Annotated in this window: 47 protein-coding genes, 1 tRNA gene and 2 pseudogenes (1 of these 50 running past the window's edge); 26 read left to right on the forward strand and 24 right to left on the reverse strand. The window is 70.6% G+C overall.

Translation table 11 applies throughout. The features are described 5' to 3' along the window. From ACFSL4_RS25250 to ACFSL4_RS25270, 5 genes are all read left to right on the forward strand, one after another. Window positions 1-308: helicase-related protein (locus ACFSL4_RS25250; protein ID WP_381087254.1), on the forward strand; the 308-nt coding region annotated here is incomplete at its 5' end. Then, window positions 305-2170 carry an ATP-binding protein gene (locus tag ACFSL4_RS25255; protein WP_381087257.1) on the forward strand — a complete coding sequence of 622 codons (1866 nt, stop codon included), beginning with the start codon at window positions 305-307 and terminating at the stop codon, window positions 2168-2170. The genes ACFSL4_RS25250 and ACFSL4_RS25255, both read left to right, overlap by 4 nt. Continuing rightward, window positions 2170-3081, forward strand: a complete 912-nt coding sequence (locus ACFSL4_RS25260; protein WP_381087259.1) for a phospholipase D family protein — start codon at window positions 2170-2172, stop codon at window positions 3079-3081. The genes ACFSL4_RS25255 and ACFSL4_RS25260 overlap by 1 nt, the downstream gene beginning before the upstream one ends. A 167-nt stretch (window positions 3082-3248) precedes the next feature. After that, complete coding sequence (locus tag ACFSL4_RS25265; protein WP_381087262.1) at window positions 3249-3905, forward strand: hypothetical protein; 657 nt, start codon at window positions 3249-3251, stop codon at window positions 3903-3905. 250 nt (window positions 3906-4155) lie between these two features. Next, a complete protein-coding gene (locus ACFSL4_RS25270; protein WP_381087265.1) occupies window positions 4156-4956 on the forward strand; it encodes an adenine nucleotide alpha hydrolase family protein in 801 nt (266 codons plus the stop codon). 105 nt (window positions 4957-5061) lie between these two features. Here the strand turns inward: ACFSL4_RS25270 and ACFSL4_RS25275 are convergent, their stop codons facing one another. The 3 genes from ACFSL4_RS25275 to ACFSL4_RS25285 all read right to left on the reverse strand — a co-directional run bounded on the left by ACFSL4_RS25275 (window position 5062) and on the right by ACFSL4_RS25285 (window position 7905). Then, window positions 5062-5700 (reverse strand): hypothetical protein, encoded by a 639-nt coding sequence (locus tag ACFSL4_RS25275; RefSeq protein ID WP_381087268.1) that lies wholly within the window; start codon window positions 5698-5700, stop codon window positions 5062-5064. A gap of 352 nt (window positions 5701-6052) precedes the next feature. Further along, window positions 6053-7492, reverse strand: coding sequence for a DNA phosphorothioation-associated putative methyltransferase (locus ACFSL4_RS25280; protein WP_381087270.1), 1440 nt, complete (start codon window positions 7490-7492; stop codon window positions 6053-6055). Window positions 7493-7590: 98 nt separating this feature from the next. Next, window positions 7591-7905, reverse strand: coding sequence for a pyrophosphohydrolase domain-containing protein (locus tag ACFSL4_RS25285; protein ID WP_381087273.1), 315 nt, complete (start codon window positions 7903-7905; stop codon window positions 7591-7593). Between the two features lie 540 nt (window positions 7906-8445). On the opposite strand from ACFSL4_RS25285, the gene ACFSL4_RS25290 reads away from it, so the two are divergent. Further along, window positions 8446-8517: transfer RNA gene (locus ACFSL4_RS25290), tRNA-Thr, on the forward strand. A 366-nt stretch (window positions 8518-8883) separates the two neighbouring features. Next, window positions 8884-9510, forward strand: a complete 627-nt coding sequence (locus tag ACFSL4_RS25295; RefSeq protein ID WP_381087276.1) for a nucleotidyltransferase family protein — start codon at window positions 8884-8886, stop codon at window positions 9508-9510. On the opposite strand, the gene ACFSL4_RS25300 is transcribed toward ACFSL4_RS25295, so the two are convergent. The 3 genes from ACFSL4_RS25300 to ACFSL4_RS25310 all read right to left on the reverse strand — a co-directional run bounded on the left by ACFSL4_RS25300 (window position 9485) and on the right by ACFSL4_RS25310 (window position 12697). Next, window positions 9485-10234 carry a hypothetical protein gene (locus tag ACFSL4_RS25300; protein ID WP_381087279.1) on the reverse strand — a complete coding sequence of 250 codons (750 nt, stop codon included), beginning with the start codon at window positions 10232-10234 and terminating at the stop codon, window positions 9485-9487. The genes ACFSL4_RS25295 and ACFSL4_RS25300 overlap by 26 nt on opposite strands. 448 nt (window positions 10235-10682) lie before the next feature. Continuing rightward, window positions 10683-11462: a D-Ala-D-Ala carboxypeptidase family metallohydrolase gene (locus ACFSL4_RS25305; RefSeq protein ID WP_381087281.1), complete on the reverse strand. Its 780-nt coding sequence runs from the start codon at window positions 11460-11462 to the stop codon at window positions 10683-10685. A 383-nt stretch (window positions 11463-11845) separates the two neighbouring features. Next, entirely contained in the window at window positions 11846-12697 is an 852-nt protein-coding gene (locus ACFSL4_RS25310) for a TrmH family RNA methyltransferase (protein WP_381087284.1), read from the reverse strand. 569 nt (window positions 12698-13266) lie between these two features. On the opposite strand from ACFSL4_RS25310, the gene ACFSL4_RS25315 reads away from it, so the two are divergent. Further along, on the forward strand, window positions 13267-14178 hold the full coding sequence (locus tag ACFSL4_RS25315) for a glycosyltransferase family 2 protein (RefSeq protein ID WP_381087287.1): 912 nt from the start codon (window positions 13267-13269) through the stop codon (window positions 14176-14178). 658 nt (window positions 14179-14836) lie between these two features. Here the strand turns inward: ACFSL4_RS25315 and ACFSL4_RS25320 are convergent. Continuing rightward, the gene (locus tag ACFSL4_RS25320) at window positions 14837-16492 is read right to left on the reverse strand and encodes a bifunctional 3'-5' exonuclease/DNA polymerase (RefSeq protein WP_381087289.1); all 1656 of its coding nucleotides are present in this window, start codon (window positions 16490-16492) and stop codon (window positions 14837-14839) included. A 67-nt stretch (window positions 16493-16559) separates the two neighbouring features. Beyond that, the gene (locus tag ACFSL4_RS25325; protein ID WP_381087292.1) at window positions 16560-17303 is read right to left on the reverse strand and encodes a Clp protease N-terminal domain-containing protein; all 744 of its coding nucleotides are present in this window, start codon (window positions 17301-17303) and stop codon (window positions 16560-16562) included. Between the two features lie 141 nt (window positions 17304-17444). Between ACFSL4_RS25325 and ACFSL4_RS25330 the strand changes: the two genes are divergently transcribed. Continuing rightward, a complete protein-coding gene (locus ACFSL4_RS25330; RefSeq protein ID WP_381087295.1) occupies window positions 17445-18563 on the forward strand; it encodes a DUF2786 domain-containing protein in 1119 nt (372 codons plus the stop codon). Between the two features lie 72 nt (window positions 18564-18635). On the opposite strand, the gene ACFSL4_RS25335 is transcribed toward ACFSL4_RS25330, so the two are convergent. Then, window positions 18636-19145, reverse strand: coding sequence for a DUF4232 domain-containing protein (locus ACFSL4_RS25335; RefSeq protein ID WP_381087298.1), 510 nt, complete (start codon window positions 19143-19145; stop codon window positions 18636-18638). A 417-nt stretch (window positions 19146-19562) separates the two neighbouring features. Continuing rightward, window positions 19563-20075 (reverse strand): hypothetical protein, encoded by a 513-nt coding sequence (locus ACFSL4_RS25340; RefSeq protein ID WP_381087301.1) that lies wholly within the window; start codon window positions 20073-20075, stop codon window positions 19563-19565. Between the two features lie 503 nt (window positions 20076-20578). Here ACFSL4_RS25340 and ACFSL4_RS25345 point away from each other — a divergent pair. Beyond that, the gene (locus ACFSL4_RS25345) at window positions 20579-20836 is read left to right on the forward strand and encodes a DUF397 domain-containing protein (protein WP_381087303.1); all 258 of its coding nucleotides are present in this window, start codon (window positions 20579-20581) and stop codon (window positions 20834-20836) included. Between the two features lie 123 nt (window positions 20837-20959). On the opposite strand, the gene ACFSL4_RS25350 is transcribed toward ACFSL4_RS25345, so the two are convergent. After that, window positions 20960-21469, reverse strand: a complete 510-nt coding sequence (locus ACFSL4_RS25350) for an ATP-binding protein (RefSeq protein WP_381087306.1) — start codon at window positions 21467-21469, stop codon at window positions 20960-20962. A 276-nt stretch (window positions 21470-21745) separates the two neighbouring features. Between ACFSL4_RS25350 and ACFSL4_RS25355 the strand changes: the two genes are divergently transcribed. From ACFSL4_RS25355 to ACFSL4_RS25365, 3 genes and pseudogenes are all read left to right on the forward strand, one after another. Further along, the gene (locus ACFSL4_RS25355; protein WP_381087308.1) at window positions 21746-22630 is read left to right on the forward strand and encodes a helix-turn-helix domain-containing protein; all 885 of its coding nucleotides are present in this window, start codon (window positions 21746-21748) and stop codon (window positions 22628-22630) included. A 132-nt stretch (window positions 22631-22762) separates the two neighbouring features. Next, window positions 22763-24223 carry an aldehyde dehydrogenase family protein gene (locus ACFSL4_RS25360; RefSeq protein WP_381087311.1) on the forward strand — a complete coding sequence of 487 codons (1461 nt, stop codon included), beginning with the start codon at window positions 22763-22765 and terminating at the stop codon, window positions 24221-24223. A 144-nt stretch (window positions 24224-24367) separates the two neighbouring features. Beyond that, a pseudogene (locus ACFSL4_RS25365) lies at window positions 24368-24917 on the forward strand (DinB family protein). Window positions 24918-25073: 156 nt separating this feature from the next. Here ACFSL4_RS25365 and ACFSL4_RS25370 read toward each other — a convergent pair. Further along, window positions 25074-26486 carry a glutamate decarboxylase gene (locus ACFSL4_RS25370; RefSeq protein ID WP_381087314.1) on the reverse strand — a complete coding sequence of 471 codons (1413 nt, stop codon included), beginning with the start codon at window positions 26484-26486 and terminating at the stop codon, window positions 25074-25076. Window positions 26487-26779: 293 nt separating this feature from the next. Between ACFSL4_RS25370 and ACFSL4_RS25375 the strand changes: the two genes are divergently transcribed. Further along, window positions 26780-27541 (forward strand): MerR family transcriptional regulator, encoded by a 762-nt coding sequence (locus ACFSL4_RS25375; protein WP_381087317.1) that lies wholly within the window; start codon window positions 26780-26782, stop codon window positions 27539-27541. A 191-nt stretch (window positions 27542-27732) separates the two neighbouring features. After that, entirely contained in the window at window positions 27733-28716 is a 984-nt protein-coding gene (locus ACFSL4_RS25380; RefSeq protein WP_381087319.1) for a DedA family protein, read from the forward strand. A gap of 333 nt (window positions 28717-29049) precedes the next feature. On the opposite strand, the gene ACFSL4_RS25385 is transcribed toward ACFSL4_RS25380, so the two are convergent. Together ACFSL4_RS25385 and ACFSL4_RS25390 are read right to left on the reverse strand one after the other, a co-directional pair. Next, window positions 29050-30738 carry a threonine/serine exporter family protein gene (locus tag ACFSL4_RS25385; protein WP_381087322.1) on the reverse strand — a complete coding sequence of 563 codons (1689 nt, stop codon included), beginning with the start codon at window positions 30736-30738 and terminating at the stop codon, window positions 29050-29052. Between the two features lie 134 nt (window positions 30739-30872). Then, window positions 30873-31364, reverse strand: a complete 492-nt coding sequence (locus ACFSL4_RS25390; protein ID WP_381087448.1) for an inorganic diphosphatase — start codon at window positions 31362-31364, stop codon at window positions 30873-30875. Between the two features lie 79 nt (window positions 31365-31443). Between ACFSL4_RS25390 and dacB the strand changes: the two genes are divergently transcribed. From dacB to folE, 6 genes are all read left to right on the forward strand, one after another. Next, window positions 31444-33033, forward strand: coding sequence for a D-alanyl-D-alanine carboxypeptidase/D-alanyl-D-alanine endopeptidase (dacB, locus tag ACFSL4_RS25395; RefSeq protein ID WP_381087325.1), 1590 nt, complete (start codon window positions 31444-31446; stop codon window positions 33031-33033). 96 nt (window positions 33034-33129) lie between these two features. Next, window positions 33130-34263 carry a zinc-dependent metalloprotease gene (locus ACFSL4_RS25400; protein ID WP_381087328.1) on the forward strand — a complete coding sequence of 378 codons (1134 nt, stop codon included), beginning with the start codon at window positions 33130-33132 and terminating at the stop codon, window positions 34261-34263. A gap of 191 nt (window positions 34264-34454) precedes the next feature. After that, on the forward strand, window positions 34455-35486 hold the full coding sequence (gene tilS, locus ACFSL4_RS25405; RefSeq protein ID WP_381087331.1) for a tRNA lysidine(34) synthetase TilS: 1032 nt from the start codon (window positions 34455-34457) through the stop codon (window positions 35484-35486). A 255-nt stretch (window positions 35487-35741) separates the two neighbouring features. Next, window positions 35742-36281: a hypoxanthine phosphoribosyltransferase gene (gene hpt, locus ACFSL4_RS25410; RefSeq protein WP_381087451.1), complete on the forward strand. Its 540-nt coding sequence runs from the start codon at window positions 35742-35744 to the stop codon at window positions 36279-36281. A 220-nt stretch (window positions 36282-36501) separates the two neighbouring features. Continuing rightward, on the forward strand, window positions 36502-38529 hold the full coding sequence (ftsH, locus tag ACFSL4_RS25415) for an ATP-dependent zinc metalloprotease FtsH (protein WP_381087453.1): 2028 nt from the start codon (window positions 36502-36504) through the stop codon (window positions 38527-38529). Window positions 38530-38670: 141 nt separating this feature from the next. After that, window positions 38671-39276 carry a GTP cyclohydrolase I FolE gene (folE, locus tag ACFSL4_RS25420; RefSeq protein ID WP_381087334.1) on the forward strand — a complete coding sequence of 202 codons (606 nt, stop codon included), beginning with the start codon at window positions 38671-38673 and terminating at the stop codon, window positions 39274-39276. A 41-nt stretch (window positions 39277-39317) separates the two neighbouring features. On the opposite strand, the gene ACFSL4_RS25425 is transcribed toward folE, so the two are convergent. The 6 genes from ACFSL4_RS25425 to ACFSL4_RS25450 form a co-directional block, all read right to left on the reverse strand. Beyond that, window positions 39318-39809 carry a DUF3180 domain-containing protein gene (locus ACFSL4_RS25425; protein ID WP_381087337.1) on the reverse strand — a complete coding sequence of 164 codons (492 nt, stop codon included), beginning with the start codon at window positions 39807-39809 and terminating at the stop codon, window positions 39318-39320. A gap of 79 nt (window positions 39810-39888) precedes the next feature. Beyond that, window positions 39889-40500, reverse strand: a complete 612-nt coding sequence (gene folK / locus ACFSL4_RS25430) for a 2-amino-4-hydroxy-6-hydroxymethyldihydropteridine diphosphokinase (protein ID WP_381087340.1) — start codon at window positions 40498-40500, stop codon at window positions 39889-39891. After that, entirely contained in the window at window positions 40497-40856 is a 360-nt protein-coding gene (gene folB / locus ACFSL4_RS25435) for a dihydroneopterin aldolase (RefSeq protein WP_381087343.1), read from the reverse strand. Before folB ends, folK begins: the two co-directional genes overlap by 4 nt. 226 nt (window positions 40857-41082) lie before the next feature. Further along, on the reverse strand, window positions 41083-41586 hold the full coding sequence (locus ACFSL4_RS25440; protein WP_381087346.1) for a nuclear transport factor 2 family protein: 504 nt from the start codon (window positions 41584-41586) through the stop codon (window positions 41083-41085). Further along, window positions 41583-42443: a dihydropteroate synthase gene (gene folP, locus ACFSL4_RS25445; RefSeq protein ID WP_381087349.1), complete on the reverse strand. Its 861-nt coding sequence runs from the start codon at window positions 42441-42443 to the stop codon at window positions 41583-41585. Before folP ends, ACFSL4_RS25440 begins: the two co-directional genes overlap by 4 nt. 245 nt (window positions 42444-42688) lie before the next feature. Continuing rightward, the gene (locus ACFSL4_RS25450; protein ID WP_381087352.1) at window positions 42689-44521 is read right to left on the reverse strand and encodes a phosphatidylglycerol lysyltransferase domain-containing protein; all 1833 of its coding nucleotides are present in this window, start codon (window positions 44519-44521) and stop codon (window positions 42689-42691) included. A gap of 205 nt (window positions 44522-44726) precedes the next feature. On the opposite strand from ACFSL4_RS25450, the gene ACFSL4_RS25455 reads away from it, so the two are divergent. Next, on the forward strand, window positions 44727-45854 hold the full coding sequence (locus ACFSL4_RS25455) for an alpha/beta hydrolase (RefSeq protein ID WP_381087355.1): 1128 nt from the start codon (window positions 44727-44729) through the stop codon (window positions 45852-45854). A 433-nt stretch (window positions 45855-46287) separates the two neighbouring features. Next, the gene (locus ACFSL4_RS25460) at window positions 46288-47838 is read left to right on the forward strand and encodes a hypothetical protein (RefSeq protein ID WP_381087358.1); all 1551 of its coding nucleotides are present in this window, start codon (window positions 46288-46290) and stop codon (window positions 47836-47838) included. 82 nt (window positions 47839-47920) lie between these two features. Here the strand turns inward: ACFSL4_RS25460 and ACFSL4_RS25465 are convergent, their stop codons facing one another. After that, entirely contained in the window at window positions 47921-49333 is a 1413-nt protein-coding gene (locus ACFSL4_RS25465) for a PH domain-containing protein (RefSeq protein WP_381087361.1), read from the reverse strand. After that, window positions 49330-49821 carry a PH domain-containing protein gene (locus ACFSL4_RS25470; protein ID WP_381087363.1) on the reverse strand — a complete coding sequence of 164 codons (492 nt, stop codon included), beginning with the start codon at window positions 49819-49821 and terminating at the stop codon, window positions 49330-49332. The genes ACFSL4_RS25465 and ACFSL4_RS25470 overlap by 4 nt, the downstream gene beginning before the upstream one ends. A gap of 31 nt (window positions 49822-49852) precedes the next feature. Between ACFSL4_RS25470 and ACFSL4_RS25475 the strand changes: the two genes are divergently transcribed. Next, window positions 49853-51004, forward strand: a complete 1152-nt coding sequence (locus ACFSL4_RS25475; RefSeq protein ID WP_381087365.1) for an NADH-quinone oxidoreductase subunit D — start codon at window positions 49853-49855, stop codon at window positions 51002-51004. On the opposite strand, the gene ACFSL4_RS25480 is transcribed toward ACFSL4_RS25475, so the two are convergent. Next, complete coding sequence (locus ACFSL4_RS25480) at window positions 50969-52006, reverse strand: SAM-dependent methyltransferase (RefSeq protein WP_381087368.1); 1038 nt, start codon at window positions 52004-52006, stop codon at window positions 50969-50971. The genes ACFSL4_RS25475 and ACFSL4_RS25480 overlap by 36 nt on opposite strands. Before the next feature lie 854 nt (window positions 52007-52860). Here ACFSL4_RS25480 and ACFSL4_RS25485 point away from each other — a divergent pair. Further along, window positions 52861-54066, forward strand: coding sequence for a sensor histidine kinase (locus ACFSL4_RS25485; RefSeq protein ID WP_381087371.1), 1206 nt, complete (start codon window positions 52861-52863; stop codon window positions 54064-54066). 538 nt (window positions 54067-54604) lie between these two features. Here the strand turns inward: ACFSL4_RS25485 and ACFSL4_RS25490 are convergent. Next, window positions 54605-56747, reverse strand: a pseudogene (locus ACFSL4_RS25490) (sensor histidine kinase); the annotation flags it as partial. A 295-nt stretch (window positions 56748-57042) separates the two neighbouring features. Here ACFSL4_RS25490 and ACFSL4_RS25495 point away from each other — a divergent pair. After that, window positions 57043-57671, forward strand: partial view of a response regulator transcription factor gene (locus ACFSL4_RS25495; protein ID WP_381087376.1) — the 5' portion only. It continues 73 nt past the right edge of the window; only the first 629 of its 702 coding nucleotides appear in the window; its start codon is at window positions 57043-57045; its stop codon lies beyond the right edge, outside the window.

The following is a 57671-nucleotide window of genomic DNA, read 5'->3' on the forward strand; positions in this document are numbered from 1 at the left end:
CGTCAACGCGCCACCGTGACCGCGCCATCAAAAAGTTCAAGGGGCCGAGCACCCGGCCCATGGTGCTGTCTAACTACGGTGTCCTCACCACTGGTTTCGATGCTCCCGCTGCGAGTGCTGCGGTCATCGCCCGGCCTACCCGTTCGCTGGTCCTCTACAGCCAGATGGTCGGCCGCGTCATCCGCGGCCCCAAAGCCGGCGGCACCCCCACCTGCGACGTCGTAACCGTCGTCGACCCTGCGCTCCCGGGCTTCGGAGACGTGGCAGAGGCATTCACTAACTGGGAAGACGTATGGAAGGCTCGATGACATCCAAGTATTCGATCGTCACGTCTGATCTGACGGTCAAAGCCCTGCAGGACAGCGGATACAAGTCGACGGCACACGCCATCGCGGAACTGATCGACAATGGCATCGAGGCCGGTGCCGAGCTCGTAGAACTCTTCGTCGTCGAGTCGATAGACCGTCCGTCCCAGCGTGCCCGCCACCGGGTGGAGAAGATCGCTGTGCTGGACAACGGCAGCGGCATGGACCCGGAGACGCTGCGGCAATCCCTGCGCTTTGGCGCCGGAACCCGACAGCACCGCAAGGGCATAGGACGGTTCGGCGTCGGCCTGCCCAACTCCAGCATCTCCCAGTGTGACCGTGTCGATGTCTGGTCCTGGACCAATGGCCCCGACAATGCGCTGCACACTTACCTCGATCTCGCCGAGCTCCGGCAGGGGTTGGAAGAGGTCCCCGAGCCCAAACTCGACGGGCTCCCCGACGAATGGCAGGCGCTCACCGAAGGGCTCGGCCCGTCCGGAACCCTCGTTCAGTGGACACAACTGGAACGTGTCCAGTGGCGCGGCGCCGAGGCCACTCTGGCCAACACCGAGAACCTCATCGGACGTATCTACCGGCGCAAGATCACTCAAGGGACCCGGATCAAGCTGGTCCCTGTGCGCGGCTGGGCAGAACTGCCCGGGGTGCGCGACACCCGGCCCAATGATCCGCTCTACCTGACCGCCCCAAGCTCGACGCCCGCACCGTTCGACACAAAGCCGATGTTCCGACCCGTCGGCGGTGGTAACACCGGCGAGATCGGCGTTCAGCGTTTTATGGTCGAGGGCATTGACGGCAAGGAGTACCCCGTCCTTGTGCGTTCCTCGATCGCCGTGGACCCCGCTCGACGCCCTGACATCGAGGGCGAGGAGTGGCCCGACGAGGTGTCTCCCAGCCTCAAGCCCGGCGACACGCCTTGGGGCAAGCATGCAGCCAAGAACCTCGGCATTTCCTTGATCCGTGCTGACCGTGAACTTGACCTCGACACCGGATGGACGAATTCGTACAACCCGGTCGAACGATGGTGGGGAGTGGAGATCGACTTCCCGCCCGCTCTCGACGAGGTCTTCGGCGTCACCAACAACAAGCAGTCCGCGACGATCTTCTCCTCGCTCGCCAACTTCAACTGGCGTGAAGAGGCGGCCGGGTTGTCGTGGGAGGAGTTTCGGGAAGCGCTCCGAGAGGAGGGTGACGCTCGGCTTCCCCTCATCGAGATCGTCTATCACATCCGTGAGAAGCTGCTCGGTAGGCTGCGTGCCGACCTGGAAGACCAGACGCGCGGTACGGGTACCAGCCGGAAGCGGCACGAGCAGGTGGAAAACAAGGCAGAGGAAGCGGTCAAGCGGCGCCGTGCGGAGACCAAGCCGAGCCTTACGGACACCCTGGCGGAGCAGGTCAGCCCCGAGGAAAGCCAGCAGCAGCAGCTCGAGAGCCTGGTCGAGACCCACAAGTACAGCCCCGCCGACGCGCAGCGGATCATCGAAGAGACCATCTCTCAGGGCAAGCACACTCGCCTCCTGACCAGCCGCAACCCTGACTCGCCCGCCTTCTTCAACGTCGAGTTCATTCCCGGCCTGCTCCAGGTTGCCCTCAACATGGACCACCCCGTGTACAGCGACCTGATCGCGGTCCTGGACAAGGACTTCGACGGCGCGAGCCGGGAAGAACTCATCGACCGGTTGGTGGCCGCCGCCAACGCCTTCAAGCTCCTGCTGCTCTCCTGGGCGAGGTTCGAGGACGAACAACCGGAGAAGCCTCGCGCACGGGCCAAGCAGATGCGGCAGGACTGGGGCCGGATCGCCAGCGAATTCCTCGGAGCCGACGATGAGGACGACGAGGACGAGTAGTGGCGAACGATCACATCTGGCAGCAGATCGCGCAACTGCTCGAAGGCGCGTCCGAGCGTGTCGTCCTGGTCGCCCCCTTCATTAAGCGGGAGGTGTTGCGGGCGTCGCTGTCTGCCATTCCGCGCCGTGTTGAAGAGATCCAGTGCGTTACGCGGTGGTCCGTGGCCGAGGTCGCAGCCGGCGTCTCGGATCCCGAGATCGCCGAGATCGCCGAGGCTGATGGACGCGCCCGCGTCCTGCTGTGCCACAACCTCCACGCCAAGCTGTATGTCGCCGACGACCGTTGCCTCGTCGGATCGGCCAACCTCACGGGAAGGGCCACCGGCCGCGTGCCGGACGCCAACATCGAGTTACTCCTGGAAGTCGATGCGGCCCACCCGGAGGTACAGCGAGTGCTTGATGCCATCGGGAACACCTCCGTGCCGGCATCCGTGGACCTCGCGCGGCAGATCCGTGAGCAAGCTGACCTGCTGCGGGCTGACGAAGACGCGCCCCAGGTCTTGGTCGCCGGACAGGGCCCCACCCGCGCTCGCTGGCTGCCGGAAACCCGCAATCCGGAACGGCTCTACCGGGTGTACAACGGGCGGTACCGCAACATCGGCACCGACGTTCTTGCTGGCGTGCTCCGCGACCTCGCCTATCTCGATGTCCCTCCCGGCCTCTCCGAGCAGGCGTTCGGCGAAGCCGTCCTCGCCGGCCTCCGATCCATGCCGGAGATTAGACGGCTGTTCGAGGTGGGCACCTTGAACATGGACGAAGCGAAAAGAGACCTGGCCGCCGGCGGCGCCTGCACAGAGGAGCAGGCCCAACGTGCCGTGGAGACCATCGCTCAGTGGCTGAACTACTTCGACGAGGTGCATCTGGTGCCAGTTGGCCCATGGGAGATCCGACAGGGCAGAGAGATCACCTGAGGCGTGCCTTCGCCTTGCGGAGCAACATCTCGTCACGACCGGTTGAGGCACGGCCCCCGCCGCATCGAGGTGTTGCTCCGGTGAGGGGAGAGTGGAGCGATATCGTTGGCCAGTCCCGCGCTCTGCCGAGGGTCCCTTCAGTTGCACGATGATCAAGAGGTAGTTGCATGGCGGCGGTACGGATCCCGTATCTGCTCGGCCACGCCGAGATTGCAGCTCTGTACGGCGTGCAGCGTCAGACCTCCCAGTCGTGGAAGACCGACGGGACGCTGGCTCCACCCGACTTGGTGGCGTCCGGGAACCCCTACTGGCTGTTGACGACGGTGCTTCAGCTCAGCGGCTCCGGTGGACGCGAAGTAACAACGCAGCGGTTGGCGGCGTACAAGGCTGGTGTCCCAGGCGGATACGATCTTGAAAGAGCAGACCACCTGCCGCCGATCGTGGGGATCAAGGAAGTAGCCCGTCTTCTTGGTGCGGACGAACAAGCGATCTCCCGCTGGCGTAACCGACGCCAGATCGCGGACGCTGATCTCGTCCTGTCGAGATCCCCACTATGGCTCCTCGAGACCGTCCTGGCCGATGCGGAAGTGCGCGGCCGTGCAGTACTGCCGCACGAGGTCGAACTGCTCCGTGCCGGCGACCACGCCCCGCAAAAGCCGCGCGGACGCAGGACTGCACCGTCACCCCCGAGACAGCAGAAGACGAGCCTTCCTGCAGCCCGGACCTTCACGAATGCCGAAAGCCAGGCCGCCGCCGAGTTCCTCGCCGCGGTGCTGGCTGCAGGCCATGCGGTGGTGATCCGGCCCAAGCGCGAGGCGCACTGACCCAGAAGGTGCCCGCAGGACAAGGCGCTGCAGTCGCAGCACGAGCGAGTGGCAACGGTGATCCCTGGCCAGAGTGGAGGCTTTCACGCCTCCGTTTGAAAGAAACAGTTGATGCGCGTGGGCCTTCGTCTATAGGGTCTCTCGTGTTCGATCTTGTCTCGCACGCTCGGAGTTCTCGTATGTCAGACGCCAGTGTCGGCGGAATGCAGCACTCAGGCATCCACCCGTTCCTCATCCGCGCGGTGACCGTATGAAGGTCATCTCTTACGGCGGGGGAGTGCAATCAACCGCCCTCCTAGTCCTCGCCGCCCACGGTGAGATCGACTATCCGACCTTCCTCTTCGCCAATGTCGGCGACGACAGTGAGCACCCGGCGACCTTGGCCTACATCCGTGAGGTGGCCGTCCCGTACGCCATCCGCGCCGGGGTTGACCTCCAGCAGCTGAAGCGTGTGCGCCGCGATGGAACCTCCGAGACCCTCATGCAGAGGCTGAACAGGTCGGACATCCGATCCATCCCGATCCCGGTCCGGATGGCCAACGGGGCTCCGGGGCGCCGCTCCTGTACGGCTGACTTCAAGATCAGGGTTGTAGGTCGGTGGCTTCGTGAACACGGTGCCACGGCCGCCGAGCCCGCCACCGTGGGCATCGGCATATCCCTCGACGAGATCCACCGGGCCAACCGCCGACGGTGCGAACCCCACGAGCGGATCGAGTACCCCCTCCTCGATCTGCGGCTTCGCAGAACCGACTGTGAGCGCATCATCGAGGAGGCGGGACTGCCCGTCCCGCCCAAGAGTTCCTGCTTTTTCTGCCCCTTTCGTACCGTCGGAGCATGGCGGCAGCAACGGCGTGACGAACCGGAGCTGTTCATCAAATCGGTGCAACTGGAGGAAACGATCAACGAGCGTCGCTCGGCGCTCGGACGGGATCCCGTCTACCTCACCCGATACGGCCGTCCACTCGCTGAGGCCATCAAGGACTCCGGCACGGGGCACGGTCCCAATGACACCGGCGACGGAAGCTGCGACTCCGGCTGGTGCATGACCTGACCCGCCTGAGGGAGAGCCCAGCGTTGTGGAGGGGCGGGGACCGGCAGGCCCCGCCCCTCCACATGCCCACGCTCTGCCTGGGGAGCGGCGCTCACCGTGTGTCAGTTACAGATCCGGCGGATCCCCGTGATCCAGCTGCAGCACCGCGAGGTAGTCACCGTAGGCAATTTCCTGATCCACCCACCGGTTGCCTCCCGCAGAGTCGGGGACCCACATTCCCTCGTACAGGAACTTGTCCTCGTTCGGCGCCACGATGTACTGCTCCTCCACGGCCCAGGCGAGCAGCGCCTGAACACCCAGGAGAAGAATGGAAGTTGCTTCCCTACTTGTGCAGATCTCGTCGTGGCCAGCGGGGAATGACTGCATATCGTCGTCGTGTGCCGGCTGGGGAATACGAGTGAATCCGTGAGCTGCCAGCTCGTGTGCGCCGACGGCCTGGGTGACGGCAACGGCGAGTGAGGCAGCAGACTCGGTGCTCCCCATGGGGTGGCCGAGGAAGTGCAGGGCCGCCTCGCGGGCATGCAACGGGAGCTCCTGACCAGCCTGCGTGAGGCGCAGCTCCGCAGCTTCAATAGCTGGGCCGGGCGTGGGAAGATCCGGACGGAGAACTCGTACGAGCGCTTCCAGTGCCGCCCGGGTGTAGCCGAGGCGTACCTGGTGCAACTGCCACTCGCCCATCATGTTCGACCAGACGTAGTCGAAGTCATCGCCCGCCGAGCACATGCCGCCGTCTTCGTACGCCATGTCGAACGTGACTGTACGGAGTCCGCTCGCAAGGCGAAGCCAGGCGTAGACGTTGTCCCATGCCTCACGTTCCACCGGCTCGGACGCAGCAGGGATCCGTTCCACCCAGTCTGCGAGCTCGGAGGCGTGTTCTTGGGGATCAAGGAGCGCCATGTCGGGCTGAGCGCGGTAGGGGGGTAGGCAAGGGCCCGGGATCTGTGTGGATGCCATGCACGGGAGTGTCCCAGGCCGGTCTGACAACCCGGCCTGGGACGAGGGCCGTTCGCAACTTGAGGACTGCAGGACCTTCTGGACCTGCGGGAATCCGGGGCGCGCGAGGGCGTACCCGCGGGGGCTCAGCGAGACCAGGTCCTCAGCTGTCAGGACGTCGCACCAGCCGGTGTCCCCGCAGGGCCCGGCCGCAGCGGACAAGTGCTCGCTCCCACCCCTCCTCGTTGCCGATGAGGTGTGGTTCCTCGTAGAGGCCGGCTCGAACCTCGGCGTCAGTGAGACGCTGGTACTTCGGCACGTCGGGGTCGTCCGGCGAGAGGAACTCATGCTTACGGTGCAGCAGAGGACGGTTGGCCGAATCCGCGTAGGACAGAAAGGACGACTTCAGGGTCTGCAGGTCAACACTGTACGACGAGGCCAGACGAGGATGGGGATCGGTATCGAACGAGGGGTAGTCCAGCCAACTGGCTCCGCGTCCCTGGTGGCGCAGCTTCACGACGGACCATTCTTCGGGGCGGCCGGCGGCAATGCTGGCGCACTGCTCGTACAGGCGGAGCACGGTGGGGATCTGGTGGACAGCCCGGCGGTGCACATAAAGTGCCGTGGCTGTGAACTTACCCGCAGTCGACCCGGTCATGGCACGCCGCACGTACGCGTCGTCGCGGAGCTTGAACAGAAGCCGATCCGCGCGCTTGCACGCTTCTGCGTAGGAGGAGAAGAAAGCCCGGATATCCAGCTGGACGGGAAGCGGAAGGCTGCTGGCAGGGCCGCGGCCGTGGAAGAGCTCAACAGCGAGGAAAAGAAGGGTGTCGAGGGTGGTGCGCTTCGCGCCCTCCTCGACCTTGAGCGGGTCGGCGGATTGCTCGGCCAGTCGCTTGAGCTCGCTTGTCCGCAAGTGGCCGAGTAGGCCGATGATCGGATGCGGCATCTCTTCGAGGCTCGGTAGCCGGCCGCGCTGTTCGAGGTGGTCGACGACGGCGGTGATGGCCGACGCGGTGTCCTGGGAAGCAAGCCACCCGGCTTCCGGCGTGATCTGGCGGGCGAGATAGCCGAGCCGCGCCTCGTCGCTCTTGAACGCGTAGACGATCCCAGGAGCAGCCGAAAGACAGCGGACGCCAGTCGTCTCCTGGACGTAGTCCCGAAGCTCACTCGCCGCGAACAAGTGCTGGAATGTGTTGCGACTGGTGAGGATGCCGTCGCCGTACTCGGTGCCCTTGATTTGGTTCCGCTCCCAGCGGAGCCTCGCCGACACGACGAGTGCCGACTTCGTGTTGTTCCAGGCGTCCAGGAGGGTTTGTCGTCGTTCGGCAGGGTTCTCGATGACGTTGAGGACGTAGGTGAGGAGCACGATGTCTGCGGGCTTGAGTTCACCGCCGGGGTGGTGCACCGGATCCCAGCCGGAGACATCGAGGCCGATGGTCTGAAGAGCGCGTACGTCGCCACCTCGGCCGCAACCGTAGTCCAGGACCTGCACGCCCGGCTCCAGTTGAAGATCGACCACGGCCTGACGCGCGGGGACGGACAACCCGACACGGCCGATGGCCGTCCGGTGACGTTGGCTACTCCAGAGCTGCTCTGTCATGAACGCTTCCTGGGATTCGACCGGCGCATCTACATACGGCAGCACCGAACCTTACGCTGCAGCCGCATCAGGAGGCTTGCCCAGAAACCACGGCAGGCTCAGGCATTGCCAATCCAGACGACTCTGCCAGCGAAGCCGCCCCTCGCCTCAGCCTTCTGTGCTCGGAGCTCTTCCAGATGGCGCGGCGGCAGTCCCAGATCGAGGGCAAGTGCGTGGACCACTTCGAGTACGTCTGCCAGTTCCTCGGCGGCAGCGGAGCCGTCTGCGGCGAGGAACTCGGCTACCTCCTCGGTGAGCTTTTGGCGTAGCCGCTCCCGGTACTCTTCCGGGTCGGCAACGTAGACCACGGGCTCCGCCCCGCTCTCGCGGATGATCTGGGGGATTAGGTCTCGTACGAGCTTGCCGTCTGCCATCAGCCATCCTCGAATACAGTCCCGCGGGAGTGGGCGCTCCTGCGCCACTCAAGCAGGATCGGGGTACCAGACGGGCAGTGCGCGGTGCCGGGCGTGCGATGGTTGGGGGTCTCGTCCTCGCGTGCTCGACGATCCGGCACATCCGGTCGTACGGGCTGCCGTGACCGCCGGAGGTAGCAGCTCGGCATCGTCGTCAACGAGGTCCTCCGCCTCCTCGTCGTCGTACTGCCCGACATCGTGGCCCTGTTGGATCACTACAAGGAGTATGGCGCCAGGCTAGAGCAGGCACCGGGGTGCCGCCTCGAATGTGTAGGAGTGAGCCAGGCGTGCCTCAAAGGCGCCCCTCACGAGTGGCCGATATGTCCCAGGGGGTGGCCAAGGGGTGGCCGGACGCCTTTGGACGACGCGGACCGCTCAGGACGACTCGTCAGGCGGCGGGAAACTGTGGTCGCTGTCCGCAACTGCATCGTTGCTGGTCAGAGTGTCCCTGGACGCCGGTGGGACAGAAGCTGCCGGTCACGCCGGTTCAGTGAGGCGGCAAGCTGAGTGGTTTCGGTTGACGACGGCAATGTACTCGTAATGCGTAGGTCTCGGGTTCGAATCCCGAAGGCGGCTCCGAAAAACCCCAGGACAGATAGCCGCTGACCTGGGGTTTCGCGTTGCTCGTGGCATGACACGTCACGCGGCTGGGGGGCCGCGAGATGGCTTGCGTGAGCGGAGCGGTCCGGCGCCCTACTTCTTGGGCTTCTTTTGCTTGCCCTTCCTCTTGGCCCTGGCCTCGGCTTTCGCCTTGTCCTTGGCCTTCTTGGCGGCCTTACGGGCCTCCTCCGCCTCGGTCTTGCGCTGAAGCGGGACCAGCTTGGCGGTGGCCCCGGCGGCGTTCTTGCCGACCTGCGGCAGGACGCTTAAACCTCCGGGGCGAGGGTCCTCTGAGGCGGATCGATCCCGCTGTCGGGCGAGCCGTGGTAGGCAGGGTCGGTGATCAGCCGACTTCCTCTCGACGAGCAACTTGAGTCCCTGTGTGCGGTGCTGTCGCGCAACGACGTGCTGACGGAGGTGCTGGCGCGGACTGCAACGTTGGATCTGCCTGGGTGGTATGTGACGGCAGGGTGCTTGTTCCAGACCGTGTGGAACGTGGTCACGGACAGGCCGCCGACCAGCGGCATCAAGGACTACGACGTCTTCTACTTCGACAAGGGCGATCTGTCCTGGGAAGCTGAGGACGCCGTGATCAAGACCGGGCAGAAGGTCTTCGCCGACCTGCCCGCAGAGGTCGAGATCCGGAACGAGGCACGGGTTCACCTCTGGCATGAGGACAAGTTCGGAGTGGCGTGTCCGCCGTATGACTCCACCGAGGCCGCGATCGACAGCTTCGCTGCGACGACGTGCTGTCTGGGAGTTCGCGTGGAGGCCGACGGCCGGTGGCGTGTGTATGCGCCGCACGGACTTTCGGACGTCTTCAACCTCGTCGTTCGTCCGAACCCGGTGCTCGCGCCGCGGTCGGTCTATGAGAGCAAGGCGGCGCGGTGGCGTGAGCAGTGGCCTGAGCTGACGGTCCTGGAGTGGCCGTCCGGGAGCGTCACGTCGGCCTCGCCCGCTGGCTGACCTCGGCGGCGTAGGTGGCCCAGTCGCCTGCGGAGAGCCGTTGCCAGGCGACGGCGACGTCGGTGTGGATGCCGAGGGTGCGGGCGGGGATCTCGGTGGCGAGCTGGAAGAGCGCGGTGCTGCGGGCCTGATTGGGACGGATGCCGAGGTTGTTCAGTCGCTGCGTCAGCTGTGTGGTGCTGATCGGCCGTCCAGGCTGCCCGCCGGGGAAGAGCCAGGGAGACGGCGCCAGGGCGCCGATGGTCGCTTGCCCCTTGCGGTTCGCGGCGACAGTGCGGGCCAGCTGGGCGACAGGCTCGGGCAGCTGCACGGGTGCATCGCCGAGGTGGAGACGTACGTCCTGAGTGCCGGCCTCGACGTCCTCGGTGGTCAACCGGTGGATCGCCGATCGCCCTTGGGCATAGAGGAGGAGAAGCAGCCCGGCGAGGCGGACTTCGGGCTTGAGGGTGTCGTCGTGCAGGAGCCGGTGTGCGGTGTGCCAACGATGTTCGTCGTCGAGTGGCTGAGTGGGGCCGTTCCAGCGGACGGCGGGGACGTGGACGGTGGTGAGTTTGTTGGTGCAGGCCCAGCGGATGAAGTGCCCGGCCGTCTGGCGGTAGGTGGCCAAGTCGTCGGTGAGCCAACGGTCGAGGTCGGCCTGCTGGCACGTCTCCAGGGTGAGATCGTGGGCAGTGAGCCAGTTCAGGAAGGCGACGGCCGCGTGGGTGCGTTGACGTGCGGACATGAACTGCTGCGGGGTAAGTGGGCGGCCGTTGTTGCGTCGGCGAAGCCGCCGGACCAGGTGCCAGATCGTGTACCGGTGCAGGACTTTGCGTTGTTCGGGGTCCGGCTGGGATGGGGTGTGTTCGCGCCCCCGTGCACCAACGGACCGTGAATTCTCCTAGGGGGTGTTTCGAAGGTCCTGTGCGGTGCCCGCGGTGTCCGGTGCGTGCTCTCGGCGTGCCGGACGAAGGCCCTCGTACTGGACGTACTTGGGGTTTCGGCCGGTGCGGCGAGTGGGGGTGCCCCCTGCGCGAAGAGCCTGGGGGGAGCGTGCCGGGCGCCGTGGATGCTGTGCGGGACTTTCGAAAAACCCCCTAGTTGTCCGGGGCACCCACCTCACGGGCCGCAGGCGGCATGAGGTGGGGCAGGACCGCTTCTTCGGCCATCCGGACGGGGGCCCGGGCAGCGGGTCACACGACGCCGCTCTCCCACCACCACGATCCGGAGCCGTAGGAGGGGTACTGGACGCGGCTGTCGACGTGCTGCCACGAGTGCGTGTACGCCTCCAGGCCGGAGAAGCCGCAGGTCTCGGCGATCTTGTAGGTCTGCAGGGTGCTGTGGCCGGACACCACGATGTCGGCGGCGACGCCGTAGCAGTGCATGCTGTTGGAGGCGCCCCCGATCGAGGCGTTGTACGAGGTGCTGCGGAAACCGGAGTTGATGGTGATCGCGCTGCCGCCGGCTTTCTTCCGCACCGCCTCCAGCTTGTACATCAGACGGCGCACGTTCTCCTTGACCGTGGCGGAACCGACCTTGCCACCGCTGAATCCGGAGCCGTCGTGGGAGTAGAACTCGCTCCAGTCGAAGTGGGCGGTCGAACCGTCGCTGCTCTCCAGGCCGTTGAGCACGCTCTGGGTCTGCGGGCCGACGACGCCGTCCGCGGTCAGGCCGTAGGCGGACTGGAAGCGTCTGACCGCGGCGTCCGTGGCCGGGCCGAAGTCGCCGTCCCAGGCGATGTACGTCTTCTGCGCACTCGACGCCGCCCAGCCGCCGACGCGAATCTGCAACTCGACTACGTCCGAGCCGGAAACGCCTTGCTGCAGGGTGCGGCTCCAGCCGTAGGCGGAGGCCCTGCCCGCCGACCCTACGGTGGCCGCGGCGGCCAGGCCGAGCGCGGCCGTCACCCCTGCCGCGCCCCGGAGCAGGGCGCGGCGGTCGATGCCTTGGGCGGGGGGTCGTGACGAGTTCATGGAATTCTCCTCTTCTGGCTGTGGCGTGCCGGAAGGGTCGGCTGCTGCACGTGCTCGTCGAACCTGTGCTGAGCGCCCGGGCCGGGCCCGGGGCCGGGCCAGGGCGGTCGGTGCCGGTCTTCACTCGGGGGAGGAGGTCATCGTCCTCGGCGGCGTCCCCCTGGTGGCCGTCGCCGGGATGTCGCCGGCAGGCCGGGTTTGGCGGCGGTCACCATGACGGTGCCGTGGTGGTGTCAAAGGGGCGCGTGAAACATCAACTCCTGCGGGACCGGGACAGGTTGACGCGCGTAAACCGTAAGGGAGGAGTTGGCATGTCCGCAACGCTTCGGTATGCGATGGCGGCTCGCCACCGCGTCGGCGGCGCGGCGGGAACGAGGGACGGCCTACCGGCCGGACGGGCGCTGCCGTGCCGACGCCATGCGCTGCCGGACGGCCTCGTAGGTGAAGAGGGCGGCCGACACCGCGACGTTGAGCGAGTCCACCTGGCCGAACATCGGGATCTTCGCCTTGGTGTGGCCGCCCGCGAGCCACCGGTCCGACAGGCCGTACTTCTCGCTGCCGACGACGATCGCCGTGGGCCCGGTCATGTCGACGTCCGCCATCAGGGCATCCGTGTCGGGGGTGGTGGCGACGACGTTCACCGAGTGCTCGGCCAGCCACTCCATGACCTGGTCGGAGTCGGCCGAGGCGATGGGGACGGCGAAGACCGTGCCCTTGCTGGCCCGGATCACATTGGGGTTGCCCCAGTCGGTCACAGGGTTGGCCGAGATGACGGCGGTCACTCCGGCCGCGTCCGCGGTGCGCAGCACCGAGCCCAGGTTCCCGGGCTTCTCGACGCTCTCGCAGACGACGAAGAGCGCGTGGTCGTCGACCTCGATGCGGGAGAGGCCGGTCTCGATGTCCGGTACGACGGCCAGCCAGCCGTCCGGGCCCTCGCGGTAGGCCGCCTTGTCGAACGCCTGCCGGCCGAGACTGAAGAGGGCCGCTCCGCGCTCCGCCGCGCGGGCCAGAACGTCCCGCGGATCCGATCCGCCGGTCAGGGCGGGGCAGAAATACAGCTCGCGGGGGCGGACGCCGGCCCGCAGGGCGAGATCGAGTTCCTCGTACCCCTCCACGAGGGTCACTCCGGAATTCTGCCTGTTCCGTCGGCGGCGGAGGGCGGCGAGTTCCTTCACATGAGGATTGCTCGGGCTGGAGATTTCCTTGGGCGGACCAACCCGCGGGATGGACGGCATCGGCGGTGGGAATCACGGTGCCTTTCGGGCTCCGATCCTCCGCCCCCTTTCTCTTGTTTCTCTTGTGCACTGCGCGCGGTCGTTCGCCAGGGTACCCGACCTGTTGGGTCGCCGCTTCATCATGGTCACCGGGCTTTCGGTCCAGGGAAGTTGTGTGTGGCCCGGCCGCCGCGCGGACGATGGGGGAAACGGCCGCCGGTGGCGCAGAGAGGGCGTGTGGCCGCCGCATCGGCGTGATCCACGCCCCGGCTCCCGGGGAATTCGGCGGAATCTTTGCCAGGGTGCGCTCGGCCGTGCGTGAATTCTGGCGGTGTGCATCGCGTATTGCCGTGGAGGGGTGGGGTGTCGGTATTCGCGGATGGGGAATGTGTGACGTTCCGTTCTTCTTCCGGGCGCCGTGCGCGGGACCGGAGGGCAGCGGCGGCCCGCGCGGGGCGCCGCAGCGGTGGCGCGGGCCCGCCCGGTTCCGAAAAATCATCGGGTGCGCGGAGAACCGGAGGCCATCAGGCGTCCTCTTGGTGAACGGCTAGCATCGCGTGCACTGTCGTCGGCCGGGAAAGGGTGGTGTCGTGTCGCAGGCGCAGCAGGGGTCGGGGCCCCGGATCGCCGTCGCCGTCGTGACGATGGGCAACCGGCCCGCGGAGGTCGACGCCCTCCTCACGTCCGTGGCCAAACAGGACCTCGCGCCCGACCGCATCGTCATCGTCGGCAACGGCTGCCCCCTGCCCGAGTTCGCCCGGCGCCTCGGCCTTCCCGGTGAGGTCACCCGTATCGAGGTGGACGAGAACCTCGGCTGCCCCGGCGGCCGCAACGTGGCCCTCGCCAGGCTGCGCGAATTCGGGGACATCGACGTCGTGGTCGAACTCGATGACGACGGGCTGCTCGTCGATGCCGACGTACTGCGACGCGTCCGGGATCTGTACGCCGCGGACCCGCGGCTCGGCATCGTCGGGTTCCGCATCGCCGACGAGCACGGTGAGACGCAGCGGCGGCACGTGCCGCGGGTCGGGGCAGCCGATCCGATGCGCGGCGGACCGGTCACCGGCTTCCTCGGCGGCGGGCACGCGCTGTCGACGGCGATGCTCGCCGAGACCGGCGACTGGCCCGCCGAGTTCTTCTTCGCGCACGAGGAGACGGATCTCGCGTGGCGGGCCGTGGACGCCGGCTGGACCATCCTCTACGCGCCCGAACTGCTGCTCCAGCACCCGAAGACGTCGCCCGCCCGGCACGCCATCTACCACCGGGTCACGGCGCGCAACCGCGTGTGGCTCGTGCGGCGGCGGCTGCCCCTTCCGCTCATCCCCGTGCACCTGGGGGTGTGGATCGCCGTGACCCTCCTGCGGGCGCGATCGGCGGGCGGGCTGAAGGCGTGGTTCGGCGGGTTCGTGGAGGGGCTGCGGACGCCGGGCGGCGAGCGCCGGCCCATGCGCTGGCGCACGGTGTGGCGGCTGACCAGGCTCGGCAGGCCACCGGTCCTCTAGGGGGTGTTTCGTAAGTCCCGCACAGCACCCACGGCGCCCGGCACGCTCCTCCAAGCTCTTCGAGCAGGGGGCACCCCCACTCGCCGCACCGGCCGAAACCCCGAGTACGTCCAGTACGAGGGCTTTCGTCCGGCACGCCGAGAGCACGCACCGGACACCGCGGGCACCGCACAGGACTTTCGAAACACCCCCTACTGCCCCGAAGGCTCCCGCGGTCCACGGGCGGTCGCCGGCCGCCGAGCGGTTCTCCCGTCTGCGAGAGGCCCGGGAACGACGAAGGACCCGGTCGTCCACATCAGGTCAGGCCAGCAGATGGCTGACATGCGGCCGACGATTCTCGGGACACTCGTGAGCCGGTCGGAGGACGTTCGCCGCACGGCGGCGCGAGGCACGGCGACCGGGTGTGCGGAAGGGCGGCGGGCGGCTGTGCGGCACGGGCTGCGGTTCGGACTGCTGGGTCCACCTGTCGTGTACGGCGCCGACGGCGGGGTCCGGCCGATCGGCAGTGGCAAGGTGCGGGCCCCGCTGGTCGCGTTGTCGCCGGAGCGGGCCGGGCCGTCCCCGTCGACGTGTTCATGGACGCGCTGAGGGGCGGGACGCCGCCGGCCGGTTTTCGCACCCGCCCCCGCACAGGGACCCACTTGGCGTCCGCACAGCGCTACTTCGCGTCCGCGTAGCACTCCACCACGGCCGTCGAGAACGGGATCCGCACCGGTGTCTCACCGAACGTCAGCCGCATCGCCAGGTCGGACGCCTCCCGGATCGCCGCGACCACCGTGTCCGCCTCCTCGGCCGGGCAGTGCACGATCACCTCGTCGTGCTGGAAGAAGACGAGCTCGGCGGCGAGGTCCGCGCAGGCGCGGCGCAGGGCGGCGAGCAGCAGCAGGGCCCAGTCGGCGGCGCTGCCCTGCACGACGAAGTTGCGTGCGAAGCGGCCGCGGGCGCGCCCGGCCGGGTTCGCCGGGTCGTCCTCCTGCGGGATGCCGGCCTCCTCCGTCGCGTCCCGCGCGGCTTCGGCGGCCGGCGGTGACGTGCGCCCGAGCCAGGTCCGCACCAGCCGGCCCTCCTCGCCCGCGCGGGCCGCGTCGTCGACGTACGCGACGGCCCGGGGGAAGCGCCGGCGCAGCGCGGCGAGGTTCTTCAGGCCGTCGCCGGACGTCTGGCCGTAGATCGCGCCGAGCACGGCGAGCTTGGCCTGGGCGCGGTCGCCGGAGAACGCCCGGTCCGACACCGACTGGTAGAGGTCGCTCTCGCGGCCCGCGACCTCCATGAAGGCGGGGTCGCGCGAGATCGCGGCCAGCACGCGCGGCTCCATCTGGGCGGCGTCGGCCACCACCAGCCGCCAGCCGGGGTCGGCGACGGCGGCGCGCCGGACGACCTTGGGGATCTGCAGGGCGCCGCCGCCGTTGGTGACCCAGCGGCCGGTGACCGTGCCGCCCGGCAGGTACTCGGGCCGGAAGCGGCCGTCGCGCACCCAGTCCTGGAGCCAGGACCAGCCGTGGGCGACCCAGATGCGGTACAGCCTCTTGTACTCCAGCAGGGGCTTCACCGCGGGGTGGTCGACGGACTCGATCTCCCGGCGGCGGGTGGAGCGCACCCGGATCCCGGCCTGCGCGAAGGCCTTGACGACATCGGCCGGCAGGTCGGGCCGGACCCGGCGGCCGAAGGCGGCCGACACCTCGTCGGCCAGGTCGGCCAGTCGCCGGGGCTCGCCGCCGCCCGCGTACCGCTCGCCGAGCAGGTCGTGCAGCAGCGCGCGGTGGACGTCCGCGCTCCACGGCAGCCCGGCCCGGTTCATCTCGGAGGCCACCAGCATTCCGGCCGACTCGGCGGCGGTGAGCAGTCGCATGCGCTCGGGGTGCGCGGTGGCGTCGTGCCGGCGCTGCTGTCCGGCGTACACCTCGACCAGGTCCTCCAGGGGGACCCGGAGGGGGCTCGGCTCGAAGAGGGAGGACTGGGCGCCGGGTTCGGCGGAGCGCGGCGGGGGATCCGGGGGTACGGGGCCGCCGCGCAGCCGGGCCAGCGCTGCGGCCGCCGACCGGGGTTCGCCGAGGCGGCCCTCATGGCCGAGGAGGAGGGTCTCGGCGGCCTCGACGTCGTAGCACCGGTCGACTCGCACCCCCGCGGTGAGCAGACGCGGCTGGACGTCGGCGGTGGACCGCCACACCCATCGGGTGACCCCGGGCCGGGCCCGCACGGCCTCGGCGAGATCCCCCTCCCTGACCACGGGCCCGGCGAGCATCCCGTCCGGGCCGAGGGCGGCGACCTCCGCGCCGCCGTCCCCGGCCGGAGCGAGAGCCCAGCGCCCGGTCATGTCGCGAGTGTGCCAGGGGGCACTGACAACGGGCCCTGACGTGGCGCTTCGGACCGGACGGGCCGTCTCAGTCCTGCTGTTTGCGGTCCTTGAGGGCCTTGGTGATCCCGGCCAGTTCCCTCAGGACGTGCTCCTCGGCCGTCGTCTTGTCGAGGCCGAGGCCGGTGAGCAGGCCCTCGCCGTTCTCCAGTTCGAGCAGGGCGAGGAGGATGTGCTCGGTGCCGATGTGGTCGTGGCCCAGGCGGAGGGCCTCGCGGAAGGTGAGTTCGAGGGTCTTCTTCGCGGCGGCGGTGTAGGGGACGAGTGCCGGGACCTCCTCGGCCGGGCCGGGGAGCGCGGCGGCCGCCGCCTCGCGCACCGCGGCGAGGGAGACGCCCTGCGCGACGATCGCCTGGGCCGCGAGCGCCTCAGGCTCGGCGAGCAGCCCCAGGACGAGGTGCTCGGGGACGGTCTCCGCGTTGCCGGCGGCCTTCGCCGCGTCGTGCGCGGCCATGACCGCGTTCCGTGCGCGGGGGGTGTAGCGGCTGAACGCCTGGCCGGGGTCGAGGTCGGCGGACTCCTTGGGCACGAAGCGCTTCTGGGCCGCCTGCCGGGTCACGCCCATGCTCCGGCCGATCTCGGTCCAGGACGCGCCCGAGCGCCGGGCCTGGTCCACGAAGTGGCCGATCAGATGGTCCGCCACGTCGCCGAGGTGCTCCGCGGCGATCACCGCGTCCTGGAGCTGGTCGAGCGCATCGGTGTGCACCTTCTTGACGGCTTCGATGAGGTCGTCGAGACGCACGTTCGCTGTGGGGTTGGACTTCTCCGTCATGCGTCAACGGTAGGTTGACACCTTCTCTCGCGTCAACCCGAGGTTGACATGGTGGGCTCCTGCGCGGACCGGGGCGCCGAACGGATTCCGGCGGCTGAGACGACGGCGGGCCGCGGCGCGCCCCGTGTCACGATCGAACGTGTGAGTACGACGACCACGGTGGACCGCGCCTTGCGGACCTCCCTCTACGACGACACCGACGCGGCCCTGGACACCGGTGCCTCGCTGCTCGCCGCCGATCCCGCGGCCGACGGCGAACTGGCCCGGCGCGGGGAGCAGTTCGTCGCCGCGGCCTGGCGGCGCGGCTGGCAGCCCGCCGACCTGGTACGCATCGTGCGCCGCGAACTCGACGACCTCCACGTCCGTCTCGTGTCGGCGCTGATCCTCCGGGAGGCGGGGGAGCGGCCGTCCCCCGGCCCGCGCTGGGCGGCCCAGCTCCGGGAGCTGGAGCCGCGACCCCCGCGCGCCGCCGACCGTTTCTCGCACGCCACCGCCGTCCTGGAGCTGTACCGCCTGCTGCTGCGCCTGCCCGCGCTCGAACCCCTCGACGCGCCCCGGCGGTCAGCCGGCCCGCGGCAGCCGGAGTCCCGCGCGCTCACTCGCATCCGCGCCCTGCTCGCCAAGGCGGAGGCCACCGGATATCCGGAGGAGGCGGAGGCCCTCAGCGCCAAGGCGCAGGAGCTGATGGCGCGGCACAGCGTCGACGAGGCGCTGCTCGCGGCCCGTACGCACGCCCAGGACGCGCCCGGCGCCTGCCGTCTCGGCGTGGAGCCGCCGTACGAGACGGCCAAGGCGGTGCTCCTGGACGCGGTGGCGGCCGCCAACCGCTGCCGGGCCGTGTGGCACGAGGCGCTCGGGTTCTCCACGGTCATCGGCTTCGAGGCCGACCTGGAGGCCGTCGAACTCCTCTACGCCTCGCTGCTCGTGCAGGCCACCGCCGCGATGACGACGGCGGAGGCGGCGCAGCGCAAGGGTGGCCGCAGGCGTACGAAGACGTTTCGGCAGTCTTTCCTGGCCGCGTACGCGCACCGGATCGGCGACCGGCTGCGGGCCGCCGCCGAGGGGCAGACGGCCGGGAGCGAGGGCGGGCTGCTGCCGGTGCTGGCGGCCCGGGAGGTGGCCGTCGCGGACCGCATGGAGCGGATGTTCCCGGACACGGTCACCACCCGGCTGCGCGGCGCCGGTGACGCGGCCGGATGGGAGCAGGGTGCCGCGGCCGCCGACCGGGCGCAGGTCGCGGGGCGGCCCCGGCTCCCCTGAGCGCCCGGTGCCGGCCGCGGCCGGCACCGGGCACATGGTGTGACGGCCGGGCGCATGGTGTGTGCGCCGCGGTCAGTCGCCCGCGACCTGGATCGGGCTCACCGAGGCGTCGGGCGTGTCCGGGTCCTTCAGCGCCACCTCGCCGTACGACCACGGGTGGCTGCCCGGTCCGTCGGCGCCGGGAACCGTGACCGTCAGGGTCTTCACCGCGGCGCTGAGCCGGCCGCCGGTCCTGCCGCGGACGTAGGTGATGGTGAAGGCCGCCGTCTCGTCCTTGCGCAGCGTCACCTTCACCGGTTTCGCGCCCTTCTCCTCGGGGACCTTCCAGCCGGCGTCGCCGCTGCGCAGTTCGATCCCGGGAAAGCCCTCGAAGGTGCACGCCCCGGTGCCGCGGTTGGTGAGGGTGACGGGGACGTTGCCGGTGTCGCCGGCCGTGGTGGCGGCGTTGCCGGGGCCGACCACGACGGCGATCGGGCAGCCGGCGGCCTTCTCGCCGTCGTCGTCGCTCTTGCCGTCGCAGGCGGTCAGGGCGAGGGCCGCGACGAGGGCGGTGACGGCGAGGGGGACGGGCAGAGCGCGCATGGGGGTCCTTCGATTCGCTGACGGTGCTCATGGATCACCACGCAGACGGACGGCAGGGCGTTGCGCGGCCTTCCCCACCGCACACGTCCCGGCGGTGAAGCGCGCCGTTCGCCACGTATGCCCCCGTACGCTGACGGAATGGGCTGGCAGCGGGCGCTGAAGGAGGCCGCGCGCTCGGGGTTGAGGATCGAGCGGACGCGACTGGAGCCGCCGGTCGTGCTGCGCGGCGGCGGGACTCGCGCTGGTGATCGCGGCGAGCCTGTGGCTGTTCGTCCAGGGCGGGGTCGTCCGCCGGGGAGCCGGCGCCTGATCCTGGACACCCTGGGGGGCCTCACCGAGGCCCTCGGCACGGCCGTCCCGCCCATGGCCGTCGACACTGGGGCGCGGAAGCCGGGGAGCTGAACGAGGTGTGGGGCGTCAGGAGCCCAGGCTCGCCGTCGGCAGGCCGCTCGGCAGTGTGCCGCCCTCGGACCTCGTGTACGTCTCCGTACCGATGCCGCCGCCCTGCCATGTCACCTTCATGGTCGTGGAGTTCACGGAGTCGACCATGCCGGTGCCGCGGTCCTTGCTGCCGTCCGTGCACTTGAGGTGGATCATCTGCGTGCCCGCCTCCTCGCCCGCGGTCCCGCTGCACACGGTGCCGCCCGTCGCGAAGAGCCCGGCCTGCTTGCCGTTGATCACCAGGGCCACGGCCTTGCCGCCGGTCGTGGCCAGCCAGCTGCCCTCCAGCTTGCCGGGCTTGCCGGTGGGAGTGCCGGAGTCGCCGCCGGTGTCCGGCGCGGACGCGCTCGGTGTCGAGGAGTCGCCGTGTGCGGATCCGTCGGTTCCGGAGTCGCTGCTGCAGCCGGTGAGCACGAGCGCGGCCGCGAGACCCGCGGCCGTGAGCGCGGCGCGTGGCTGCAGACGCGTGACATGGGTCGCCGAAGTCACTGGTGTCTCCCAACGGTGCCGTCGATATGGGGTCGCGCGAACGATCGCGGGAACGATCGCAGCAAGCTACCAGGAGGGTTGGGGGGACTTCGGGGAGGCGGCCCGCGTGCGCTCGCTCACGTGGGCGCCGACGGCGCCCTTCCCTGAGAGCCGACCGGTAGGCGGGAGTGCGGGAGTTTGGAACACAGACGGCGTGGAACGCGTCTCTCTCTGATGTGTGAAGGGGTTCGGACCCGGACGACCGGCACAGGTGATGGCGCGGAAGATCGTGGACGGGGCTGGAGAACGCGTGCGATGCGGACTCCGGGGCAGACGCTTGACCGTGTGTAGTCAGGCGGAGGCCGGGCTGTAGTCAAGGGACTGTAAAAGCTGTAACTGCAGGAACACCCCCCGTGCACGTGCATCTGCCCATGCATCTGCATGTGAACAGGGCTATGATCCGGGGAAGTTGACCTCTGCATCAATGGCCGTACCAGCCAAATGCACCACCCGGGGAGCGACCTGTGGACCACGACGTGTGCGACGTGGATGACGTGTACAACGGCATGGCTGCGACGAGACTGCACGGAGTGGCCTGGCAGAAGAGCAGGCACAGCAACTCGCAGGGGTCATGCGTGGAGTTCGCCCGGCTGCCCGGGGGAGAGGTGGCGGTGCGGAACTCGCGCTTCCCCGACGGGCCCGCGCTGGTATACACCCGCGCGGAGATCGAGGCGATGCTGCTGGGCGTCAAGGACGGCGAGTTCGACCACCTGATTGTGTAACACGCGTAGATCCGGGGCCTGTGGCGGCTCTGTCGTCCGCGACGGCGGCCGGCCTGCGGCGCGTCGGCGTGCCGCAGGCCGTAACGCGCGTAGAACCGCGGCCACGGAAAGGGCCGCGCGGTGTCACTTCGTGTACTTCGGTGCGGACGGCAGCTGGAACAGCGCCCAGACCACCTTGCCGCTCAGTGTGCCCGCCAGCGGATGCCAGCCCCAGCCGTCGGCGAACGAGTCCACCAGGAACAGCCCGCGCCCCGACTCCGCAGAGAAGTCCTCCGAGTCGCCCGCGACCGGACTGTCGTAACTGGGGTCGCGCACGGCGCACACCAGGCGCGTGGTCCAGCGCATCAGATGCAGCCGCACCGGCGGGTCCTGCTCGCAGCGGTGCGTGGCCGGCGAGGGCAGCGCATGCCGCAGCGCGTTGGTCACGAGTTCGGAGACCACGAGGCAGATGTCGTCGGAGCGCTCGCCCACATCCCACTGGCACAGGGTTCTTCGGGCGAACTGCCGTGCCTCGCGCACCGCTTCGAGACGGGAGGACAGGGCGCAGGAGGTTGCGCTGGACACGGCGGCGGGGTCGAGCGGCGGAAGTCCCTGCCGTAAGGGCTCGAGCATGGTCGATCCATCCGTCCCCATGCGAGGCACTCCCGGGTGTTCGCGGTCGTGGCGATGCAGCGGTGGCGCGGGACCATGGTTTCGGATGAGTCAGGCAGATGCAAGGGCAGATGCACGTGCACGCGCCGGAGTTGACCGCCCCTGTACTACTTTCCATGTATTTCTTCGGTCACTTTCTTCCCCGTTGCTCGCTCCTCCCGCGCTCTCCCCCTGTCTCATTCATTGACTCCTTTCCATTTCTGTAACCACACGAGTACTGCTCGAAGTGTTTTAGTGGCAGACTGCGCGATCTGAAGGATGGTTGGGGAGGTTGACGAAGTGAGCGCTGGGGACTCGAGCGGGTCGGTGGTACGGCGCATTCTGCTGGGATCCCATCTCAGGCGCCTGCGAGAGGCGCGCGGCATCACCAGGGAAGCGGCCGGCTACTCGATCCGGGCCTCGGAGTCGAAGATCAGCCGTATGGAGTTGGGACGGGTGAGCTTCAAGACGCGGGATGTCGAGGACCTGCTGACGCTGTACGGGATCACCGACGAGGTCGAGCGCACCTCCCTGCTCTCCCTGGCCAGGGAGGCCAACGTCGCCGGGTGGTGGCACAGCTACTCCGACGTCCTGCCCAGCTGGTTCCCCACGTATGTCGGCCTGGAGGGCGCGGCGCACCACATCCGGTCGTACGAGGTCCAGTTCGTGCACGGCCTGCTGCAGACCGAGGCGTACGCGCACGCGGTCGTCGCCCGCGGGATGAAGGGGGCGAGCGCCGCGGACATCGACCGGCGTGTGGCGCTGCGGCTCGAACGGCAGAAGTACCTCGTTTCGGAGAGGGCCCCGCAGTTCGACGTCGTGCTCGACGAGGCCGCCCTGCGCCGCCCCTACGGCGGCCGGCAGGTGATGCGCGGTCAGCTCCAGCACCTGATCGACATCTCGGAGCGGTCCAACGTGCGGCTGCAGGTCATGCCGTTCAGTCTCGGCGGGCACTCGGGTGAGAGCGGATCCTTCACCATCCTGAGCTTCCCCGAGTCCGATCTGTCCGACGTCGTCTATATGGAGCAGCTCACCAGCGCCCTGTACCTCGACAAGCGTGAGGACGTCACCCAGTACGAGACCGCGATGAAGCAGCTGCAGCAGGACGGTCCCGGACCGGACGAAAGCCGCGATCTGCTGCGGGGGCTGCTGCAACTGTCCTGAGAGTCTTCACAGAGTGTCCCGAGGTGTCCTCCAACTCCCTTCCATCACAAGTACGATGACGCACATTCAGGCTTGACGTGATCACGTACGTGAACGGGTGTCTGCTTCGGCTGCGAGGGATTGAGGAATCACATGTCGTCCTACTTCACCGATCTGGCTCAGCAGTACATCGGCGGTGAGTGGCGCCGGGGAACGGGCTCCTGGGACATCATCGACTTCAACCCCTACGACGGCGAGAAGCTCGCGTCCATCACCATCGCCACGGTCGACGAGGTCGACGAGGCGTACCGGGCCGCCGCGGCCGCCCAGAAGGAGTGGGCCGCCACCAACCCGTACACGCGCCGCGCGGTGTTCGAGAAGGCCCTGCGGGTCATCGAGGACCGCGAGCCGGAGATCACCGAGGCGATCATCGCCGAGCTGGGCGGTACGCGTCTGAAGGCCGCCTTCGAACTGCACCTCGCCAGGGAGTTCCTGCGCGAGTCGATCCAGCTGGCGCTGCGCCCCGAGGGCAGGATCCTCCCCTCGCCGATCGACGGGAAGGAGAACCGCCTCTACCGCGTGCCCGTCGGTGTCGTCGGTGTGATCAGCCCGTTCAACTTCCCCTTCCTGCTGGCGATCAAGTCCGTCGCGCCGGCGCTCGCGCTCGGCAACGGCGTCGTCCTCAAGCCGCACCAGAACACGCCGGTCGTCGGCGGCTCCCTGGTCGCCAGGATCTTCGAGGAGGCCGGGCTCCCGGGCGGCCTGCTGAACGTCGTGATCACCGACATAGCGGAGATAGGCGACGCGTTCCTGGAGCACCCGGTCCCGAAGGTGATCTCCTTCACCGGCTCCGACAAGGTGGGCCGCCACGTCGCGACCGTCTGCGCCTCGCTCTTCAAGCGCTCCGTCCTCGAACTCGGCGGCAACAGCGCGCTGGTGGTCCTGGACGACGCGGACGTCGACTACGCCGTCGACGCGGCCGTCTTCAGCCGGTATGTGCACCAGGGCCAGGTCTGCATGGCCGCCAACCGTGTCCTGGTGGACCGCTCGCTGCTGGAGGAGTTCACCGAGAAGTTCGTCGCGAAGGTGAAGTCGCTCAAGGCGGGCGACCCGCGCGACCCGGAGACCGTCGTCGGCCCGGTCATCAACTCCTCGCAGGCGGACGCCATCTCGGGCGCGGTCGAGCAGGCCATCGCGGAAGGCGCCACGGCGCTCGTGCACGGCTCGACCACCGACAACCTGATCGAGCCGACCGTCCTGACGGACGTTCCCGCCGACTCCCCGATCCTCCAGCAGGAGATCTTCGGCCCGGTCGCCCTCCTCGTCCCCTTCGACGGCGAGGAGGAGGCCGTCCGCATCGTCAACGACACCCCGTACGGCCTCAGCGGCGCCGTCCACACCGCCGACGTCGAGCGCGGGGTGGCCTTTGCCAAGCAGATCGACACGGGCATGTTCCACGTGAACGACGGCACGGTCCACGACGAGCCGCTCGTCCCCTTCGGCGGCGAGAAGCACTCGGGCATCGGCCGGCTGAACGGCCAGACGACGATCGAGGCGTTCACCACGCAGAAGTGGATCTCGGTGCAGCACGGCCGCAGCCGGTTCCCGTTCTGATTCCCGGCCGGATCGCCGGTGACGGGCCCTTGCGGACAGGATCTGACCGCAAGGGCCCGTAGCGTCGTCGGTGTCAGGCAGAGGAGGAACACCTCGCTGGAACCGACGAAAGGCGGCGCTGGAACCGACGAAAGGCGGCCGGTCATGGTCACTCATGTGCCCGCGGAGACCCAGGGCGACGAGCGCGGAGCGCTGCTCTCCTTCCTGGAGGAGCAGCGCGGCGGCATCCGCCGGGCCCTGCTCGGTCTGACGGAGGAGCAGGCGGCCTCCCGCCCCACCGCCGGTGAACTGTCGCTGTCCGGCCTGCTCAGGCACGCCGCCGAGGTCGAGCAGGGCTGGATCGCCCGCGCCGGGGGCGAGCAGCCGGTGGTCCGCCGCGACCAGTCGAACTGGGACGAGTGCTTCAGGCCCATGGGGGGACGAGACGGTCGAGTCCCAACTCGCCCACTGGGCGAAGGTCGCGGACGAGACCGAGGCGTTCATCCGCTCGGTGCCGAGCCTCGACGACACCTTCGCGCTGCCGGACGACCCCGGGTTCCCGCCGGAGGGCAGGGTCTCGATGCGATGGCTGATGCTCCACCTGATCCGCGAGACGGCCCGGCACGCGGGGCACGCGGACATCATCCGCGAGTCACTGGACGGGAAGACGGCGTTCGAGCTGGTGGCCCTGGAGCACGGGACGTCCTGGGGCTGACGCCCGTTCTGGAGCGCTGGGGCGCGCACGAGGGGTCCGACGCCGGGCCCCGCTCGGTCAACCACCGACAGGGCGCCGAGGAACACGGACGGAGAGGTCCCGGCCCCCGCCGTTTCGGGTGTCGGGCGCCGGCGCGGGGCCGGCGTCGTCCCGGTGTCAGTGGTGGAAGCCGGTGGCCGCCTGCTTGTCACGGGTCATCGGACGAGGCTGCCGGCGCAGATCCGGCAGCAGGCGGGCCAGGTCCTCGACGAACAGGTCGGCGAGGTCCGTCGAGAAGCCGTTGCGGCACACGATCCGCAGCACCGACAGGTCCTGGCGGTTGGCCGGGAAGGTGTACGCGGGCACCAGCCAGCCGTGCTGGCGGATGCGCCGTGAGACGTCGAAGACGTCGTACGCCCTCACCCCGGGCGCGGTGGTGAACGCGAACACCGGCAGCTCGTCGCCGCGGGTGAGGAGGCGGAAGTCGCCCAGCGCCTCCACTCGCTCGGCGAGCCCCCGCGCCACGTTCCGCGTCGTCTGCTGTACCGCCCGGTAGCCCTCCCGCCCCAGCCGCAGGAATGTGTAGTACTGCCCGACGACCTGGGCGCCAGGCCGGGAGAAGTTGAGCGCGAAGGTCGGCATGTCGCCGCCCAGATAGCTGACCCGGAAGACGAGTTCCTCGGGCAGGGCGTTCCGGTCGCGCCACAGCGCCCAGCCCACGCCCGGGTACACCAGCCCGTACTTGTGGCCGGAGGTGTTGATCGACGCGACCCGCGGCAGCCTGAAGTCCCACACCAGGTCCTCGTCGAGGAAGGGCGCGACCATCGCCCCCGACGCGCCGTCCACGTGCACGGGGATGTCCAGCCCGGTGCGCTCCTGCAGGCCGTCCAGGGCGGCGCACAGCTCGGCGATCGGCTCATAGGAGCCGTCGAAGGTGGAGCCGAGGATGCCGACGACCCCGATCGTGTTCTCGTCGCACAGTTCGGCGGCGGCCTGCGGGTCCAGATGGAACCGGTCGCCCTCCATGGGCACCTGGCGCGCCTCGACCTCCCAGAAGGTGCAGAACTTCTCCCAGCAGACCTGGACGTTGACACCCATGACCAGGTTCGGACGGGCGTCCCCGGACGGGTAGCGGTCCGCGTTGCGCCGCGCCCAGCGTCGCTTCAGCGCCATCCCGGCCAGCATGCACGCCTCGCTCGAACCGGTCGTCGAACAGCCCACGACCGACTGCGGGTCCGGCGCGTTCCACAGGTGGGCGAGCATCGCCACGCAACGGCGCTCCAGCTCGGCGGTGCGCGGGTACTCGTCCTTGTCGATCATGTTCTTGTCGTTGCATTCGGCCATCAGGGACCGCGCCTCGGCCTCCATCCAGGTGGTGACGAAGGTGGCGAGGTTCAGCCGTGCGTTGCCGTCCAGCATCAGCTCGTCGTGGACCAGCTGGCACGCGGTCGCGGGCGGCATCGGGCCCGTGGGCAGCCGGTGCCTGGGCGGCGCCTCGGTCATCTCGACGACCGGGTTCGCCTCACCGAAGAAGGGGTTCATCGACCGGGGGCGCTCGTCGCGCTCTTCCGGGCCACGGTGGAGGGGCATGGTCTCTCGTCTCCCATCGGGTCGGCAGGGCGCGTCCACGGGTGCGGCGGCGGCTCGGGGAGCGCCCTGCGTTCATCGGACCGGAGCGCCGGGCCGGGCGGCAGGATTGGCGGGGCCCGTCGGGGCGCCGGCGGCCGGTGTTTCACCCGTTCATCTGAGCGCGGTGCCCGGCACAGCAGACTGGTCCCCTCCCCTACCGTGGCGCGGTGGTCGCGGGCCCCGGGGGAAATGCCGCTTGCACCTCACGTGACGTGAGGCCGCAGCCTGAGGCGCGTACCCAGAAGGGAGCGGACGTGAGCTACTCGGTGGGCCAGGTCGCCGGTTTCGCCGGCGTGACCGTGCGCACGCTGCACCACTACGACGAGATCGGCCTGCTCGTCCCCGGCGAGCGCACCCATGCCGGTCACCGCCGTTACGGCGACGCCGACCTCGACCGGCTGCAGCAGATCCTGTTCTACCGGGAGCTCGGCTTTCCGCTCGACGAGGTCGCCGCCCTGCTCGACGACCCGGACGCGGACCCGCGCGCGCATCTGCGCCGCCAGCACGAGCTGCTGACCGCCCGGATCGAGAAGCTGCAGAAGATGGCGGCGGCCGTGGAGCACGCCATGGAGGCACGCAAGATGGGCATCAACCTCACACCCGAGGAGAAGTTCGAGGTCTTCGGGGACAAGGATCCGGAGCAGTACGCGGAAGAGGCGGAACAGCGCTGGGGCGGCACCGAGGAGTACGCCGAGTCGCAGCGCCGCACCGCCCGCTACACCAAGGAGGACTGGAAGCACATCCAGGCCGAGATGGCCTCATGGAGCGAGCGCTACGGCGCGCTGATGGCCGCCGGTGAGCCCCCGACCGGGGAGCAGGCCATGGATATGGCCGAGGAGCACCGCCGGCACATCCGCACGTGGTTCTACGAGTGCTCGTACGAGCTCCACCGGTGCCTCGGGGAGATGTACGTCTCCGACGAACGCTTCAAGGCGTACTACGACTCCATGCGGCCGGGCCTCGCAGTACACCTCAGGGACGCGATCGCGGCGAACACGGCCCGCCGCGCCGGCTGATCCGGCCTCCGGCCCAGGCGCCCGGCAGGTCCTGCGCCGGGCCGGGTCCCGCCGCCTCGGTCCCCCGCCGGGAGCCACCGGTGGAACCCGGTGGGGGCACCATGCGTTGATAGCTTTGTCCGGCCATCGCCCGCGTGTCGGCCGCCCTCAGCACGCCGCACCCCACCTCACCCCCTCAGGAGCCCGGAACCGTGACGACGCTTGCACTCGGACCGAGCTGGCTGGATCCGAACTACCTGCTGGACACCTTCGGGATCTGGGGCCTGCTCCTCATCGTCTTCGCCGAGTCGGGCCTGCTCATCGGCTTCTTCCTGCCGGGTGACTCGCTGCTGTTCACCTGCGGCCTGCTGATCACGTCGCACCAGCTCGACTTCCCCCTGTGGGGGGCCGTCGCGCTCATCTGCGCCGCCGCGATCCTGGGCGACCAGGCGGGCTACATGTTCGGCAAGAAGGTCGGCCCCTCCCTCTTCAACCGCCCGGACTCCCGTCTCTTCAAGCAGGAGAACGTCACCAAAGCCCACGAGTTCTTCGAGAAGTACGGCCCCAAGTCCCTGGTGCTGGCCCGTTTCGTGCCCATCGTGCGCACGTTCACGCCGATCATCGCCGGCGTCAGCGGCATGAAGTACCGCTCCTTCCTGGTCTTCAACGTCATCGGCGGTGTGATCTGGGGCACCGGCGTCACCCTGCTCGGCTCCTGGCTGGGCAACATCGGCCTCGTCAAGAACAACATCGAGGCGATCCTCATCCTGATCGTCCTCGTCTCGGTGGTCCCGATCGTCATCGAGTTCCTCCGGGCCCGTTCCAAGGCGAGCGGCACCCCGCAGCAGGACCAGGACCAGGACCGGCGGCAGGAGTCCTTCCAGCAACCGCCGGTCATGGACGACGCCACGACCCAGCTGCGCCGCGTGACCCCCGCCCACCGGGGCCAGGGCCACCCCCAGGATGCGCAGCCGTACGAGCAGCACCAGGGCTACGGCCAGCAGCCGTACGAGCAGCAGCCTTACGATCAGCACCAGGGCTACGGCCAGCAGCCGTACGAGCAGCAGCCGTACGACCAGCACCAGGGGGGCGACCAGCAGCCGTACGACCAGCAGCCTTACGATCAGCACCAGGGCTACGGCCAGCAGCCTTACGACCAGCGCCAGGGTTACGGCTACCAGCAGTACCGTTCCTGAGCAGTGAGCGGGAGTCGATCCGCCCCCTGGCACGCCCCGAACGGTCTTGGGCGCACTGGTCCCCGGCGTATTCGTCCCCGGGGCGGCGACACGCATCCTGTGCGCGGTCCGGTCCCGGGAGGCCGGTTCCGTTACGACCTGGCCATACGGATGCGGCCAGGGGCGACGGGGAGGCCCTGAACCATCTTCCCGGTGGAGCAGGGCCCCGGGCGCCGGCACTGCACCCGGCGTTCCACATCGCACGACCACGCTGCCCCGGCCTGCTCGTGACGCCGTAAGGCTGGAAGCCGGCCATCACACGATCGAGCTGGACCGGCCTTGAACTCACACTGGTCAGAACCCCCGGGTCCGCTTCGCCGCCTTCCGCCCCCCGGCGAAGCCGACCCGCAGGAACAGCCGGGAGATCTCCGACCCCAGGTTCACGCCGATCGCGATGGCCATGGCGAGCGAGGCGGCGTTGGCCAGGGACACCAGACCCTTGTCGACGTGGTTCTGGGCGATCGACAGCAGCCCGAAGTAGGTCGCCGAGCCGGGCAGCAGCGGCCCGATCGCGGCCGTCGTGTACGGCAGCGCGGACGCGAACCGGTAGCGCGAGAGCACCTGCCCGAAAAGGCCCACCAGACCCGCCGCGACCGCCGTGGAGGCGACCGGCGAGATGCCGCCCGGGTAGTGCAGCGCGCCGTACACGCTCCAGGCGACACCCCCGTTGAGGGTCACCCACAGCACGGTGGACCGCTCCTGCTGGAGCAGTACCGCGAACGTCAGGGACAGGAGCATCGACGCGACGAGCTGCACGGCCGGCCGCCCGGACGGGCTCAGGGCCGCGTCCGGGTCGAGCTGGGCGCCCACCTTCACCCCGAAGTACAGGACCACGAGCACGCCGACGACGATGCCCACGAAGAAGTACATGACCTCCAGCAGGCGCGCGGACGCGGTGATGTAGAAGCCGGTCAGCCCGTCCTGCACGCCCGCCACCAGCGCTCGCCCGGGCAGCAGCGCGAACAGCCCGCCGGTGATCACCGCGGACGCCTTCACGTCGACATGGGCGAGCGTGAGCGCGACGCCGATCGCGGCCGGGGGCATGGCGGCCACGGTGAACTGGTAGAACTCCGGTAGCCCGCGTCCCGCGAACAGCCACGCCAGCCGGTCGCCGAGCATCGCGCCCAGCGCGGCTGCGACGAAGACGACGAGGCCACCGCCGACCAGGACGGACGCCGCACCCGCCAGCAGCCCGCTCGCCCCGGTCAGCGCCCAGCCGGGGTAGGGGTGGCGGTTGCGGCGGATCTCGGCGAGCCGCCGGTACGCCTCCTCCAGGGAGATCGCCGCCTCCGGGTCGCTGAGGTCGTCCACGAGCCGGTACACCGCCGCCAGGCGCGTGTAGTCGGTGCCGCGCCGGCGCACCGTCCGCGAGGCGGACACGGGGTCGTCCACCAGGGACGGCTGGTACGAGATCGACAGCAGCGTGAAGGTGACGGTCGGCTCGCAGCGGTCCAGCCCGTACGACCGGCAGACCGCGAACATCGCGGCCTCCACGTCCTCGGCGCCCTCGCCACCGGCCAGCAGCAGCTCGCCGATGCGGAGGGTCAGGTCGAGCACACGCGGCACCGCGGGGGCCGGCCCGTCCGTCTTCTGCACCGGTTCCGGGGCGGGCCGCTCGGTCACCGACATGCGCAGCATCGTGCGCATGCGGTCCTGCCAGGGGGCGTCCTTGGTCAGCCGGACGGCGGGGATCCCCGAGGGCGGGGTGAAGACGGGCGGGGCGTGCCCGGCGCTGTAGGTGCTCGGCGGGCTGAACGCCGACCCCACCGGCCCGGTGGACTGCGGCGGGACCTCCAGCCCCCGCGGAACGGCGAACTCGGACGTCGTCTCGGGCCCGGTGTCGGCCGCAGGCACGCCGAGGCCCTCGGGTACGGCGAACTCGGAGGTCGTGGCGGACTCGCCCTCGCCCCGCCCCGGGGGCGCGAACGCGCTCCTCGCCTCGTCCGACCGCGGCTTGCGGTCCTCCGCGCCCGGCTGAGCCACCGGCCTCTCTCCTGCCCTTCGCGCCGTGCCTACGGATACGTACCTCCCGCGCGCCTCAGTATGCGCGCCGGTACGCGAACGGGCCGCGTCACCCCGTAAGGGGTCACGCGGCCCGCGATGCGACCGGAACGGGGTCAGTGACCGCCGTGCTCCTTGAAGCGCTTGTACGAGCGCTCGATCTCGGCCTCCGCGTCGGAGCGGCCCACCCAGTTCGCGCCCTCGACGGACTTGCCGGGCTCCAGGTCCTTGTAGACCTCGAAGAAGTGCTGGATCTCCAGGCGGTCGAACTCGGAGACGTGGTGGATGTCCCGCAGGTGCTCGACGCGCGGGTCGGACGCCGGGACACACAGCAGCTTGTCGTCGCCGCCGGCCTCGTCGGTCATCCGGAACATCCCGATCGCACGGCAGGTGATCAGGCAGCCGGGGAAGGTCGGCTCCTCCAGGAGGACGAGCGCGTCCAGCGGGTCGCCGTCCTCGCCGAGGGTGTTCTCGACGAAGCCGTAGTCGGCCGGGTAGCTGGTCGAGGTGAAGAGCCGACGGTCCAGGCGGATACGACCGGTCTCGTGGTCCACCTCGTACTTGTTCCGCGAACCCTTCGGGATCTCGATCGTGACGTCGAACTCCACCGGACGCTCCTCCATGATCAGCACATAGTTCTGGTGGTTAAGTGTCCCTCACGCAGATGTGTGAACGCGAAAGGGGCTGGTGGTCGTGCCAGAGCTGAGGGCTTGGCGGGCCGCGAGACCGCATCTCGTGCGGGTCGCGCACGCCGTGAGACCGCGTGTGGCACGGCTCAGTGGTGTGGTGAAGCCGCACGTCACGCGGGTTGCGCATGCCGTACGCCCGCGCTCCGGAGGGCTCACGACCCAGCAGCTGACGGCCGTCGCCGCCACCGTGGGCCTGGCGCTCGCGGCGGGGGCCGTGACCGTAGCCGGTCCCTGGGACTCCACGGGTCAGCGTACGGCCGAGCACGACCGGGCCACAGTGCGGGACCGCGAGGGTGGTGCAGATCACGGGCCCCGTGCCGGTGCGGCGGCCGGGGAACCCGCGCCCGCGCCGAGCGCCGCGGCCGTCCTGACCGGCCTCGGCGGCGGTGCGAACGCCCCCGGGTCCGCCCCGCGCGGCAAGGTCCTGGCCGACGTGCTCGACCCGCTGCTGCGCGACGCCGCCCTCGGTGCCCGGCGCTCCGCCGCGGTCGTCGACGTGACCACCGGCACACGCCTGTACGGCAAGGGCGCGGACGACCCGCTGACCCCCGCCTCCACCACCAAGATCGCCACGGCCGTCGCGGTGCTCTCCGCGGCCGGCCCCGACCACCGCCTGACCACGCGCGCGGTCCTGGAGCCCGGCACCAGGGAACTGGTGCTCGTCGGCGGCGGCGACCCGACCCTGACCGCCCGCAAGCAGGCCGGAGGCTGGGCCGGCCTGCGCACCCTCGCCGACCGGACCGCCGTCGCGCTGAAACGGCGTCATCTGACCTCGGTGACGCTCTCGTACGACACCTCCCTGTTCAAGGGCGGGGCGCTGCACCCCATCGGGATCAACCCCAACCTCGCCCCCGTCACCGCCCTGATGGCCGACGAGGGGCGCACGGACGGCTCCACCAGCGGACCGGCCGCGCGCACCGCGGACCCGGCGGCCGACGCCACCCGCACGTTCGGCGACCTGCTGCGCGACCGCGGCATCACGACCTCGGCACCGGGACCTTCGAAGGCCACACGGCGCGCGCAGACCCTGGCCTTCGTCCAGTCGCCGCCCCTGTCCGCCGTGGTCGAGCGGATGCTCACCACCAGCGACAACGACATCGCCGAGGCCCTCGCCCGCCAGACCGCCCTCGCCACCGGCGGGCAGCCGACCTTCGAAGGGGGCGCGGCCGCGATCACCACCCGGCTGAAGAGGCTCGGCCTCCCCCTCGCCGGCGCGCGGTTCCACGACGGCAGCGGTCTCGACCGCAACGACAGGCTCACCGCGCACCTGCTGACGGCCCTGCTGGCCCTCGCGGGCTCCCCGTCCCACCCCGAGCTGCGCCCGGTGCTCACCGGCCTGCCGGTCGCCGGTTTCACCGGCACGCTCAGCCAGCGCTACGAGGACGCCGCCACGCGCCCGGGCATCGGCCTCGTACGCGCCAAGACGGGCTCCCTGACCGGCGTCAACACGCTCGCCGGGACGGTGGTGGACACCGACGGCCGCCTGCTGGCCTTCGCGTTCCTGACGGGCGGCTCGATGGACCCGACGACGGCCAGAGCGGCCCTGGACCGTACGGCGGCGGCCCTGGCGGACTGCGGCTGCCGGTGACGGCATTGCCCCACCCGCACCACGGGCTCCGGCACGGGCGCCGACCCGGCGCCGCACCCCTCACCGCACCCGTGCACGAGCACGTACCGTTGACGCATGACGAGCATCGGTGGTGCTGCATCCCCTGGGATGGTCGACTGGAACCTTGCGGTGGCGACCGCGACCCGTCTCGTGCGGCCGGGCCCCGACGTGAGCCGCGACGAGGCCCGGGCCGTCGTCGCGGAGCTGCGCCGGCACGCGAGGGCCTCGGAGGAACACGTCCGGGGCTTTACTCGTATGGGCGAACAGGGCGTGCACGACACCCCCGTCCTCGTCGTCGACCGGCCCGGCTGGGTCCGGGCGAACGTCGCCGGGTTCCGGGAGATCCTCAAGCCCCTCCTCGACCGGATGCAGGAGCGACGCGCGGGCAGCCCCGGCGGAGCCGTGCTCAGCGCCGTCGGCGGCAAGGTCACCGGCGTGGAGCTGGGCATGCTCCTGTCGTTCCTGTCCTCCCGGGTCCTGGGCCAGTACGAGACCTTCGCCCCGGCCACCCGCGACCTCCCGGCGGGCGAGGACGGCGGCGGCCGCCTGCTGCTGGTCGCGCCGAACATCGTGCACGTGGAGCGCGAACTGGACGTGCAGCCCCACGACTTCCGCCTCTGGGTCTGCCTGCACGAGGAGACGCACCGCACGCAGTTCACCGCGGTGCCCTGGCTGCGCGACCATCTGGAGGGCGAGATCCAGTCTTTCCTGGGGGAGACGGACATCGACCCCATGGCCGTCCTGGAGCGCGTCAGGGAGGCCGTCCAGGCGCTCGCGGGCGGCCGTCCCGAGGGCGAGGAGGGCGACGACGGCCGCTCCTTCGTGGAGTTGGTGCAGACGCCCGTGCAGCGCGAGATCCTGGGCCGCCTCACCGCGGTGATGTCCCTCCTGGAAGGGCACGCCGACTTCGTGATGGACGGCGTCGGCCCGGATGTCGTCCCGTCCGTGGCGGAGATCCGCGAGAAGTTCCAGCAGCGCCGGGCCAGGGGCGCCTCCCGCCTCGACCTCGCCCTGCGCAAAATGCTGGGCCTGGACGCCAAACTCCGCCAGTACCGCGACGGCGAGCGGTTCGTGCGGGCGGTCGTCGACCAGGTCGGCATGGACGGCTTCAACCGCGTGTGGACCTCCCCGAACACCCTCCCGACCAAGGCGGAGATCGCCAAACCGGCGGACTGGGTCGCGCGGGTGCACCGGAAGGCGGAGTCGTGAGCCCCGCGCGAGCGCGGTGACACGAATCCGGCCGTCGGCAGGTGAACGCCTCGCCAATCACCCGTCCGAGGGAGCGTGAGCTGCGGGCAGGCGTGCAATGCTCGGGTAACGCCCCGTTTCTGTCACCATCTACACACTCTGAGTGACCGGTCTTGGGCTCACCCCCGAAAACTTCACGAAGGGAACCGGACATGGGTCCCCATCCTGCGGTCGCGGCGATACGCCTGGCGGTACGCCGCGTCCTCCACGACATCCTCACCGAGCAGACCGCACACCGGACCGCCGGGCACGCGCCCCACGAGCGCCCTTCCCCGCCGCTCGTGCTGGTGGCCTGCTCGGGCGGTGCCGACTCCGTGGCGCTCGCCTCCGCCCTCGCCTTCGAAGCCCCCAAGCTCGGCATCCGCGCCGGCGGCATCACCGTCGACCACGGCCTCCAGCCCGGCTCCGAGCTGCGGGCCGAGGAGGTCGTCCTGCGCCTGCGCGGGCTCGGTCTGGACCCGGTCGAGTCCGTCGCCGTGACCGTCGGGCGCGGCGGCGGCCCGGAGGCCGCCGCCCGTGACGCGCGCTACACCGCCCTGGACGCCATCGCCGAACGCCACGGCGCCACCGCGGTCCTCCTCGGACACACCCGCGACGACCAGGCCGAAACCGTCCTGCTCGGCCTCGCGCGCGGCTCCGGTATCCGATCCCTGTCCGGCATGGCCGCGGTCTCGGGGGCCGACGGCCGCTACCGCCGCCCCTTCCTCCATCTCGACCGGCAGACCGCCCGCAAGGCGTGCATGGCCCAGTCCCTGCCCGTCTGGGACGACCCCCACAACACCGACCCCTCCTACACCCGCTCCCGCCTGCGGCACGAGGGCCTGCCCGCCCTGGAGAAGGCGCTCGGCAAGGGCGTCGTCGAGGCACTCGCCCGCACGGCCCAGCTCTCCCGCGACGACGCCGACGCCCTCGACGCCTGGGCCGGCCGGGCCGAGGCCGCCGTGCGCGACGCGTCGGGCCTCTTGGAGTGCGCCAAGCTCTACGCCCTGCCCCCCGCCGTCCGCCGCCGGATCCTGCGCCGGGCCGCCATCGAGGCCGGCGCCCCGGCCGGATCCCTCTTCGCCCGCCACATCGAGGAGGTCGACCGCCTGATCACCGGCTGGCGCGGCCAGGGAGCCATCAACCTGCCGGGCAAAGTCGTCGCCCAGCGGCAGGGTGGCAGACTGGTGATTCGGCAAGGCTGAAAGACGCCCCCTGGGGGGTGCCGGTCGTCCCTTCGGGGAGCACCGGTCAGCCGCGCGAGCGAGCCGACGGGGCACGCCGCTGTCGAACAGGGAGAGCGTGCTCGATCGGGCCGCGCGGTCCGGGGCCGGAATGCGGCGTCCGCCGCGCGGCGGACGTCCGGGTACGGCCGACCGTCGACGGCGGCACCGGAACCCGGAGGCGGACGAGCGACAAGTGCGGGACGACCGAAAGTGGTGCGGGTGGACGCGAAAGACATGGGTGCCGACCTCAAGCAGGTGCTCATCACCAAAGAAGAGATCGACGCCAAGCTGGCCGAGCTGGCCGCGAAGATCGACGCGGAGTACGCGGGCAAGGACCTGCTGCTCGTCGGCGTCCTGAAGGGCGCGGTGATGGTCATGGCCGACCTGGCCCGGGCCCTGTCCACCCCCGTCACCATGGACTGGATGGCCGTGTCCTCCTACGGCGCGGGCACCCAGTCCTCCGGTGTCGTGCGGATCCTCAAGGACCTCGACACCGACATCAAGGGCAAGCACGTCCTGATCGTCGAGGACATCATCGACTCGGGTCTGACCCTGTCCTGGCTGATCTCCAACCTCGGTTCGCGCGAACCGGCCTCCCTCAAGGTGTGCACGCTGCTGCGCAAGCCCGAGGCCGCCAAGGTCGCCATCGAGGTGGAGTGGGTCGGCTTCGACATCCCGAACGAGTTCGTCGTGGGCTACGGCCTCGACTACGCCGAGAAGTACCGCAACCTCCCGTTCGTCGGTACGCTCGCGCCTCACGTCTACGGCGGCTGAACCCCGGGGCCCGGCCGCCGTCCGCGGCGGCGGGAGCCTTGGTCCCGTTCTTTCCAAGACGCTCGGGAACCCCACGGGGTTTCGCGCCGTTGGAGGATGCGTGAGCGGTATCCCACTCGTTCCCTGCGGCTGCGGGTGACAATCCTGGGGTACCGTCGGAAGAACTGTCTTTATCAAACTCACTATGGCAGGAGGGACGGGGCGGCACCGCTCCGTGTGGATGGACGTGAAGCGATACTTCCGTGGGCCGGTCATGTGGATCGTGCTGGCCGTCCTTGCCGTGGTCGTGTTGATGCAGGTCGTCGGCTCTTCGGGCGGCTACAAGACGGTGGACACCGGCAAGGTCGTTGCGGCGATCAATGACAACAGGGTCGAATCGGCCAAGCTGACCACCGGCGACGAGCAGGTCATCAAGGTCTCGCTCAAGAACGGCGAGAAGGTCGACGGCAGCTCCAAGATCCAGGCGAGCTACATCGGCGACCAGGGCGTGAACCTGGCCAGCACCCTGCAGGACAAATACCAGAACAAGCAGATCCCGAAGGGCTACACGGTCTCGCCGTCGAAGCAGAACCCCTTCGTCGGAATCCTGCTCTCCCTGCTCCCCTTCGTCCTCATCGTGGTCGTCTTCCTGTTCCTGATGAACCAGATGCAGGGCGGCGGCTCCCGGGTCATGAACTTCGGGAAGTCCAAGGCGAAGCTCATCACCAAGGACACCCCCAAGACGACGTTCGTGGACGTCGCGGGCGCGGACGAGGCGGTCGAGGAACTCCACGAGATCAAGGAGTTCCTCCAGGAGCCGGCCAAGTTCCAGGCCGTCGGCGCCAAGATCCCCAAGGGTGTGCTCCTCTACGGCCCGCCCGGTACGGGCAAGACGCTGCTCGCCCGCGCGGTCGCCGGCGAGGCGGGTGTCCCGTTCTACTCGATCTCGGGTTCCGACTTCGTCGAGATGTTCGTCGGTGTGGGTGCCTCCCGGGTCCGTGACCTGTTCGAGCAGGCCAAGGCGAACGCTCCGGCCATCGTCTTCGTCGACGAGATCGACGCGGTCGGCCGTCACCGCGGCGCCGGCCTCGGCGGCGGTCACGACGAGCGCGAGCAGACCCTGAACCAGCTGCTCGTCGAGATGGACGGCTTCGATGTGAAGGGCGGTGTGATTCTCATCGCCGCCACGAACCGTCCCGACATCCTCGACCCGGCCCTCCTGCGGCCCGGCCGTTTCGACCGCCAGATCGCGGTCGACCGCCCGGACATGCAGGGCCGTCTGGAGATCCTCAAGGTCCACCAGAAGGGCAAGCCGGTCGCCCCGGACGTCGACCTGGCGGCCGTCGCCCGCCGCACCCCGGGCTTCACCGGCGCGGACCTGTCGAACGTGCTGAACGAGGCGGCGCTGCTGACGGCCCGCAGCGACCGCAAGCTGATCGACAACCAGATGCTGGACGAGGCGATCGACCGTGTGGTCGCGGGCCCGCAGAAGCGGACCCGGATCATGTCGGACAAGGAGAAGAAGATCACCGCGTACCACGAGGGCGGACACGCCCTGGTAGCGGCGGCCTCGCCGAACTCCGACCCGGTTCACAAGATCACGATCCTGTCCCGCGGCCGCGCACTCGGCTACACGATGGTGCTCCCGGACGAGGACAAGTACTCCACGACCCGCAACGAGATGCTGGACCAGCTGGCCTACATGCTGGGCGGCCGCGCGGCCGAGGAACTCGTCTTCCACGACCCGACCACGGGCGCGGCGAACGACATCGAGAAGGCGACCGCGACGGCGCGCGCGATGGTCACGCAGTACGGCATGACCGAGCGCCTCGGAGCGATCAAGTTCGGCGGTGACAACACCGAGCCGTTCCTCGGACGTGAGATGGCGCACCAGCGCGACTACTCGGAAGAGGTCGCGGCGCTCGTCGACGAAGAGGTCAAGAAGCTCATCGAGAACGCTCACAACGAAGCGTGGGAGATCCTGGTCGAGAACCGCGACGTCCTCGACAACCTGGTGCTCGCGCTGCTGGAGAAGGAGACGCTGGGCAAGGAGGAGATCGCCGAGGTCTTCGCCCCCATCGTCAAGCGTCCGCCGCGGCCGGCCTGGACCGGGTCCTCGCGCCGCACCCCCTCCACCCGCCCGCCGGTGCTCTCCCCCAAGGAGCTGGCGCTGACGAACGGGGCGAACGGCGCCACCCCGGCGATCGCCAACGCGACGGAATCCCTCCCCGCCACGGAGGCGGCCCCGGAGGACCGCCGCGAGAGCTGACCCACAGCTCCCCCGGGCCCACCAGGGCCGGAATTTCAGCCGCGCCCCCCAGGTTCTAGCCTGGGGGGCGCGGCACGTCCGTGGGGCCGCACATCAGACACGCAATCCGTGCGCGTCGCAGGCGCAGGAACGAGGCACCAGATGACCGACCCGGTGACGCTGTACGGCGAGGGCTCGATCGGTGAGTTCGACGAGAAACGAGCCGAGAACGCCGTACGGGAACTGCTCATCGCGGTCGGGGAGGACCCGGACCGCGAGGGGCTGCGCGAGACGCCGACCAGAGTGGCGCGGGCCTACCGGGAGATATTCGCGGGCCTGTGGCAGAAGCCGGAGGACGTCCTGACGACGACGTTCGACCTCGGTCACGACGAGATGGTGCTCGTGAAGGACATCGAGGTGTTCTCGACGTGTGAGCACCATCTCGTGCCGTTCAGGGGAGTCGCCCACGTGGGCTACATCCCGGCCGCCACCGGCAAGATCACCGGCTTGTCCAAGCTGGCCCGGCTCGTGGACGTCTATGCGCGCCGGCCGCAGGTGCAGGAGCGCCTGACGACGCAGATCGCCGACTCGCTGATGGACATCCTCGAACCGCGGGGTGTGATCGTCGTGGTCGAGTGCGAGCACATGTGCATGTCGATGCGCGGCATCCGCAAGCCCGGCGCGAAGACGATCACGTCGGCGGTGCGCGGTCAACTGCGGGACGCGGCCACCCGCAACGAGGCGATGAGCCTCATCATGGCGCACTGAGGCCCGCAGCCCGCAGGCCCTGCGAGGCGCCCCTCCGAGCGTCAGGAGACCGGTGCGGTCCCGCCGTTGTGGTGCTCGTCGTCGTCCTCCGGGAGCCGGCAGACCCGCTCCAGGAAGAAGGCCGCCGCTATGACGCCGATGCCTGCCACGACCGAGAAGCCGGCGTAGATCGCCTGGTCACGGCGGGCGGGGATGTCCAGGGACTCCAGGAGGAAGGCGCCCGTGCCGCCGTACATGCCGGCGACCAGGGCTGCGACCAGGGCGCTCGCCTGGCCGAAGACGACCGCGCGCGCCGCCATCAGCGGGTCGACGCCCTTGGCGCCGGGACGGCGTTCCCGTTGCGCCCTGAGGCGGGAGCGCAGGGAGAGCGCCGTGGCCAGCAGGACCACGGCGATCAAGGCGAGGACGATGGGCGCGGCCAGGGGGACGCGGGGCAGCGTGCCCACCGAGTTCCATAGGCGCGCGCCCGCCCAGGACAGCACCCCGGCCACCACGAACACCGCCGCCAGCGTCCTGATGCGCAGCTCTCTCACGATGTCCCTTCGTCGGCCCGGTGGTCGCCCGCACACGGTCGTCGGGCGGGAGGATCCCCGGTCCGGTAGACCTTAACGACTACTCGGGCAGCCGGAGTTCCAGGTCGGCCCGTGGCGTGACCCCGTGCCGGGGGACGGCGGCGAGCAGGTCCGCCACCGGGCCGCGGCCGGGGACGCGGGCCTCCGGGTCCAGATCGTGCCACGGGGCGAGGACGAAGGCCCGCTCGTGGGCGCGCGGGTGGGGGAGGGTCAGCACCGGATCGTCGGACACGGCGTCCGCGTACGTGACGATGTCCACATCGAGGGTGCGTGCCCCCCAGCGTTCATCCCGCACGCGGTGGAACGCCTCCTCTATCGCGTGGGCCCGCTCCAGGAGGGACGAGGGCGGAAGGGTGGTCTTCAGCACGACCACCGCGTTGAAGTACGCCGGCTGGCTGCCCCGCTCCACGCCCCACGGCTCCGTCTCGTACACCGGCGAGACCCCTTTGACGCGCACGCCCGGGGTGTCCTCGAGCGCGTCGACCGCGCCCTGGAGCGTCTCCAGCCGGTTGCCCAGGTTCGACCCCAGCGAGATCACCGCGCGCTTGGGGTTCTGCAGGGTGGTGTCGGCCGCGTCCACGCGTTCCACGACGGAGGCGGGCACCGGCTGCACGGTCGGGTCGCTCTGACCCCCGGCGAAGAAGGCGGTCATACTCGGCTCCGGGTGATGGTGACGGTCACGTCGTCGAACGGCACCGTGATCGGGGCGTCCGGTTTGTGGACGCAGACCTCGACCTCCAGGACCGGGGCGTGCTTGAGGCAGGACAGGGCGATGCGCTCGGCGAGCGTCTCGATGAGGTCGACGGGCTCTCCCCCGACCAGGGCCACGACCTCCTCCGCCACGACGCCGTAGTGCACCGTCTTCGACAGGTCGTCGCCGGCCGCGGCCGGCCGGGTGTCCAGGCCCAGGACGAGGTCCACGATGAAGGTCTGGCCCTCTTCGCGCTCCTTGGGGAACACACCGTGGTGCCCGCGGGCCTTCAGGCCGCGCAGCGCGACACGATCCACGCGAATCACTCCTGCAATCGTCGGTAGCGGCGGGTACTCACCGAGCGCGGTCGGCACACCAGCCTCGAACGAATCTACCTGCGGGCACTGACAGCGCTCGCTCACGGGGTCGCGCGCCCGTGTGACGGTCAGGAGCGTTCATCGGACGTTTTCCCCAGGGAACACGGCGGCTCACGGGTCGGTCAGCGGCCCCTACCCAGGAGCAGGCGGATCCAAACGAGCGTCCTTACGAGGGGGACTCGTCCTCCTCCTCGTCACCGGACTCGGTCAGGACGGGGGAGGCGTGGTGCGACCACAGCTTCCAGCCGTCGGGGGTGCGGCGGAACACGTTCGTGGCGACCACCAGCTGGCCGACGAGGGGACCCAGCTCGTCGCTGTCCTCGGGGGCCGGACCACCGCTGAGGATGTTCTCGGTGCAGGTGACCAGGGCGGTGTCACCGGTCACGGAGACATGGACGTCCGTGAGGAAGAACTGGATGTACTCGGTGTTCGCCATGATCAGCGCGTACGAGCGCAGGACCTCGCCGCGGCCGGTCAGCACGGGCCAGCCGGGGTGCACGCAGGAGATCACGCCGGTGTCCGCCGGGTCGTGGTACTCCTCGTCGACGCCCAGGTCGGAGGGTGCCAGCCACAGCGACGACAGCTCCTCGAAGTCACCCCGCTCCATCGCCTCGTAGAAGGCGGTGTTGGCCTGCTCGACCTGCTCGACATCCGTGTGGGCGGTGCTCACCGGGCTCCTTCGATGGCGCGTGCGACGCGTACGGCGTCCGCTGTCGCGCGCACCTCGTGCACGCGCACCGCCCAGGCGCCGGCCTGTGCGGCGAGGGCGGAGACGGCGGCCGTGGCCGCGTCGCGTTCGCGGGCGGGCGGCGGTGCGCCTTGCGGACCGGCGAGGACGCGTCCCAGGAAGCGCTTACGGGAGGCAGCCACCAGCAGGGGGTGGCCAAGGCCGTGCAGGCGGTCCAGATGAGCGAGCAGCGCCAGGTCGTGTTCGGCCTCCTTGGAGAAGCCGAGGCCGGGGTCGACGACGATCCGGTCGGGGGCGATGCCGCCCTCCAGGACGGCCTGCACACGCGCGTGCAGCTCGTCGACGACCTCGGTGACGACGTCCCGGTACACGCCCTCGACGTTGCCGCCCTGCAGGAAGCCGCGCCAGTGCATGACCACGAAGGGGGCACCCGCGGCCGCGACGACCGGGATCATCGCCGGGTCGGCGAGGCCGCCGCTGACGTCGTTGACGAGGGCGGCGCCGGCGGCGAGGGACTGTTCGGCGACGGAGGCGCGCATGGTGTCCACGGAGACGGTGACGCCCTCGGAGGCGAGGCCGCGGACGACGGGGATGACGCGCCTGAGCTCCTCGGCCTCGTCGACGCGGGTGGCGCCCGGGCGGGTGGACTCGCCGCCGACGTCGACGAGGTCGGCTCCCTCGGCGACCAGGTCGAGGCCGTGCTTGACCGCGGTGGTGGTGTCGAACCAGCGGCCGCCGTCGGAGAAGGAGTCGGGGGTGACGTTGACCACACCCATGACCGCGCAGCGGTCCCATGTCGGAAGGCCCGCCACGTGGCCCCGCCCGGTCTTCGTGCTCATACGTTCAGCGTAGGCCCCGCCGCCTCCCGGGTCCCCTCACGGGGCGGGCCGGCGGTGTCACGAGCCACGCGTCGGGGGCGGGCCGGCCCGGACATGCGGCGGCCCGAGCGGGGGCCCCAGGGCTCGGGCGGGCCGGGGGCCCTCGCTCGGGCCTGTCCGTGGTGCGGTACCGCCTCGCGGTCTGTGCCGGCCGTTCCCGGCTCTCCGCGGCGCCGCGCCGCCGTGCAGCCGCGCTTCGGGCCCGGCTACGCGGCTCGGACCCCGTGCTCGGCCACCCTGTGGGCGCACGGGCGCGGGGCCGGCGCGGTGCGGCGCAGGAAGCGCGGCAGCGCCACGTTCACGAAGCCCTCCGCCCGCATGGCCGCCAGGCCGATGCGCGGGAGGTCGCGTGAGGAGGCGTACACCACGAAGCGCGGCTCCCAGCGTGGCTGGAACTTCGCGTTGAACTTGTACAGGGACTCGATCTGGAACCACCGCGACAGGAAGACCAGCAGGCCCCGCCACGCCCGTAGTACCGGGCCCGCGCCGATCTTCTCGCCGCGGGCGAGCGCCGAGCGGAACATCGCGAAGTTCAGCGAGACGCGCTCGATGCCCAGCCTCGGCGCGGCCTGGAGCGCGGCCACGATCAGCAGTTCGTTCATGCCCGGGTCCGCCGAGCGGTCGCGGCGCATCAGGTCCAGCGAGACCCCGTCCGTGCCCCACGGGACGAAGTGCAGGACGGCCTTCAGATCGCCGTACGGGCCCGTCTCCGCGTCCTCCGTCTTGTGCGCCGTGGCGATCAGGCAGTTTCCGTCGGCCGGGTCGCCGATGCGGCCGAGCGCCATGGAGAAACCGCGCTCGGTGTCCGTGCCGCGCCAGTCCTCGGCAGCGCGTCGTATGCGCTCCAGTTCGCTCTCGCCGAGGTCACGGATGCGCCGTACCCGGGTTTCGTAGCCCGCGCGCTCGATCCGCTTCACCATCTGGCGCACGTTGCGCATCGCGCGCCCGGAGAGCGAGAAATCCGCGACGTCCACCACCGCCTCGTCACCCAGTTCGAGGGCGTCCAGGCCGGTCTCGCGCGTCCACACCTCGCCGCCGGTCTCCGAGCAGCCCATGACCGCCGGGGTCCAGGAGTGGGCCTTCGCCTCGTCCATGAAGCGTTCGATGGCGCCGGGCCATGCCTCCACGTCGCCGATCGGGTCGCCGCTGGCCAGCATCACGCCCGACACGACGCGGTAGGTGACCGCCGCCTTGCCGCTCGGCGAGAAGACCACCGCCTTGTCGCGGCGGAGCGCGAAGTGGCCGAGGGAATCGCGGCCGCCGTGCTTCTCCAGCAGGGCGCGCAGCCGGGCCTCGTCCTCCTCGGTGAGCCGGGCAGCCGGGTGTTCGGGGCGGAAGGCCAGGTAGATCGTGGTGACCGCGGTCAGCAGGCCGAGCGCGCCGAGCGAGAAGCCCACCGTCCAGGAGGTGCTGTCGGTGTAGTCGACCGGGCCCTCGAAGCCGAACAGGCCGTACAGGACGTGCTCGATGCGGTCGGACAGGCTCGGGTTGCCGACCATGCGGTGCGGGTGAACGCTGACGATGATCAGGCCGAGGCCCAGGGATCCGGCGCCCATGAGCACGAAGTTGGCGAGCGCCCGCCAGCGGCTGCGCGGGTCGGGCAGTGCCTCGAACTCACTGCGGTGGCGTACCAGCGGCAGGAGCAGTGCCAGCGAGATGAGGACGCCGATGACGGAGTGGCGGTAGACGAACTGCGCCACGGCACCCGCCGGGAGGAGCGCCACAGCCGCGCGCCACGCCCTGCGCTTGCGCCGCCGCAGCCCGTGCGCGAGGAGCAGCAGGAGGACTCCGGCGCTCAGGGACAGGGCCGCCGCGAACGGGCCGAGCGATCCCGGCAGGACCTCGACGAGGCGGTGCATGCGGCTGTTCCGGAAGCGCGGGAAAACGCCCGCGGCGACGTCCAGGAGCCCCACGAGCGTGCAGGCCCTGGCGACCAGAGCGGGAACGACTTCGGGGCGCGGCCCACGGACCATGCGCCGCAGCACACTTGATCGCCCCGGAACCTGGCCCGACTTTTCCCCATCTATCCTGACAGACATCGCATCCCGAGTTCTGCGAGAGACCTTGAGTCCGGTGACCGATTCGGGCATCCGGCGACATTGCGCCCTCTAGGACGGTGTCTTGGGGAGAGAGGTTCACTCCCCAGCACAAAGCCGGTTCAAAGCCGAAGGAAAGTCCGGGGCAAGTCCGTGCGACGGTACGGGCACGCCCCACCGACGGAAAGCGCGGGCAGGGGAACAGGTCATGGGTCTCACGAGCAACAAGGTGCTGGTGCTGGCGGTCATGTTCGCCGTGCTGCTGTTCGTCGGCACGGTGTGGCACTGGCCGCGCCTGGCGCGGCGGAACTGGCGGGCCGTCAGCGGACGGGTCGGTCTGCTGTTCTGCACCCAGCTGGCGATTTTCGCGTCGGTCGGACTGGTGGCCAACCAGGCGTTCGGCTTCTACGCCAGCTGGGCGGACCTGTTCGGCCAGGAGAAGGGGCAGGGTGTGGTCGTCGACCACGGCGCCGCCGGGTCGAGCGGCGGTCCCCTGCAGGTGGTCGACACGCTGCCGGTGAGTGTGGCGGGCGGTACGCGGCCGCAGTTCGGCGGCCAGATCCAGAAGGTCGGCATACTGGGGCGCACCAGCCGTATCGCCACACCCGCGTACGTGTATCTGCCGCCGGAGTACTTCCAGCCGCGGTACCGGACGCGTACGTTCCCCGCGGCCGTCGTGCTCACCGGCTACCCGGGCACGGCCGCGGCGCTGTTCAAGAAGCTGCACTACCCGCAGACGGCGCACGAGCTGGCCAAGGACGGCAGGATGCAGCCGATGATCCTGGTGATGCTGCGGCCGACCGTGGCGCCACCGCGCGACACGGAGTGCGTGGACAGCCCGGGCGGGCCGCAGACCGAGACGTTCTTCGCGAAGGACCTCCCCGAGGCGGTCGCGGCCCACTACAGGGTGGGAAGGAGACCCGGCAGCTGGGGCATCGTCGGCGACTCCACGGGCGGCTACTGCGCGCTGAAGCTGGCGATGCACCATCCGGAGGCGTACGCAGCAGGAGCGGGCCTGTCGCCGTACTACAAGGCGCCCGTCGACCCGACCACGGGAGACCTCTTCCGCGGCAAGGCCGAGCTGCGCAACCGCGCGGATCTGTGGTGGTGCCTCAAGCACATGCCGGCGCCCGACACCTCACTGCTCGTCACCAGCAGCAAGGTCGGCGAGGCCAACTACAAGTCCACGCTCAAGTTCATCGCGCAGGTGCAGGCCAGGAAGCCGACCCGGATCTCGTCGATCATCCTGGACAGCGGCGGCCACAACTTCAACACCTGGCGGCGTGAGATTCCCGGAACGCTGCAGTGGATGAGCGGGCGGCTCAGCGACCGCTGAGCGCGCGAACGGGGGGCGCCGCCCGGAATTCCGCACAATCCGGAGGAGGCCGGTTCCACCGTGGAAGCGGCCTCCCGGCGTTGTGCCGGGCGGATGCCGGATTATTCGCCGGACGACGTGCGATCGGGTGCCCGGGAGGGGGCGGGAGATCAAGATCCGGGCCGGGCAAACAGCTGATCTTGTAAGGCCGGTCGGGGACTCGGAAGGCCGGTCGGGGACTCGGAAGGCCGGTCGGGGACTCGGAAGGCCGCGGGGCCGCGGAAGCCCGCGGTGGAAGAAGCCTGATCGGGAAGGCCGGCCGAAGAGAAAGCGCCGGATTCGGGAGGTGTGTGTTCCGTTTCGGTGTTCTCGGAGCTGTGTGAGGGTCTTGCGGTGGCCGTGTTTTTACCGCGCGGGGCACCATCATTCGCCTACGCGCGGTAAGTTTCTGGCCATGCCACGTGGACGTCATCGCCATTCACCACCCTTGCACAGGCTGTTGCCTCCTTCGGCGATCGCCGGCGTCTCCGTCGTGTGCGCCGTGGGGCCCTGGTTGTCCACGGAGCCGCTGATGCTCCGTGCGCTGGCCGCGGGTGCCGCGGTGGCGGCGGTCGTCGGCGCGGTCGTCATGCGCCGCTGGGACGCGGCCGCGGGTAAACAGGTCGCCGACCTGGTACGGGCGCGTGCGGGCGACGAGTGGCGCCACGAGGAGCGGGTCGCCGAACTGGAGACCGACCTCGAGGAGTCGCGCGAGCTGCGCACCAAGCTCGAACAGAAGCTGCGTGCCAAGCGCGCCGAACTGGCCAAGCTGCGCAACGAGCACGCCGCCCTGCTGCGGCGGTACGCCACGGCGGAGACGGAGCGGGCGAGCGCACTGGAGGGCCGCCGCCTGCTGGAGATCGAGGCGACGACTCCCGCGCGGGCGCTGCCCGCGGGGGGGACCCCGGCCCCCGCCGGGCAGGACGCGCCGGACCCCGCCGGGGACGTGACCGCCGGAGCGGACGTACGGGACGGCGCACCGGATCCCGAGGACGTGGCAGCCCCGGCCGCGGCCGGGCGGGAGAACGACGCCGAGCCCGTGAACGGTGCTGAACCGGGGGACGACGCCGAGCCCGGGACGTCGGGTCCGCAGGTGTTCTCCCCGGCGGGCTCCGCGCTCTTCCTGCGGGCCGACTCGGCGCTGACGCGGCTCATCGGCGAGGAGGCCGACGCGGCTGAGGAGGCCGACGCCGGGCAGGAGGCCGAGGCCGCCGCCGAGTCGGAGGACGACGCCCCGAAGGCGACCGCTTCCGCGGAGGAGGACGAGGGGGTGCGGGCGGGCGCCGCCACGGACGGCGACGAAAGCGCCGAGACGTCCGCGGACGCGAAGGGCCAGGGCGCCCCCGACGCGGCGGACGCCCCTCAAGCGGTGGACGGCGCCGCGCCCGCCGGGCGCGCACGCGGCGGCGCCCGCAGGACGTCCGCGGCCCGTGCGAAGACCCCGGCCCGGAAGGGCGGCCCCCGCAACGGCGACCGCACGCAGCGGGACTCCGCCGGGAGCGGCGGTGCCGAGGCCGGTGTCACGGAGAGCGGCTCCGGTGAGGAGGGCGGGCCGGAGGGGCAGCCCCCGGCGGCCGACGGGCGGGAGCACGCGGCCGCCCCGGCCTCGCAGCAGCCCCAGCCGGCCGTCAGCAAGCCGGCCCACACCACCGGGCACTTCACCGTGCCGACCGCCGTCGCCGTCGTGCCGCCGGCCCCGCGCCGGCGCCCGGCCGTCGAGGGCGGGTTCGACTTCTTCGGCACGCAGAAGCCGCGGGAGACCGGTCAGTCCGTGCCGTCCGTGCAGAACGAGGACCTCGCCGACGTCGTCGGCCAGGAGGCGCTCGCGGTGCACAAGGCGGAGTCCGAGTCCGGCTTCAAGCCCGTGGATCCGCAGGCGCGCGCCGTCGGCCAGGTCATCGACCTGACGGCCCATGACGAGACGGAGCAGATCGACGTCGAGGGGCTGCGCACCGCGGCCTCCTGAGCACACCGGACGCGGGTGAGGGGCGGCGGCACACGACGTGCCGCCGCCCCTCACACCGTTCCGGCGGCTCGCAGGCGTCCCCCTAGGCCATCCACCGGTCCGGCGGGGCCTCCCGCCGCCCCGTACGGGACCGGTCCGCCTGCGCGTACAGCAGTGCCGCCGCCTTCCGGGCGTCCCGCAGGCGCGCCGTCACCGTCTTGTTCGCGCCGGTGTCCACGTGCACGTCGGCGACCCGCTTGAAGCGCTGCCACGGCCCCTGCGTCAGCCGTACGCTCTGCACCTTCGCGTGCGGCACGAGCGCCAGGCTGCGGCGCAGCAGGCCGTGACGGGCCGCGAAGACCGTGTCGGTTACGGCGAGACCGTGGCCGCGCCACCACAGCGGTACGCACCAGCCCGCGCGACGTGGCGGCCGGGACAGGGAGGTGGGCACGGTCACGCCGGGCAGTATCCGTGCGACCAGCGACTCGGCCACCGCGCGCGGGGCGACCGGCACCAGCACCGAGTTCGACGAGCCCGCCACATCCAGTTCCACCCGGACCCAACCTCCCCCGCTCTCGGCTGCGCTCGAGCGGGGGGACCCCCATCGCCGCCACAGCAGCGGCTCCACGATCCGTACGGTCTGCACCCGCCCCGGCGGCACCGTCTCGTGGGCCCGGTCCAGCAGCCCGTGGTCGATGCGGAGCCCGTCCGGCGACTCGCTCACGGTCCAGTCGTAGGCGCGGACGAACTGCCCGACGGTCCTCGTGGCCGCTCCGCCGGCCAGCGGCAGCCCGATGACGAGCACCGACCACAGGCTGTGCGTGACGAACCACAACAGGGGCGGCACGACCAGGGCGGCGAGCAGCGAACCCCAGGTGGCGCCCGTGAGGAGGAGCGAGACGGCCAGCGCTCCCGGTGCCACGCGCAGCAGCGGGCGCACCGGCGCCTCGCCCACCTCACGTGCCGTCTCGGGCGCGAAACCGGCGGCGCGGGCCAGGAGCTCGGCGCGCAGCGCCCGTGCCTCGCCCTCGCTCAGGTAGGCGAGTTCGTCCTTCTCGGCCGTGCCGACGGCGTCGAGCCTGAGCTTGGCGACGCCTGCCACGCGGGCCAGCAGCGGCTGGGTGACGTCGACGGCCTGCAGCCGGTCGAGGCGGATGTGCGCGGTGCGGCGGAACAGCAGGCCGGTACGGATGCGCAGTTCGGTGTCGGTCACCGCGTAGTGCGTGAACCACCAGCTCAGGAAGCCGTACAGGGAGGCTGCCGGGACGAGTACCGCGAGCCCGGTCAGGAGGGTGACCGTGGTGAGCCTCGTCAGCTGCTCGTGCGCCTGGTCCGGGTCGTGCGCGGCCCAGCCCATGAGCACGGCGACCGGCGCCCAGGCGCGCCGCAGCGGGGTCACCGGGTGCAGCCGTCGCTCGGTGACCTCCCGCGGCTCCCGCCCGCCGGCCCGCCCGCCGGGCTCTTCCGCGGGATCCGCGCCGGGCCGTTCGCCGGGAAGCGCTCCGGGCGCGCTCACAGCCCCGCCGATCGGGCCTCGCCCAGTTCGGTCAGCCGGTCCCGCAGCCGTTCCGCCTCGGCCGGGTCCAGGCCGGGGATGGTGGCGTCCGTGGCAGCGGCTGCGGTGCGCAGCTGGACGGTCGCCAGCCCGAAGCGGCGCTCGACGGGACCGGAGGTGACCTCGACGAGCTGCATGCGCCCGTAGGGCACCACGGTCTCCTCGCGCCACAGCACGCCCCGGCGGATCAGCAGGTCGTCGGCCCGCTCGGCGTACCGCCAGGACCGCCAGTTGCGGCCCACCAGCACCCAGCCCCACAGCAGCAGGGCCATCGGCGGCAGCGCGAGGAGCGCCCAGCCGGGCCCGGCGAGCAGGCCGAGCAGCAGCCCCAGGACGACGGCCGGCAGTCCCAGCCACACCATCAGCAGCAGCCGCCGCATCCGCAGCAGCCCCGGCGGCAGTCCCCTCCAGGAGGGTTCGCCGCCCTCCGGCACAGTCCCCGTTCCCATGCCGCAAGCGTACGTACGACAGACTGTGTGCATGACTCCTACGACGGAGACCATGGTCGGGATCGGCGGCGCCGCGGAGAGCACCGACATGGTGCTCAACATCGGGCCCCAGCACCCGTCCACGCACGGCGTGCTGCGGCTGCGGCTCGTGCTGGACGGCGAGCGGATCATCCACGCCGAGCCGGTCATCGGCTATATGCACCGGGGTGCGGAGAAGCTCTTCGAGGCGCGCGACTACCGCCAGATCATCATGCTGGCCAACCGCCACGACTGGCTCTCGGCCTTCGCGAACGAACTGGGCGTGGTCCTCGCCGTCGAGCGGATGCTCGGCATGGAAGTTCCCGAGCGCGCGGTCTGGATGCGCACCCTCCTCGCGGAGCTGAACCGGGTGCTGAACCACCTGATGTTCCTCGGCTCGTACCCGCTGGAGCTCGGCGGCATCACCCCGGTGTTCTACGCCTTCCGGGAGCGCGAGGAACTCCAGGACGTCATGGAGGAGATCTCCGGCGGGCGCATGCACTACATGTTCAACCGCGTGGGCGGCCTCAAGGAGGACCTGCCCGCGGGCTGGACCGCACGCGCGCGTACCGCCGTCGCGGAGGTGCGCTCCCGGATGGACCGGTTCGACGACCTGGTGCTCGGCAACGAGATCTTCCGGGGACGCACCCGGGGCGTCGGCGTCCTCGCGCCGGAGACCGTGCACGCCTACGGCGTGAGCGGGCCCATCGCGCGCGCCTCCGGGGTGGACTTCGACCTGCGCCGTGACGAGCCGTACCTGGCGTACGGGGAGCTGCGGGACACCCTGAAGGTCGTCACCCGGCAGGAGGGCGACTGCCTGGCCCGCTTCGAGTGCCTGCTGGAACAGACGCACAACGCCCTCGACCTGGCCGACGCCTGCCTGGACCGGCTGGCCGAGCTGCCGCCGGGGCCCGTCAACCAGCGCCTCCCCAAGGTGCTCAAGGCGCCCGAGGGGCACACCTACGCCTGGACCGAGAACCCGCTCGGCATCAACGGCTACTACCTGGTCAGCAAGGGTGAGAAGACCCCGTACCGGCTGAAGCTGCGCTCCGCCTCGTACAACAACATCCAGGCGCTGACCGAGCTGCTTCCCGGGACGCTGGTCGCGGACATGGTGGCGATCCTCGGCTCACTGTTCTTCGTGGTCGGGGACATCGACAAGTAGTCCCCCGAGTAGTCCCCCGAGAGAGCCGCCCGGAATGCCGACGGGCTGGAGGAGCCAGCCGAAGTCGCCGAGACCGCCGGGCGCGGTGAGCTCGGCGGCGGCTGCGGCGTCCGCGAGGGCGCGCACGTAGGCCGCGGGGGCGGTGGAGGCGAGGGCCAGCGGGGGGCGCGCGCCGCTGATGCCCAGGGCGTGCAGGGCCGCGCGCTGGGTCAGCAGGCGTGCTCCCGGCAGGGCACAGGCGTCCAGTGCCACGTGTGCCGTGATGTCGCAGGAGCCGTCCGGGACGGGGGCGGTCTGCCGGCCGGAGCGGAACCCGGTGAGTGTCCCGAAGGGGGGCCGGGCGCCTGCGCGGTGCGCGTAGTCGACGGCGACGGCCAGACCGCGGTCCAGGGCGGCCACGGCGGCGGCCCAGGCGGTGTCCCTGGGGAGGCCGATCTCGGCGCGGTGCCCTTCGGCGGACAGCGGCCACCAGCGCTCCAGCCACCGCGCCCGCGCGCCCGCGACCGGCTCCCCGAGGCGTTCGGTGCCGTCCCGCCGTACGAGCACCAGGCGGGGCACGCCGTCCGGGCCGGCCTCCACGACGTCGACCGGCACGTTGTCCAGCCACTCGTTCGCGAACAGCAGCCCGGTGACTCCCTCCGGGAGCTCATCGCGCCACTCGATCCGCTCGTCGAGGCCCGCGGGCCGGTCCGCGACCTCGACGGCGTACACCCGCGCCCGGGCGGCGACATCCGGTGGCAGCGCGGCCAGGACTCCAGCGGCCAGCTCACCCCGGCCGGCGCCCATGTCCACGAACGCAGCCTCCGCGGGCCGCCCCAGCGCCGCGTCGATCCGGCACAGCAGCCGGGCCACGGCGCCGGCGAAGAGGGGTGAGGCGTGCACGGAGGTGCGGAAGTGCCCCGCGGGCCCCTCCGTCCGGCGGTAGAACCCGTCCGGCCCGTACAGTGCCTCCTGGGCCGCCGCACGCCATCCGCGCCACCCGCCGTCCGCCTCGTCCGCCACGCGCTCAGGCTAGGCCCTGTCGTCACGCTCCTGGCGCCGGGCACAGGACCAGGCCGCACTGGGCGGGGCGGCGATCCACCGAGCAGCCGCGCGCCCGCTGTCCGCGCGGCCCGTGTGGCCCGCGCCGGTCCATGTGGCCCGTGCGGTCTGTGCGGCCCCTGTGGCCCGTGCGACCCGTGCGCTCCGCGTCGGCCCGTGTGGCCCGTGCGCTCCGTGTTGGCCCTGCGGTCTGTGTGGCCCGTGCGCTCCGTGCTGGCCCGTGCGGTCTGTGTGGCCCGTGCGCTCCGTGTTGGCCCGTGCGGTCTGTGTGGCCCGTGCGCTCCGTGTTGGCCCGTGCGGTCTGTGTGGCCCGTGCGCTCCGTGTTGGCCCCTGCGGTCTGTGTGGCCCGTGCGCTCCGCGTCGGCCCGTGTGGCCCGTGCGGTCTGTGTGGCCCGTGCGATCTGTGTGGCCCGTGCGCTCCTGCTGGCCCGTGCGGCCCGTGCGGCCCGTGCGGCCCGTGCGGCCCGTGCGGCCCGTGCGGCCCGTGCGGTCCGTGCGCTCCGTGCCAGCCCGTGCGGTCTGTGTGGCCCGTGCCGGTCCATGTGGCCCGTGCCGGTCCATGTGGCCCGTGCGACCCGTGCGCTCCGTGCCGGCCCGTGCGGCCCGTGCGGTCCGCGCTGGCCCGCGTGGTCCGTGCGCTCCGCGCCCGCGCCGTGCACCACCGCCGGGCTCCGGCGGCTCCCGCGTGACCTCGCCGGCGCGGCCCCGGCCGTGCGGGATCACGAGGCATCCACCTTGCGGAGTACGCCCGCCCGTCGCGGATCGGCCCTCCGGTTGACCCAGGCACACTGCACGCTTCCCTACATTGGGTTGTGTGCAGCGCCTCTATGACTTCCTCCGCAGACATCCCACGTGGGTCGACGGCTTCTGGGCCGTCGTCCTCTTCGGGCTCTCCTGCGTGAGTCTGACGGGCCTTGAGGGAGCGCGGGACCACCACGGAACGCTCTCCGTGGGGCTCACGATCTCCGCCGTCCTGTCCCTGGTCGTCGCGCTGCGCCGCCGTATGCCCGAGAAGATGCTCCTGGTGGCCGTCGCGACGGGACTGGCGCAGCTGGTTCTCGACGAGGAGGCCATGGTCGCCGACTTCGCCATGCTGGTGATCATCTACACGGTCGCCGCGGACGGAGCCCGCTGGGCCTCCCGCATCGGCCTGGCCGGCGGTCTGTGCGCCGGCACCCTGGCGCAGATCCGCTGGTCGGCCCCCGAGTCGAGCCCGCTGGGCAACGCCGCGGTCGCGATGTTCCAGACCGTGCCGTTCGCCCTGGCCTGGGTCCTCGGCGACTCCCTGCGCACCCGCCGTGCCTATCTCGCCCAGCTGGAGGAGCGCGCCGCCCGACTGGAGAAGGAGCGCGAGGCGCGGGCCAAGGTCGCGGTCGCCGCCGAGCGCGCCCGTATCGCCCGCGAGCTGCACGATGTCGTCGCGCACAACGTCTCGGTGATGGTGGTGCAGGCGGACGGCGCCGCATACGTCCTCGACACCGCCCCCGACCAGGCGAGGAAAGCGCTGGAGACGATCTCCGGGACCGGCCGCCAGGCCCTGGCCGAGATGCGCCGCCTGCTCGGCGTGCTGCGCACCGGCGAGCACACGGAGGCCGGCGAGTACGTCCCCCAGCCCGACGTCGAGCAGATCGATGAGCTCGTCGAGCAGTGCCGCAGCTCGGGCCTGCCCGTCGACTTCAAGGTGGAGGGCACCCCGCGCCCGCTGCCCAGCGGTGTCGAGCTGACGGCGTACCGGATCGTCCAGGAGGCACTGACCAACACCCGCAAGCACGGGGGACCCAACGCGGGGGCCAGCGTGCGCCTGGTGTACTTCGACGACGGACTCGGGCTGCTCGTCGAGGACGACGGCAAGGGCGCCCCGCACGAGCTGTACGAGGAGGGCGGCGCCGACGGCCGGGGCCACGGGCTGATCGGCATGCGTGAGCGCGTCGGCATGGTCGGCGGCACCCTGGACGCGGGCCCCCGCCCCGGCGGAGGCTTCCGCATCAGTGCCCTGCTGCCGCTGAAGCCGGCGCACTGACCACTGACCACTGACCATGGTGGTTGCCGCGGTCCCGGCGGCCTTGCTGGAGTCCGCCGAGCGGGCTGTCCAGCCGCCCGCGGACATCTTCCGGGCTCCGGGAGACCACCGGCCGGCTTGCCGGACGGGCCGGGGGAAACCGGCCCCGGCCACCGTGTTCTCTGCTCGTACGTCTCGTACGTCTCGTACGTCCGGACTCAGTCGTGGTGGGCGCCGCCACCAGTTTCTCGGTGGTGCCACTGCTGAACAGAAGGATCCCCGGTGTAGGGGTCCGCGGTTCCGTAGGGCTGATTCGCCGGGTAGGACCGGTCATCGCCCGTGCGGGGCTGACCCTCAGCGGCCGGATCAGGCGAGGCGGAGCCGCGGGGCTGCCGGTCGTGTGCGGCTGTCTCCGCCGCGGCACGGAACTCTTCGCGCATCCGCGAGCGGCCGATCGGGTGGAGCGTCCGCTCGCCGTCGGGTGTCTCGTATCCGCGGGCCCCGGATCCGGTCCCGTCGGCGGAGTACCCGCTTGCGTCGAGATCCGTAGGACCGCGGTGCTCCGGCACGAACCGGGAGACGGAGAAGTCGGCTTGCTTCTCTTCGCCGCCGCCGTGGCTGATGGCTTGCGGCAGCATGACCAGCGAGGTCGTCCCGGCCTGTCCACCCGACGGGCGGAGCTGGACCCGGATGCCGTGCCGGTCGGCGAGGCGGCCGACGACGAACAGGCCCATGCGCCGGGAGACCTCGGCATCCACGGTCGGAGGATTGGCCAGCTTGTCGTTGATGTCGGCGAATTCCTCGGCGGTCAGGCCGATGCCGTGGTCGTGGATCTCGACCAGGATCCGGCCGTCGGCCAGCCGAGTGGCCGAGACCCGGACCGGGAAGTGCGGGGAGGAGAACTGGATGGCGTTCTCCAGCAGTTCGGCGAGAAGGTGCACCAGGTCGGTGACCGCCTTGCCGTGGATGTCGGTCTCCGGGACGTTGCTGATCTCGATGCGTGCGTAGTTTTCCACCTCGGAGGCGGCAGCACGCATTACGTCGATCAGCGGCACCGGCTGGTACCACCTCCGGCCCGGCTCCTGACCTGCCAGGACCAGCAGGTTCTCACCGTTGCGCTGCATACGGGTTGCCAGGTGGTCCAGTTGGAACAGGATGTCCAGCCGGTCCGGTTCGGACTCGCGGTGCTCCAGGTCCGTGATGAGTCCCAGTTGGCGCTGGATGAGGCCCTGGTTGCGCATGGAAAGGTTGGTGAAGATGGCGTTGAGGTTGCCCCGCAGCAGCGCCTGCTCGGCGGCGAGGCGAACCGCCTTGCGGTGGATCTGGTCGAACGCCCGGGCCACCTCGCCGATCTCGTCGGTGCTGGCGATCGGAATGGGTTCGACGTCGGTGTTGACGCGCCCCGGGTCGGTGCGCGACAGCAGCTCGACCATCGCGGGCAGCCGCTGCCCGGCGACCTCCAGGGCGGCGTTGCGGAGCCGCACCATGCAGCGGCTCATGGACCGGGCCATCAGCGCGGCCACCACGAGAGCGGCGAGCACACCTGCGAGTACGGCCGCCGAGTCGGTGATCGCGTCGGTCCTGGCGTTGTCGGCGACGGCGTTGGCGTCGCGTGCGGCCTGGTCCGCCATCTTCTGCTCGATGCCGCGGTACGCGTCGAACGTGAGGGTCATCGAGGAGAAGTAGCCGTCCGGCGTGATGCCCCTCGCCTTCAACGCCTTGGGGGACGTTCCGGAGGCGACCGCGCGGATCATCGTGGTCCGGTCCGGAGGCGGCACATAGGCCCGGTCGGCCTCCCGTGCCTGGGCCCGGTCACTCTCCTGCTGCGCCTTGTCACGGGCCTCCGCCGTGGCCAGGGCCCGTTGCAGCTGCGCCTCGTCCTGCGCGGTGCCACCGGCCGTGTACTCCCCGATCGCGACCTGCTCCAAGAACGCGTAGGACGTGAGCGTGCTCGACTGCGTCTCGCGGTCAGCGGTCGGGACCTCGCCCTGCACCAGGATGTGCATGCCGATCGAGCGGGAGAGCGACTCGGCGGACTCGGCGAGCGAGAGCGCGTACAGGGTGCGGCCGAAGCTGGTGTTGCTGCGGGTGCCGAAGCCCAGGTCGTTGGCGAACTCGGTGAGCGGGTGCTGGATCTCGCCGTACGCCAGCTCGGTCCGCACACCGGGAAGGGCGTCCGTATAAGCGTTCTGGCGCACCCGGGCGAGGTCCGGCTCGACTTTGAGGAAGTTGTCCAGCCGACGCTTGAGCCCTTGGTTCTCCGGTATGTGCGCGACGGCGGCGTGAAACTCCGCCGCGGCCCGGTCCGTGGTTTCACGGGCCTTGGCCACGTCGGCGTTCCCGGTATCGCCTTTCAGGAGCGGAACCACGCTGATGTCCCGCTCGTTCATCAGCGCGTGACCGTAGGCGGCCGCGGCGCGTTCCAGGTTCGCCATCCGGTACGCGTCGTCCGCCTGCCGCCAGCGGTCGATCGACTCTTTGACGTTGAAGCTGCCCACCACCAGCGCGACGACGACGGGGATCAGCACGATGGCGACAAGCTTGGTTCGCACATGCCAGTTCCGTACGTCGTGACGCGGTGGCGCTGCGGGCTTCGAGGGTGAATCGGTGTCCGCAGACCTCTTGCCGGTGCCTCCCGGAGGCGTGAAACCCCCGGGGGCGGGCCGGGCGGCCTCCGGCGATATGCGGGGTAAGTTCCTCACTCGACCGACCTCTCGCGTCGACACACCGACGTGCCTGTGTACTTGTGTGGAGCGGATTCCAGCACGGCATGGAAGTGCCTTCCAAATGCCGGTGGAAGACCCACCGACCTTTGGAATGACCGGCAAGACAGGTATAGGTGCGTTTCTCCGGTCTGGAATGCGATGTAAGCGGGTGTTGCGGAGCGGATCGCGCGCAGGCGCTGTGACGTGATCGTCTTCGCACCGCCGGCGGCCGGCGAACGAATGCCCGTACGACGGGCCCGGGCGGGGCTGTGTGCTCGCGTAGGCTGGTCGTATGACTGATGCGTCGGAAGAATCCCCGGTCGGACGCATACGCGTCATGCTCGTAGACGACCAGGTGCTGCTGCGCACCGGGTTCCGGATGGTGCTCGCCGCCCAGCCGGACATGGAGGTAGTCGCGGAGGCGGGCGACGGCGTCGAGGCACTCCAGGTGCTGCGCGCCACCGAGGTCGACGTGGTCCTGATGGACGTCCGCATGCCGAAGCTCGACGGTGTGGAGGCCACCCGGCGCATCTGCGCGGAACCGGACCCCCCGAAGGTGCTGATCCTCACCACGTTCGACCTCGACGAGTACGCCTTCTCCGGACTGAAGGCGGGCGCCTCCGGCTTCATGCTCAAGGACGTGCCGCCGGGCGAACTGCTGGCCGCCATCCGCTCCGTGCACAGCGGCGACGCGGTGGTCGCGCCCTCCACCACCCGCCGTCTCCTCGACCGGTTCGCGCCGATGCTGCCGGGCGGCACCACCAAGCTCCGGCACAAGGAGCTGGAACGGCTCACCGACCGCGAGCGCGAGGTCATGGTGCTGGTCGCACAGGGCCTGTCCAACGGCGAGATCGCGGCCCGGCTGGTGCTGTCCGAGGCGACCGTGAAGACCCATGTGGGCCGCATCCTGACGAAGCTGGG

Source organism: Streptomyces caeni, from assembly GCF_042678285.1.
In the GTDB taxonomy this organism is placed as follows: Bacteria; Actinomycetota; Actinomycetes; order Streptomycetales; family Streptomycetaceae; genus Streptomyces; species Streptomyces caeni.

Coding starts and splice junctions, on each gene's coding strand:
- ACFSL4_RS25455 (WP_381087355.1), top strand. CDS start 44,727: ATGGGTCTCACGAGCAACAAGGTGCTGGTGCTGGCGGTCATGTTCGCC.
- tilS (WP_381087331.1), top strand. CDS start 34,455: ATGGGTCCCCATCCTGCGGTCGCGGCGATACGCCTGGCGGTACGCCGC.
- ACFSL4_RS25350 (WP_381087306.1), bottom strand. CDS start 21,469: ATGGGGACGGATGGATCGACCATGCTCGAGCCCTTACGGCAGGGACTT.
- ACFSL4_RS25475 (WP_381087365.1), top strand. CDS start 49,853: ATGACTCCTACGACGGAGACCATGGTCGGGATCGGCGGCGCCGCGGAG.
- ACFSL4_RS25470 (WP_381087363.1), bottom strand. CDS start 49,821: ATGGGAACGGGGACTGTGCCGGAGGGCGGCGAACCCTCCTGGAGGGGA.
- ACFSL4_RS25285 (WP_381087273.1), bottom strand. CDS start 7,905: ATGGCAGACGGCAAGCTCGTACGAGACCTAATCCCCCAGATCATCCGC.
- ACFSL4_RS25355 (WP_381087308.1), top strand. CDS start 21,746: ATGGTTGGGGAGGTTGACGAAGTGAGCGCTGGGGACTCGAGCGGGTCG.
- ACFSL4_RS25310 (WP_381087284.1), bottom strand. CDS start 12,697: ATGCCGTCCATCCCGCGGGTTGGTCCGCCCAAGGAAATCTCCAGCCCG.
- ACFSL4_RS25460 (WP_381087358.1), top strand. CDS start 46,288: ATGCCACGTGGACGTCATCGCCATTCACCACCCTTGCACAGGCTGTTG.
- ACFSL4_RS25450 (WP_381087352.1), bottom strand. CDS start 44,521: ATGTCTGTCAGGATAGATGGGGAAAAGTCGGGCCAGGTTCCGGGGCGA.
- ACFSL4_RS25360 (WP_381087311.1), top strand. CDS start 22,763: ATGTCGTCCTACTTCACCGATCTGGCTCAGCAGTACATCGGCGGTGAG.
- ACFSL4_RS25305 (WP_381087281.1), bottom strand. CDS start 11,462: ATGAACTCGTCACGACCCCCCGCCCAAGGCATCGACCGCCGCGCCCTG.
- ACFSL4_RS25275 (WP_381087268.1), bottom strand. CDS start 5,700: ATGGCGTACGAAGACGGCGGCATGTGCTCGGCGGGCGATGACTTCGAC.
- ACFSL4_RS25300 (WP_381087279.1), bottom strand. CDS start 10,234: ATGTCCGCACGTCAACGCACCCACGCGGCCGTCGCCTTCCTGAACTGG.
- ftsH (WP_381087453.1), top strand. CDS start 36,502: ATGGACGTGAAGCGATACTTCCGTGGGCCGGTCATGTGGATCGTGCTG.
- ACFSL4_RS25320 (WP_381087289.1), bottom strand. CDS start 16,492: ATGACCGGGCGCTGGGCTCTCGCTCCGGCCGGGGACGGCGGCGCGGAG.
- folE (WP_381087334.1), top strand. CDS start 38,671: ATGACCGACCCGGTGACGCTGTACGGCGAGGGCTCGATCGGTGAGTTC.
- ACFSL4_RS25255 (WP_381087257.1), top strand. CDS start 305: ATGACATCCAAGTATTCGATCGTCACGTCTGATCTGACGGTCAAAGCC.
- folK (WP_381087340.1), bottom strand. CDS start 40,500: ATGACCGCCTTCTTCGCCGGGGGTCAGAGCGACCCGACCGTGCAGCCG.
- ACFSL4_RS25270 (WP_381087265.1), top strand. CDS start 4,156: ATGAAGGTCATCTCTTACGGCGGGGGAGTGCAATCAACCGCCCTCCTA.
- hpt (WP_381087451.1), top strand. CDS start 35,742: ATGGGTGCCGACCTCAAGCAGGTGCTCATCACCAAAGAAGAGATCGAC.
- ACFSL4_RS25400 (WP_381087328.1), top strand. CDS start 33,130: ATGACGAGCATCGGTGGTGCTGCATCCCCTGGGATGGTCGACTGGAAC.
- ACFSL4_RS25265 (WP_381087262.1), top strand. CDS start 3,249: ATGGCGGCGGTACGGATCCCGTATCTGCTCGGCCACGCCGAGATTGCA.
- folP (WP_381087349.1), bottom strand. CDS start 42,443: ATGAGCACGAAGACCGGGCGGGGCCACGTGGCGGGCCTTCCGACATGG.
- ACFSL4_RS25325 (WP_381087292.1), bottom strand. CDS start 17,303: ATGACGGAGAAGTCCAACCCCACAGCGAACGTGCGTCTCGACGACCTC.
- ACFSL4_RS25280 (WP_381087270.1), bottom strand. CDS start 7,492: ATGACAGAGCAGCTCTGGAGTAGCCAACGTCACCGGACGGCCATCGGC.
- ACFSL4_RS25335 (WP_381087298.1), bottom strand. CDS start 19,145: ATGCGCGCTCTGCCCGTCCCCCTCGCCGTCACCGCCCTCGTCGCGGCC.
- ACFSL4_RS25370 (WP_381087314.1), bottom strand. CDS start 26,486: ATGCCCCTCCACCGTGGCCCGGAAGAGCGCGACGAGCGCCCCCGGTCG.